The 55,007-nt window shown below is 63.5% G+C and carries 55 protein-coding genes (1 of these 55 running past the window's edge); 44 read left to right on the top strand and 11 right to left on the bottom strand.

From position 1 onward, the window contains the following. From J7573_RS13850 to J7573_RS13835, 4 genes are all read left to right on the top strand, one after another. Positions 1-197 carry the end of a polyamine ABC transporter substrate-binding protein gene (locus J7573_RS13850; RefSeq protein ID WP_294335637.1) on the top strand. 898 nt of this gene lie to the left of the window's left edge, so 197 of the gene's 1,095 nt are visible here — the last part of the coding sequence; the start codon falls outside the window, past its left edge; the stop codon is at positions 195-197. 71 nt (positions 198-268) lie between these two features. Next, positions 269-1,411: a polyamine ABC transporter ATP-binding protein gene (gene potA, locus J7573_RS13845; protein WP_294335636.1), complete on the top strand. Its 1,143-nt coding sequence runs from the start codon at positions 269-271 to the stop codon at positions 1,409-1,411. Positions 1,412-1,446: 35 nt separating this feature from the next. Beyond that, on the top strand, positions 1,447-2,328 hold the full coding sequence (locus J7573_RS13840) for an ABC transporter permease subunit (protein ID WP_176507617.1): 882 nt from the start codon (positions 1,447-1,449) through the stop codon (positions 2,326-2,328). Further along, the gene (locus J7573_RS13835) at positions 2,325-3,218 is read left to right on the top strand and encodes an ABC transporter permease subunit (protein WP_110632738.1); all 894 of its coding nucleotides are present in this window, start codon (positions 2,325-2,327) and stop codon (positions 3,216-3,218) included. Before J7573_RS13840 ends, J7573_RS13835 begins: the two co-directional genes overlap by 4 nt. 106 nt (positions 3,219-3,324) lie before the next feature. On the opposite strand, the gene J7573_RS13830 is transcribed toward J7573_RS13835, so the two are convergent. Beyond that, a complete protein-coding gene (locus J7573_RS13830; protein WP_294335632.1) occupies positions 3,325-3,780 on the bottom strand; it encodes a transposase in 456 nt (151 codons plus the stop codon). A 278-nt stretch (positions 3,781-4,058) separates the two neighbouring features. Here J7573_RS13830 and J7573_RS13825 point away from each other — a divergent pair, with 278 nt between their 5' ends. The 18 genes from J7573_RS13825 (at position 4,059) to J7573_RS13740 (ending at position 22,014) form a co-directional block, all read left to right on the top strand. Continuing rightward, on the top strand, positions 4,059-5,147 hold the full coding sequence (locus J7573_RS13825) for an efflux RND transporter periplasmic adaptor subunit (RefSeq protein ID WP_294335629.1): 1,089 nt from the start codon (positions 4,059-4,061) through the stop codon (positions 5,145-5,147). Further along, positions 5,144-6,208, top strand: a complete 1,065-nt coding sequence (locus J7573_RS13820; RefSeq protein WP_294335628.1) for an efflux RND transporter periplasmic adaptor subunit — start codon at positions 5,144-5,146, stop codon at positions 6,206-6,208. Before J7573_RS13825 ends, J7573_RS13820 begins: the two co-directional genes overlap by 4 nt. Then, positions 6,205-9,270, top strand: coding sequence for an efflux RND transporter permease subunit (locus J7573_RS13815; RefSeq protein WP_294335626.1), 3,066 nt, complete (start codon positions 6,205-6,207; stop codon positions 9,268-9,270). Before J7573_RS13820 ends, J7573_RS13815 begins: the two co-directional genes overlap by 4 nt. A 239-nt stretch (positions 9,271-9,509) precedes the next feature. After that, complete coding sequence (oscA, locus tag J7573_RS13810; protein WP_016712582.1) at positions 9,510-9,692, top strand: sulfur starvation response protein OscA; 183 nt, start codon at positions 9,510-9,512, stop codon at positions 9,690-9,692. 50 nt (positions 9,693-9,742) lie between these two features. After that, positions 9,743-10,750 carry a sulfate ABC transporter substrate-binding protein gene (locus J7573_RS13805; protein WP_294335623.1) on the top strand — a complete coding sequence of 336 codons (1,008 nt, stop codon included), beginning with the start codon at positions 9,743-9,745 and terminating at the stop codon, positions 10,748-10,750. A gap of 184 nt (positions 10,751-10,934) precedes the next feature. Continuing rightward, positions 10,935-11,753, top strand: a complete 819-nt coding sequence (gene cysT, locus J7573_RS13800) for a sulfate ABC transporter permease subunit CysT (RefSeq protein WP_294335622.1) — start codon at positions 10,935-10,937, stop codon at positions 11,751-11,753. A 10-nt stretch (positions 11,754-11,763) separates the two neighbouring features. Beyond that, complete coding sequence (cysW, locus tag J7573_RS13795; RefSeq protein WP_085676373.1) at positions 11,764-12,636, top strand: sulfate ABC transporter permease subunit CysW; 873 nt, start codon at positions 11,764-11,766, stop codon at positions 12,634-12,636. 3 nt (positions 12,637-12,639) lie between these two features. After that, a complete protein-coding gene (locus J7573_RS13790) occupies positions 12,640-13,629 on the top strand; it encodes a sulfate ABC transporter ATP-binding protein (protein WP_152955479.1) in 990 nt (329 codons plus the stop codon). A 385-nt stretch (positions 13,630-14,014) separates the two neighbouring features. After that, complete coding sequence (locus J7573_RS13785) at positions 14,015-14,800, top strand: energy transducer TonB (RefSeq protein ID WP_294335619.1); 786 nt, start codon at positions 14,015-14,017, stop codon at positions 14,798-14,800. A gap of 29 nt (positions 14,801-14,829) precedes the next feature. After that, complete coding sequence (locus J7573_RS13780) at positions 14,830-15,549, top strand: MotA/TolQ/ExbB proton channel family protein (protein ID WP_294335618.1); 720 nt, start codon at positions 14,830-14,832, stop codon at positions 15,547-15,549. Between the two features lies 1 nt (position 15,550). Next, on the top strand, positions 15,551-15,952 hold the full coding sequence (locus J7573_RS13775) for a biopolymer transporter ExbD (RefSeq protein ID WP_294335617.1): 402 nt from the start codon (positions 15,551-15,553) through the stop codon (positions 15,950-15,952). Between the two features lie 179 nt (positions 15,953-16,131). Beyond that, complete coding sequence (locus J7573_RS13770; protein WP_294335616.1) at positions 16,132-16,713, top strand: alpha/beta hydrolase; 582 nt, start codon at positions 16,132-16,134, stop codon at positions 16,711-16,713. Positions 16,714-16,778: 65 nt separating this feature from the next. Further along, positions 16,779-17,609 carry a sigma 54-interacting transcriptional regulator gene (locus J7573_RS13765; protein WP_294335615.1) on the top strand — a complete coding sequence of 277 codons (831 nt, stop codon included), beginning with the start codon at positions 16,779-16,781 and terminating at the stop codon, positions 17,607-17,609. A gap of 175 nt (positions 17,610-17,784) precedes the next feature. Beyond that, the gene (locus J7573_RS13760) at positions 17,785-18,570 is read left to right on the top strand and encodes a MetQ/NlpA family ABC transporter substrate-binding protein (protein ID WP_294335614.1); all 786 of its coding nucleotides are present in this window, start codon (positions 17,785-17,787) and stop codon (positions 18,568-18,570) included. 499 nt (positions 18,571-19,069) lie between these two features. Further along, positions 19,070-19,735, top strand: a complete 666-nt coding sequence (locus J7573_RS13755) for an amino acid ABC transporter permease (protein ID WP_294335613.1) — start codon at positions 19,070-19,072, stop codon at positions 19,733-19,735. Further along, a complete protein-coding gene (locus J7573_RS13750) occupies positions 19,716-20,375 on the top strand; it encodes an amino acid ABC transporter permease (protein ID WP_294335612.1) in 660 nt (219 codons plus the stop codon). Before J7573_RS13755 ends, J7573_RS13750 begins: the two co-directional genes overlap by 20 nt. Beyond that, positions 20,372-21,145, top strand: a complete 774-nt coding sequence (locus J7573_RS13745; protein WP_294335611.1) for an amino acid ABC transporter ATP-binding protein — start codon at positions 20,372-20,374, stop codon at positions 21,143-21,145. The genes J7573_RS13750 and J7573_RS13745 overlap by 4 nt, the downstream gene beginning before the upstream one ends. Further along, a complete protein-coding gene (locus tag J7573_RS13740; RefSeq protein ID WP_294335609.1) occupies positions 21,142-22,014 on the top strand; it encodes a transporter substrate-binding domain-containing protein in 873 nt (290 codons plus the stop codon). Before J7573_RS13745 ends, J7573_RS13740 begins: the two co-directional genes overlap by 4 nt. Positions 22,015-22,141: 127 nt before the next feature. On the opposite strand, the gene J7573_RS13735 is transcribed toward J7573_RS13740, so the two are convergent. Beyond that, on the bottom strand, positions 22,142-22,960 hold the full coding sequence (locus J7573_RS13735; protein ID WP_294335607.1) for an alpha/beta hydrolase: 819 nt from the start codon (positions 22,958-22,960) through the stop codon (positions 22,142-22,144). 38 nt (positions 22,961-22,998) lie between these two features. Next, positions 22,999-25,368, bottom strand: a complete 2,370-nt coding sequence (locus J7573_RS13730; protein ID WP_294335606.1) for a penicillin acylase family protein — start codon at positions 25,366-25,368, stop codon at positions 22,999-23,001. A gap of 87 nt (positions 25,369-25,455) precedes the next feature. On the opposite strand from J7573_RS13730, the gene J7573_RS13725 reads away from it, so the two are divergent. Beyond that, the gene (locus J7573_RS13725; RefSeq protein ID WP_294335603.1) at positions 25,456-26,022 is read left to right on the top strand and encodes a sugar O-acetyltransferase; all 567 of its coding nucleotides are present in this window, start codon (positions 25,456-25,458) and stop codon (positions 26,020-26,022) included. Here J7573_RS13725 and J7573_RS13720 read toward each other — a convergent pair. Continuing rightward, positions 26,001-26,570, bottom strand: a complete 570-nt coding sequence (locus tag J7573_RS13720) for a DUF6436 domain-containing protein (RefSeq protein ID WP_294335600.1) — start codon at positions 26,568-26,570, stop codon at positions 26,001-26,003. The genes J7573_RS13725 and J7573_RS13720 overlap by 22 nt on opposite strands. A 233-nt stretch (positions 26,571-26,803) precedes the next feature. On the opposite strand from J7573_RS13720, the gene J7573_RS13715 reads away from it, so the two are divergent. Then, complete coding sequence (locus tag J7573_RS13715; RefSeq protein ID WP_294335598.1) at positions 26,804-27,730, top strand: alpha/beta hydrolase; 927 nt, start codon at positions 26,804-26,806, stop codon at positions 27,728-27,730. Here the strand turns inward: J7573_RS13715 and J7573_RS13710 are convergent, their stop codons facing one another. Beyond that, a complete protein-coding gene (locus tag J7573_RS13710; RefSeq protein WP_294335597.1) occupies positions 27,731-28,483 on the bottom strand; it encodes a DUF2059 domain-containing protein in 753 nt (250 codons plus the stop codon). 113 nt (positions 28,484-28,596) lie between these two features. Here J7573_RS13710 and J7573_RS13705 point away from each other — a divergent pair, with 113 nt between their 5' ends. Next, positions 28,597-29,229, top strand: a complete 633-nt coding sequence (locus J7573_RS13705) for a 2OG-Fe(II) oxygenase (protein WP_294335740.1) — start codon at positions 28,597-28,599, stop codon at positions 29,227-29,229. Continuing rightward, positions 29,216-29,725, top strand: a complete 510-nt coding sequence (locus J7573_RS13700; protein ID WP_294335595.1) for a DUF523 domain-containing protein — start codon at positions 29,216-29,218, stop codon at positions 29,723-29,725. Before J7573_RS13705 ends, J7573_RS13700 begins: the two co-directional genes overlap by 14 nt. Here the strand turns inward: J7573_RS13700 and J7573_RS13695 are convergent. After that, positions 29,664-30,179 carry a transporter substrate-binding domain-containing protein gene (locus J7573_RS13695; RefSeq protein WP_294335593.1) on the bottom strand — a complete coding sequence of 172 codons (516 nt, stop codon included), beginning with the start codon at positions 30,177-30,179 and terminating at the stop codon, positions 29,664-29,666. The genes J7573_RS13700 and J7573_RS13695 overlap by 62 nt on opposite strands. A gap of 199 nt (positions 30,180-30,378) precedes the next feature. On the opposite strand from J7573_RS13695, the gene J7573_RS13690 reads away from it, so the two are divergent. After that, a complete protein-coding gene (locus J7573_RS13690; RefSeq protein WP_294335592.1) occupies positions 30,379-30,855 on the top strand; it encodes a DUF4399 domain-containing protein in 477 nt (158 codons plus the stop codon). A gap of 47 nt (positions 30,856-30,902) precedes the next feature. Here J7573_RS13690 and serA read toward each other — a convergent pair whose 3' ends face one another. Further along, positions 30,903-32,132: a phosphoglycerate dehydrogenase gene (gene serA / locus J7573_RS13685; RefSeq protein ID WP_103446144.1), complete on the bottom strand. Its 1,230-nt coding sequence runs from the start codon at positions 32,130-32,132 to the stop codon at positions 30,903-30,905. 171 nt (positions 32,133-32,303) lie between these two features. Between serA and J7573_RS13680 the strand changes: the two genes are divergently transcribed. From J7573_RS13680 to J7573_RS13665, 4 genes are all read left to right on the top strand, one after another. Continuing rightward, positions 32,304-33,701, top strand: coding sequence for an FAD-binding oxidoreductase (locus J7573_RS13680; protein WP_294335585.1), 1,398 nt, complete (start codon positions 32,304-32,306; stop codon positions 33,699-33,701). A gap of 24 nt (positions 33,702-33,725) precedes the next feature. Continuing rightward, the gene (locus J7573_RS13675; RefSeq protein ID WP_085676353.1) at positions 33,726-34,391 is read left to right on the top strand and encodes a fumarylacetoacetate hydrolase family protein; all 666 of its coding nucleotides are present in this window, start codon (positions 33,726-33,728) and stop codon (positions 34,389-34,391) included. Positions 34,392-34,575: 184 nt separating this feature from the next. Further along, positions 34,576-35,499 carry an SdiA-regulated domain-containing protein gene (locus J7573_RS13670; RefSeq protein WP_294335583.1) on the top strand — a complete coding sequence of 308 codons (924 nt, stop codon included), beginning with the start codon at positions 34,576-34,578 and terminating at the stop codon, positions 35,497-35,499. Between the two features lie 81 nt (positions 35,500-35,580). Then, positions 35,581-36,489 carry an SdiA-regulated domain-containing protein gene (locus J7573_RS13665; protein WP_294335581.1) on the top strand — a complete coding sequence of 303 codons (909 nt, stop codon included), beginning with the start codon at positions 35,581-35,583 and terminating at the stop codon, positions 36,487-36,489. Positions 36,490-36,512: 23 nt separating this feature from the next. Here the strand turns inward: J7573_RS13665 and rpiA are convergent, their stop codons facing one another. Then, positions 36,513-37,187, bottom strand: a complete 675-nt coding sequence (rpiA, locus tag J7573_RS13660) for a ribose-5-phosphate isomerase RpiA (protein WP_060485716.1) — start codon at positions 37,185-37,187, stop codon at positions 36,513-36,515. A 134-nt stretch (positions 37,188-37,321) separates the two neighbouring features. On the opposite strand from rpiA, the gene ilvA reads away from it, so the two are divergent. Beyond that, on the top strand, positions 37,322-38,836 hold the full coding sequence (ilvA, locus tag J7573_RS13655; RefSeq protein ID WP_294335578.1) for a threonine ammonia-lyase, biosynthetic: 1,515 nt from the start codon (positions 37,322-37,324) through the stop codon (positions 38,834-38,836). Positions 38,837-38,874: 38 nt separating this feature from the next. Then, complete coding sequence (locus J7573_RS13650) at positions 38,875-39,300, top strand: DUF2269 domain-containing protein (RefSeq protein ID WP_294335576.1); 426 nt, start codon at positions 38,875-38,877, stop codon at positions 39,298-39,300. Between the two features lie 129 nt (positions 39,301-39,429). Here J7573_RS13650 and J7573_RS13645 read toward each other — a convergent pair whose 3' ends face one another. Then, on the bottom strand, positions 39,430-40,086 hold the full coding sequence (locus tag J7573_RS13645; RefSeq protein ID WP_294335575.1) for an HAD family hydrolase: 657 nt from the start codon (positions 40,084-40,086) through the stop codon (positions 39,430-39,432). A gap of 141 nt (positions 40,087-40,227) precedes the next feature. Here J7573_RS13645 and J7573_RS13640 point away from each other — a divergent pair, with 141 nt between their 5' ends. After that, entirely contained in the window at positions 40,228-40,707 is a 480-nt protein-coding gene (locus J7573_RS13640) for an RNA pyrophosphohydrolase (protein ID WP_003249017.1), read from the top strand. A gap of 22 nt (positions 40,708-40,729) precedes the next feature. Next, complete coding sequence (ptsP, locus tag J7573_RS13635; RefSeq protein WP_294335551.1) at positions 40,730-43,009, top strand: phosphoenolpyruvate--protein phosphotransferase; 2,280 nt, start codon at positions 40,730-40,732, stop codon at positions 43,007-43,009. Positions 43,010-43,117: 108 nt separating this feature from the next. On the opposite strand, the gene J7573_RS13630 is transcribed toward ptsP, so the two are convergent. Next, entirely contained in the window at positions 43,118-43,864 is a 747-nt protein-coding gene (locus J7573_RS13630) for an NRDE family protein (RefSeq protein WP_294335550.1), read from the bottom strand. Between the two features lie 129 nt (positions 43,865-43,993). Between J7573_RS13630 and J7573_RS13625 the strand changes: the two genes are divergently transcribed. Genes J7573_RS13625 through J7573_RS13615 form a run of 3 tightly spaced genes read left to right on the top strand, consistent with a single transcriptional unit; the run spans position 43,994 to position 46,622 of the window. After that, entirely contained in the window at positions 43,994-44,776 is a 783-nt protein-coding gene (locus J7573_RS13625; protein ID WP_294335549.1) for a sulfite exporter TauE/SafE family protein, read from the top strand. A gap of 16 nt (positions 44,777-44,792) precedes the next feature. Beyond that, complete coding sequence (gene lgt, locus J7573_RS13620) at positions 44,793-45,599, top strand: prolipoprotein diacylglyceryl transferase (RefSeq protein ID WP_294335548.1); 807 nt, start codon at positions 44,793-44,795, stop codon at positions 45,597-45,599. Between the two features lie 51 nt (positions 45,600-45,650). After that, on the top strand, positions 45,651-46,622 hold the full coding sequence (locus J7573_RS13615) for a thymidylate synthase (RefSeq protein WP_294335547.1): 972 nt from the start codon (positions 45,651-45,653) through the stop codon (positions 46,620-46,622). Between the two features lie 39 nt (positions 46,623-46,661). On the opposite strand, the gene cadR is transcribed toward J7573_RS13615, so the two are convergent. Next, the gene (cadR, locus tag J7573_RS13610) at positions 46,662-47,105 is read right to left on the bottom strand and encodes a cadmium resistance transcriptional regulator CadR (protein WP_027920939.1); all 444 of its coding nucleotides are present in this window, start codon (positions 47,103-47,105) and stop codon (positions 46,662-46,664) included. 83 nt (positions 47,106-47,188) lie between these two features. Here cadR and J7573_RS13605 point away from each other — a divergent pair, with 83 nt between their 5' ends. From J7573_RS13605 to J7573_RS13580, 6 genes are all read left to right on the top strand, one after another. Then, entirely contained in the window at positions 47,189-49,441 is a 2,253-nt protein-coding gene (locus J7573_RS13605; protein WP_294335546.1) for a heavy metal translocating P-type ATPase, read from the top strand. A gap of 9 nt (positions 49,442-49,450) precedes the next feature. Next, positions 49,451-50,320 (top strand): LysR family transcriptional regulator, encoded by an 870-nt coding sequence (locus J7573_RS13600; protein WP_294335545.1) that lies wholly within the window; start codon positions 49,451-49,453, stop codon positions 50,318-50,320. A gap of 122 nt (positions 50,321-50,442) precedes the next feature. After that, positions 50,443-51,501 (top strand): putative 2-aminoethylphosphonate ABC transporter ATP-binding protein, encoded by a 1,059-nt coding sequence (locus J7573_RS13595; protein ID WP_294335544.1) that lies wholly within the window; start codon positions 50,443-50,445, stop codon positions 51,499-51,501. 1 nt (position 51,502) lies between these two features. Further along, on the top strand, positions 51,503-53,227 hold the full coding sequence (locus tag J7573_RS13590) for a putative 2-aminoethylphosphonate ABC transporter permease subunit (RefSeq protein WP_294335543.1): 1,725 nt from the start codon (positions 51,503-51,505) through the stop codon (positions 53,225-53,227). 30 nt (positions 53,228-53,257) lie between these two features. Then, positions 53,258-54,283, top strand: a complete 1,026-nt coding sequence (locus J7573_RS13585; protein WP_294335542.1) for a putative 2-aminoethylphosphonate ABC transporter substrate-binding protein — start codon at positions 53,258-53,260, stop codon at positions 54,281-54,283. Between the two features lie 17 nt (positions 54,284-54,300). Further along, the gene (locus tag J7573_RS13580) at positions 54,301-54,849 is read left to right on the top strand and encodes a phosphonate degradation HD-domain oxygenase (protein WP_294335541.1); all 549 of its coding nucleotides are present in this window, start codon (positions 54,301-54,303) and stop codon (positions 54,847-54,849) included. The last annotated feature ends 158 nt before the right edge of the window (positions 54,850-55,007 follow it).

Genomic DNA, 55,007 nt, shown 5'->3' with positions numbered 1-55,007 from the left:
CCCAGGTCAGTGATTACGTCGGTTACGCCAACCCGAACCCCAAGGCTGGCGACCTGATGGACCAGGCCGTGAGGACTGACGCTGCGGTTTATCCACCGCAGGAAGTGCTGGACAAGATGTTCGTGAACTCAGAGTTGCCGCCCAAGGTGCAGCGTCTGATGACCCGTAGCTGGACCAAGGTCAAGTCGGGCAAGTAATTATCCAGACCCGCTGCGGTACCTGGAACACAGGCCGCGCGGGCACAAAAATCTTGTTGGGAGTTTCACTCATGGCAGTTGCCTCCGGTGCCTATAAAAAAGCCCTCGAGGGTGGCCAGCAACCCAAGCAGGTGCTGGTCAAGATCGACCGGGTTACAAAAAAGTTCGACGAAACGATCGCCGTGGACGATGTGTCCCTGGAAATCCGCAAAGGCGAGATCTTCGCCCTGCTGGGTGGCTCCGGTTCCGGCAAATCGACCTTGCTGCGTATGCTGGCAGGTTTCGAGCGCCCGACTGAAGGACGGATCTTCCTCGATGGCGTCGACATCACCGATATGCCGCCGTACGAGCGGCCGATCAACATGATGTTCCAGTCCTACGCGCTGTTCCCGCACATGACCGTGGCGCAGAACATCGCCTTCGGCCTGCAGCAGGACAAGATGCCCAAGGCCGAGATCGACGCCCGCGTGGCCGAGATGCTCAAGCTGGTACACATGACCCAGTACGCCAAGCGCAAGCCACACCAGCTCTCCGGTGGCCAGCGCCAGCGGGTGGCCCTGGCCCGTTCCCTGGCCAAGCGCCCCAAGCTGCTGTTGCTCGACGAGCCGATGGGCGCGCTGGACAAGAAACTGCGTTCGCAGATGCAGCTGGAACTGGTGGAAATCATCGAGCGCGTAGGCGTGACCTGCGTGATGGTGACCCACGACCAGGAAGAGGCCATGACCATGGCCCAGCGCATCGCCATCATGCACCTGGGCTGGATCGCCCAGATCGGCTCGCCGGTGGATATCTACGAGACCCCGACCAGCCGCCTGGTGTGCGAATTCATCGGTAACGTCAACCTGTTCGACGGTGAAGTGGTCGACGACGCCGAAGGCCACGCGATCATTGCCAGCCCGGAACTGGAGCGCAAGATCTACGTCGGCCACGGCATCACCACCTCGGTGGAAGACAAGCACATCACCTACGCCCTGCGCCCGGAGAAAATGCTGGTCACCTCCCAGCAACCGACCTGCGAGCACAACTGGTCGCGCGGCAAGGTCCACGACATCGCTTACCTGGGCGGCCACTCGGTGTTCTACGTCGAGCTGCCAAGCGGCAAGATCGTCCAGTCGTTCGTCGCCAACACCGAGCGCCAGGGCGCACGCCCGACCTGGGGCGATGAAGTGTACGTGTGGTGGGAAGACGACAGCGGCGTGGTACTGCGGTCATGAAACCTCGCAAGCTCAAGCGAGCCTTCCAGCGCCTTATCCCGGAGGGACGGCACCTGGTGATCGGCGTGCCGTTCATCTGGCTGTTCCTGTTCTTCATGCTGCCGTTCTTCATCGTGCTGAAGATCAGCTTCGCCGAAGCCGACGTGGCGATCCCGCCGTATACCGAGATCTACACCTACGTCGAAGACAAGATCCAGTTGGTGCTAAACCTGGCCAACTACGGCCTGCTGACCGAGGATGAGCTGTACATCTCGGCCTACCTGGGCTCGTTGAAGATGGCCTTCTTCAGCACCCTGCTGTGCCTGTTGATCGGCTACCCGATGGCCTACGCCATCGCCAACGCCAAGAAGGAGACCCAGACAGTCCTGCTGCTGCTGATCATGATGCCGACCTGGACCGCGATCCTGATCCGCGTCTATGCCTGGATGGGCATCCTCAGCAACAACGGGCTGCTCAACGGCTTCCTGCTGTGGACCGGATTGATCGATCAGCCGTTGCAGATCCTCAACACCAACCTGGCGGTGTACATCGGTGTGGTCTATTCGTACCTGCCGTTCATGATCCTGCCGCTGTTCGCCAACCTGGTGAAGCACGACCCTTCGCTGCTGGAGGCTGCTTCGGACCTGGGTTCGAGCACTTTCAACAGCTTCTGGAAGATCACCGTGCCGCTGTCGAAGAACGGCATCATCGCCGGCTGCATGCTGGTGTTCATCCCGGTGGTGGGCGAGTTCGTGATTCCTGAACTGCTCGGCGGCCCGGAAACCCTGATGATCGGTAAAGTGCTGTGGCAGGAATTCTTCAACAACCGTGACTGGCCGGTGGCATCCGCCCTGGCGGTGGTGATGCTGGCGATCCTGATCGTGCCGATCCTGCTGTTCAACCGCAGCCAGGCTAAAGAAATGGAGGGCAGAGCATGAAGCGCTTCAGTTTTTCCAAGCTGATGCTGGTGCTCGGCTTGCTGTTCATCTACCTGCCGATGCTGATCCTGGTGATCTACTCGTTCAACGCCTCCAAGCTGGTGACGGTCTGGGGCGGCTGGTCGGTGAAGTGGTACGTCGGCCTGCTCGACAACACCCAGCTGATGGGTTCGGTGATGCGCTCGCTGGAAATCGCCTGCTACACGGCGGTGGCTGCAGTGGCACTGGGTACCCTGGCGGCCTTCGTGCTGACCCGGGTCACCCGCTTCAAGGGCCGCACGCTGTTCGGCGGCCTGGTCACCGCACCGCTGGTCATGCCTGAGGTGATCACCGGTCTGTCGCTGTTGCTGCTGTTCGTGGCTATGGCACAGATGATCGGCTGGCCGCAGGAGCGTGGCATCGTCACCATCTGGATCGCCCACACCACGTTCTGCGCGGCGTATGTGGCGGTGGTGGTGTCGGCACGCCTGCGTGAGCTGGACCTGTCGATCGAGGAAGCGGCGATGGACCTGGGTGCCAAGCCGTGGAAGGTGTTCTTCCTGATCACCATCCCGATGATCGCGCCGTCCCTGGCGGCGGGCGGCATGATGTCGTTCGCACTGTCGCTGGATGACCTGGTACTGGCCAGCTTCGTGTCCGGCCCAGGCTCGACCACCCTGCCGATGGAAGTGTTCTCGGCGGTGCGTCTGGGCGTGAAGCCTGAGATCAACGCCGTGGCCAGCCTGATCCTGCTGTCGGTATCGCTGGTGACCTTCTTCGTCTGGTTCTTCAGCCGCCGCGCCGAAGAGCGTCGTCGCAAGGCGATCCAGCAGGCGATCGAAGAGGGTGCGGCGGCCAACGCCTCGCAGCCACAGGTCAAGCGCCCGACTCAGGTTGCAGCGTCGGCCTGACCCGGCCCTTTCGCGGGCACGCCCGCTCCCACAGGTACAGCACAGGTTTCAAGGCCTGCGCCGTACCTGTGGGAGCGGGCAAGCCCGCGAAGGCCCCAACACCGATTCAAAGCCATACCGCATCCCAGTGTGGATAGTCCCTGATACTCCTGACCAATCCAGCCCTCAAAGGATTGGCCACAATGTACCGGGCTGCATGCACCACATTTTCTTCCCGCCGCAACGCATGATCATGGTAGCCCGGTTGCCATATCGGCTTGTGCCTGACACCTGCCTTGTGCAACGCAATGGCTGTGCGTGATTTGAACTTGCGCATCAGCGTGCCCAATGTCACTTCTTTCAGCTCGACCAGCCAATGCAGATGGTCCGGCATCACTACCCAGGCCAGTGAATGGCAGTCCTGAATGTCATTCGAGACCCGCAGGTGTTTGACCACCAGGCGAGCATGGTGGAAGTCATGGAACAGTGGCTGACGCTGGTATGTGATGGTGGTCAGCATGTAGAGCCTACCAGGCTCGGAAAAGCGCCCACGGCGCAGTCGGTGGGATTCGGCCAACGGCATTGTGATCTTCCTTGAAATTAAACTTCCCTTTGTAAGTTAGCGACTGAAGCGGGTTGCCGTGCGGCCGATGGTTTCTGGATATGGCAGAAGTCAGCTCCCACAGGTACAGCACAGGTTTCAAGGCCTGCGCCCTCCCTGTGGGAGCGGGCGTGCCCGCGAAGAGGCCGCCACAGCCGCTGAAAATGCCGAACTGATCCCGGTCAGTGCCGTTTATCCAACCCTGAACTACGCTGACACTCGCATTCCACGAATCATTTGCGCGCAAGCAAGGAGCCTGCATGACGTTGATGCGTCCGCTGTTGGTCGTTTGCCTGGGGCTGTTGCCCCTGTTGTCAGGCTGTAGCAAGGAAGAAACCACTGAAACACTGCCTAGGGTTGGCGTACAACAGGTTTCCCCCACCGATTTCGCTGCCAGGGTCACCCTGACCGGCGACGTGCAGGCACGGGTGCAGACCGACCTGTCGTTCCGTGTGGGTGGCAAGATCATTTCCCGTAGCGTCGATGTCGGTGACCACGTCAAGGCCAATCAGGTATTGGCGCGGCTCGACCCGAAAGACCTGCAGAACAATGTCGACTCGGCCAAGGCCGAGGTGTTCGCTGCCCAGGCACGGGTCACCCAGACCAGCGCCGCCTTCGTGCGCCAGCAGAAACTGCTGCCCAAGGGCTATACCAGCCAGAGCGAATACGATTCCGCCGAGGCCGCGCTGCGCAGCGACCAGAGCGCGCTGAAGGCTGCCCAGGCGGAACTGGCCGATGCCAATGAGCAACTGGGCTACACCGCGCTGGTGTCCGAAGCCGATGGCGTGATCACCGCGCGCCAGGCCGAGGTCGGCCAGGTGGTGCAGGCAACCATGCCGATCTTCAGCCTGGCCCGCGACGGCGACCGCGATGCGGTGTTCAACGTCTACGAATCACTGCTGGTGGCGCCGCCGAGCGACGTCGGTGTCATCGTCAGCTTGCTGGACGATCCCAAGGTCCAGGCTCACGGCTTTGTCCGTGAAATCACCCCCACCGTGTCGGCGCAAAGCGGCACCGTGCAGGTCAAGGTGGCACTCAAGGACGTGCCGCCGGGCATGCAGCTGGGCGCGCCAGTCACTGCCAGCACCAATGCGGTGGGGCGGCCAAGCATCGAGCTGCCGTGGTCGGCGCTGACCAAGGCGCTGCATGAACCGGCAGTCTGGGTGGTGGGCGAGGGCGACAAGGTCGAATTGCGCAAGGTTGAAGTCAGCCGCTACCTGACCGGCAAGATCGTGGTCGCCAGCGGCCTGAAGGCCGGCGAGACCGTGGTGGTGGTCGGTAGCCAGCTGCTGCACCCCGGCATGCAGGTGCAGAAGGTCGATGCCAAGACTGCGGGAGGTGAGCTATGAAGCGCCTGCTGATACTGTCGGCCGGCCTGCTGCTGGCTGCCTGCGGAAGCGAGGAAGAAGCGCCCGAGCCGATCCGGCCGGTGCTGTCGGTAAAGGTAGAGCCTCAGATGCAGTCGCAGCTGGGCCGCTTCGCCGGCCTGGTCGAGGCGCGCTTCGAAAGCACCTTGGGCTTCCGGGTGGGCGGGCGCATTGCCCGGCGTTGGCTGGATGTGGGCGCCCAGGTGAAACCGGGCGACACCCTGGCCACGCTCGACCCCACCGACCAGCAGAACCAGCTGCGTGCCGCCGAAGGCGACCTGGCCAAGGTGCAGGCGCAGTGGATCAATGCCCAGGCCGATGCCCGCCGCCAGCAACAGCTGTTCGATCGCGGCGTCGGCGCCCAGGCCCAGCTGGATATTGCCCAGACCAACCTGAAAACCACCAGCGCAGCGCTGGAGCAGGCGCGCTCTGCGCTTAGCCAGGCCCGCGACCAGCTCGACTACAGCACCTTGCGCACCGACCACGCAGCGGTGATCACGGCTTGGCAGGCCGAGGCCGGGCAAACCGTTACCGCAGGCCAGTCTGTGGTCACCCTGGCCCGGCCGGACGTGAAAGAGGCCGTGATCGACTTGCCCATCGGCCTGGCCGAGCAGTTGAACAAAGACCTGACCTTCACCGTCGCCTTGCAACTCGACCCGACCATCAACACCACGGCCACCCTGCGTGAACTGGAGCCCCAGGCCGATGCCGCCACCCGTACCCGCCGCGCCCGGCTGACCCTGGCGAGCACACCGGCTGCCTTCCACCTGGGCACGGCGATCAGTGTGACCCTGAGCTCGCAAGTGTCCCCACGCAGCGAGCTGCCGCTGAGTGCCTTGTTCGAGCGCGATGGCAAGACTCAAGTCTGGGTGATCGACACTCAGCAGAAAACCGTGGGTACCCGCGACGTCACCCTGATCGACCGTACTGCCGACAGCATCGTCCTGGCCGCGGGCGTGCAGCCCGGCGAGCGCGTGGTGACAGCGGGCGTGAACAGCCTCAAGCCTGGCCAGAAGGTCACCTTCGACGAGGATGCGCAATGAAAGGAAGCTTCAACCTGTCCGAATGGGCGCTCAAGCATCAATCGTTCGTCTGGTACCTGATGTTCGTCGGCCTGCTGATGGGCATTTTCTCGTACTTCAACCTTGGCCGTGAGGAAGACCCTTCGTTCACCATCAAGACCATGGTGATCCAGACCCGCTGGCCAGGTGCGACCCAGGACGAAACCCTGTACCAGGTCACCGACCGCATCGAGAAGAAGCTCGAAGAACTGGACTCCCTCGACTACACCAAGAGCTACACCCGCCCGGGCGAGTCGACGGTGTACGTGTACCTGCGCGACACCACCAAGGCCAAGGACATCCCGCAAATCTGGTACCAGGTGCGCAAGAAGATCTCCGATATCCGTGGCCAGTTCCCCGCCGGTATCCAGGGGCCCGGGTTCAACGACGAATTCGGCGACGTGTTCGGTTCGATCTACGCCTTCACCGCCGACGGCCTGACCCTGCGTCAGCTGCGTGACTACGTGGAGCAGGCGCGCGCCGAAGTCCGCGATGTGCCCAACATCGGCAAGATCGAGCTGGTCGGCACCCAGGACGAAGTGCTGTACCTGAACTTCTCGACCCGCAAGCTGGCAGCCCTGGGCATCGACCAGCGCCAGGTCATGCAGGCCTTGCAACAGCAGAACGCAGTGACCCCGGCCGGGGTGATCGAAGCAGGCCCCGAGCGCATCTCGGTACGCACCACCGGGCAGTTCGCCTCGGAAAAGGACCTGCAGACCGTCAACCTGAAGATCAACGACCGCTTCTTCCGCCTGGCTGACATCGCCGACATCCAGCGTGGCTATGTCGACCCGCCGTCGCCGATGTTCCGCTACAACGGCCAGACCGCCATCGGCCTGGCCATCGGCATGAAGGCCGGCGGCAACATGCAGGTATTTGGCGCGGCGCTGAAAAAACGCATGGATCGGGTGGTCCAGGACCTGCCGGTCGGCGTTGGCGTCCACACCGTGTCGGACCAGGCCGTGGTGGTCAAGCAGGCAGTCGGCGGCTTCACCAGCGCGCTGTTCGAAGCGGTGGTGATCGTGCTGGCGGTGAGCTTCGTCAGCCTCGGCATGCGTGCCGGCCTGGTGGTGGCCTGCTCGATTCCGCTGGTGCTGGCGATGGTGTTCGTGTTCATGGAATACAGCGGCATCACCATGCAGCGGATTTCGCTGGGTGCGCTGATCATCGCCCTCGGCTTGCTGGTGGATGACGCGATGATCACCGTCGAGGTGATGGTCACGCGCCTGGAAATGGGCGAGAGCAAGGAGCAGGCGGCCACGTTCGCCTACACCTCGACGGCGTTCCCCATGCTGACCGGTACCCTGGTGACGGTGGCCGGCTTCGTGCCCATCGGCCTCAATGCCAGTTCGGCGGGTGAGTACACCTACACGCTGTTCGCGGTGATCGCGGTGGCGCTGATGGTGTCGTGGGTGGTGGCGGTGTTCTTTGCCCCGGTGCTGGGCGTGCACATTCTCAGCAGCTCCAAGCTCAAGGCCCATGAAGCCGAGCCAGGGCGGGTCGGCCGCGCTTTCGAGCATGGCCTGCTGTGGTGCATGCGCAACCGTTGGCTGACCATCATCGGCACCATATTGCTGTTTGCCCTGGCGATCTTCTGCGAGCGCTTCGTGCAGAACCAGTTCTTCCCGTCATCGGACCGCCCGGAAATCCTCGTCGACCTCAACCTGCCGCAGAACGCCTCGATCGAGGAAACCCGCAAGGTGGTCGACCGCTTCGAGGCGCGCATCAAGGATGACCCGGACCTGGTGAGCTGGAGCACCTACATCGGCCAGGGCGCCATTCGCTTCTACCTGCCCCTCGACCAGCAGTTGCAGAACCCGTATTACGCGCAGTTGGTGATCGTCAGCAAAGGCTTCGAAGAGCGCAAGGGCATGATGCAGCGGCTGCAGAAGCTCCTGCATGAGGACTTCGTCGGCATTGGCGTGAACGTGCAGTCGCTGGAGATGGGCCCGCCAGTAGGCCGGCCGATCCAGTACCGGGTCAGCGGCGCCAACATCGACGAGGTGCGCAAGCACGCCATCGACCTGGCCACCTTGCTCGACCAGAACGAGCACATCGGCGAGATGATCTACGACTGGAACGAGCCCGGTAAGGTGCTGCGCGTGGAAATCGCCCAGGACAAGGCGCGTCAGCTGGGGCTGTCGTCGGAGGACGTGGCCAATGTGATGAACAGTATCGTCAGCGGGGTGAACATCACCCAGGTCAACGACAACATCTACCTGGTCAACGTGGTCGCCCGCGCCGAGGATAAAGAGCGGGGTTCACCCGATACCCTGCAGAACCTGCAGATCCTGACCCCCAACGGCACCTCGATCCCGCTGCTGTCGTTCGCCACCGTGCGCTACGAACTGGAGCAGCCGCTGGTATGGCGCCGTGACCGCAAGCCGACCATCACCATCAAGGCCTCGGTCACCGGCGATATCCAGCCTACCGACCTGGTCGCCCAGCTCAAGCCGCAGATCGACGAGTTCGCCAGCAAGCTGCCAGTGGGCTTCGAAGTGGCCACCGGCGGTACCGTGGAGGAGAGCGCCAAGGCCCAAGGGCCGATCCGCAAGGTTATCCCGTTGATGCTGTTCCTCATGGCGACCTTCCTGATGATCCAGCTGCACAGCGTGCAGAAGCTGTTCCTGGTGGTCAGCGTGGCGCCGCTGGGGCTGATCGGGGTGGTGCTGGCGCTGGTGCCGACGGGCACGCCGATGGGCTTTGTGGCGATCCTCGGCATCCTTGCGCTGGCGGGCATCATCATTCGCAACTCGGTGATCCTGGTGACCCAGATCGACGAGTTCGAGGCCCAGGGCTTCTCGCCGTGGGATGCGGTGGTGGAGGCGACCAACCACCGGCGCCGGCCGATCCTGCTGACGGCGGCGGCCGCGAGCCTGGGCATGATTCCGATTGCCCGCGAGGTGTTCTGGGGCCCGATGGCCTACGCCATGATCGGCGGGATCATCGTCGCGACCCTGCTGACGCTGTTGTTCCTGCCGGCGCTGTACGTGGCCTGGTACAAGATCCGCGAGCCTGAAAACAGTACCAAAATCCAACACTGAACCCTGTGGGAGCGGGCTTGCCCGCGAATGCGATGGTGGATTCACTACCGTATTCGCGGGCAAGCCCGCTCCCACAGAGGCATTTTGTCGCCCGCAAGATCATCACTTCATTCTGGTTATATAAACATTCTTAAACAGTATTTTTAAGAATAACCCCGCCTCACTACTATTGCCCTCAAGCCAGGCAATAAACCCCCTTCAAATCCCTGCCCGGCACCCTCACTCCAAGGAGAACGAGCATGAGTGCATCGCTGCGTAGCATCGACGGTCAGGACGAAGCCACCATTCTGCGTGAGATCCAGAGCGCCTTGCGCGACCTGCGTTTCGGTGCGGTGGAAATCACCGTGCACAACGCCCAGGTGGTGCAGATCGAACGCAAGGAGAAGTTCCGCCTGCAACAGCCCGGCAACAAGGCCGGCTGATTCGCGCCACAACATCCAGAACTAGAAAAATGCCAATCGGGAGCTTCACCATGTCCATCCGCCGTTATGCGCTTGCCGCCCTGGCCAGTGCTGTTTTTGCCGGTTCCGCCATCGCCAAGGACTACGAACTGCTGAACGTGTCCTACGACCCGACCCGTGAGCTGTACCAGCAGTACAACGCCGAGTTCATCAAGCACTGGCAACAGGCCCACCCGGGCGACAAGGTGAAGATCCAGCAATCCCACGGCGGCTCGGGCAAGCAGGGCCGTGCAGTGATCGACGGCCTGCGCGCCGACGTGGTGACCCTGGCCCTGGCCGGTGATATCGACGAGATCGCCAAGCTCGGCAAGACCCTGCCGGACGACTGGCAGACCCGCCTGCCGAACGCCAGCACCCCGTACACCTCGACCATCGTGTTCCTGGTGCGCAAGGGCAACCCGAAAGGCATCAAGGACTGGGGCGACCTGATCAAGAAGGACGTCTCGGTCATCACCCCCAACCCGAAAACCTCCGGTGGTGCCCGCTGGAACTTCCTCGCCGCCTGGGCCTATGGCCTGAAGACCGGCGGCAGTGAAGAGAAGGCCAAGGCCTATGTGCAGGAGCTGTTCAAGCACGTACCCGTGCTGGATACCGGTGCTCGCGGCTCGACCATCACCTTCGTCAACAACGGTCAGGGCGACGTGTTGCTGGCGTGGGAAAACGAAGCCTTCCTGGCGCTGAAGGAAGACGGTGGCGCCGACAAGTTCGACATCGTCGTGCCGTCGCTGTCGATCCTTGCCGAACCGCCAGTGGCAGTGGTCGACAAGAACGCCGAGAAGAAGGGCAATACCGAGATCGCCACCGAATACCTCAAGCACCTGTACAGCCCGGCCGGGCAGAAGATTGCAGCCGAGAACTTCTACCGCCCGCGTGACGAGAAAGTCGCTGCCGAATTTGGCAAGCAGTTCCCGAAACTGGACCTGGTGACCATCGACAAGGACTTCGGTGGCTGGAAGACTGCACAACCGAAGTTCTTCAATGATGGCGGTGTGTTCGACCAGATCTATCAGGCACAGTAAGGGCCAAGGAAAAGCGGGGGCCGCTGCGCAGCCCTTTCGCGACGCAAGGCCGCTCCTACAGGGAAACGCGATCCATGTAGGAGCGGCCTTGCGTCGCGAAAGGGGCGCAGAGCGGCCCCAGGATTCAAAAGCCTGCACCGGCCCGGCATTGCTCCGGGCCAGGTGCGTTCAACCAGGGATATTTATGTCACGTCGCATTTCCCCCGTCATACCCGGCTTCGGGCTGACGCTGGGCTACACCTTGGTGTACCTCAGCCTGATCGTGCTGATACCGCTGGCGGCCATGTTCATCCATGCCTCGCAGCTGACCTTCGAGCAGTTCTGGAATGTCGTCAGTGCGCCGCGGGTGATCGCCGCGCTCAAGCTGAGTTTCGGCACCGCCCTGTTCGCCGCCATCATCAATGGTGTGATCGGCACCCTGCTGGCTTGGGTGCTGGTGCGCTACACCTTCCCCGGGCGTAAGGTCATCGACGCGATGATCGACCTGCCGTTCGCCCTGCCCACCGCCGTTGCCGGTATTGCCCTGACTGCCCTGTACGCGCCTGCGGGCTGGGTTGGCCAGTTCGCCACCGACCTCGGTTTCAAGATCGCCTACACGCCGTTGGGCATCACCCTGGCGCTGACCTTCGTCACCCTGCCGTTCGTGGTACGCACGGTGCAACCGGTGCTGGCGGATATCCCGCGTGAAGTCGAAGAGGCCGCGGCATGCCTGGGCGCGAAACCGTTACAGGTGTTTCGCCATATCCTCGCGCCAGCGCTGCTGCCAGCCTGGCTCACCGGTTTCGCCCTGGCCTTCGCCCGTGGCGTTGGCGAGTACGGTTCGGTGATCTTCATCGCCGGCAACATGCCGATGAAGACCGAGATCCTGCCGTTGCTGATCATGGTCAAGCTCGACCAGTACGACTACACCGGCGCCACGGCCATCGGCGTGTTGATGCTGGTGGTTTCCTTCATCCTGCTGCTGCTGATCAACCTGCTGCAGCGCCGCATCGAAACCCCTTGAAGGAGGCCGCATGTCCAGTTCAACCCTGAGTGCAAGCGCCGCCGCCAACGCCGCCCGGCGTGGCAGCGCCACCTCGCGGCGCGTCCTGATCGGCCTTGGCTGGCTGGTGTTCGCGCTGTTCCTGCTGCTGCCGCTGGTGATCGTGGTGTCGCAGGCGCTGAAGAACGGCTTCGGCACCTTCTTCGAGGCGATCTTCGAGCCTGATGCCTTGTCGGCGCTCAAGCTCACCTTGCTCGCCGTGGTCATTTCGGTGCCGCTGAACCTGGTGTTCGGTGTCAGCGCCGCCTGGTGCGTGAGCAAGTACAGCTTCCGTGGCAAGAGCATCCTGGTGACCCTGATCGACCTGCCGTTCTCGGTGTCGCCGGTGATCGCCGGCCTGGTCTACGTGCTGATGTTCGGCGCACAAGGCCTGTTCGGCCCCTGGCTGCAGGACCACGACATCCAGATCGTGTTCGCCCTGCCGGGCATCGTCCTGGCGACCATCTTCGTCACCGTGCCGTTCGTGGCCCGTGAGCTGATCCCGCTGATGCAGGAGCAGGGCACGCAGGAGGAAGAAGCCGCGCGCCTGCTCGGCGCCAACGGCTGGCAGATGTTCTGGCACGTGACCCTGCCGAACATCAAATGGGGCCTGATTTACGGCGTGGTGCTGTGCACCGCGCGGGCCATGGGCGAGTTTGGCGCGGTGTCGGTGGTGTCCGGCCATATCCGTGGCGTGACCAACACCTTGCCGCTGCACGTGGAGATCCTCTACAACGAGTACAACCACGTCGCGGCCTTCAGCGTGGCCAGCCTGTTGCTGATCCTGGCGCTCTTCATCCTGCTGCTCAAGCAGTGGAGCGAGAACCGTATTAACCGCCTGCGCCACAGCGCCGCGGAGGAATGATTCATGTCGATCGAAGTTCGTAACGTCAGCAAGCGCTTCAACAGCTTCCAGGCCCTGAATACCATCAACCTGGACATCAACAGCGGCGAACTGGTGGCCCTGCTTGGCCCGTCCGGCTGCGGCAAGACCACCCTGCTGCGTATCATCGCCGGCCTGGAAACCCCGGACCAGGGCAACATCGTGTTCCATGGCGAGGACGTGTCCGGCCATGACGTGCGTGATCGCAACGTCGGTTTCGTGTTCCAGCACTACGCGCTGTTCCGCCACATGAGCGTGTTCGACAACGTCGCCTTCGGCCTGCGCATGAAGCCCAAGGGCGAGCGCCCGAGCGAAAGCAAGATTGCCGAGAAGGTGCATGAGCTGCTGAACATGGTGCAGCTGGACTGGCTGTCCGACCGCTATCCCGAGCAGCTGTCCGGTGGCCAACGCCAGCGTATCGCCCTGGCCCGCGCGCTGGCTGTGGAGCCCAAGGTGCTGCTGCTGGACGAGCCGTTCGGTGCGCTCGACGCCAAGGTGCGCAAGGAGCTGCGCCGCTGGCTGGCACGGCTGCACGAGGACATCAACCTGACTTCGGTGTTCGTCACCCACGATCAGGAAGAAGCCATGGAAGTGGCCGACCGCATCGTGGTGATGAACAAGGGCGTGATCGAGCAGATCGGCTCGCCGGGCGAGGTGTACGAGAAGCCGGCCAACGATTTCGTCTACCACTTCCTTGGTGATTCCAACCGCCTGGCTTTGAGCGAGGGGCACCATGTGCTGTTCCGTCCGCACGAGGTGTCGCTGTCGCGGCATGAGACCGAGGGCCACCACGCGGCCGAGGTGCGTGATATCCGGCCTTTGGGCGCCACTACGCGGGTGACCCTGAAGGTGGAAGGGCAGAGCGAGCTGATCGAGGCCGAGGTGGTCAAGGATCACGACAGCCTGACCGGGCTGGCGCGGGGCGAGACGTTGTTCTTCCGGCCGAAGGTGTGGCAGAAGGTGGCGGATATCTGAGCCATTTCAGGTAAAGAGAACCCGGGCATGGTCCCGGGTTTTTTATTGCCTGGAAGATTGCCGGGGCTGCTTTGCAGCCCTTTCGCGACACAAGGCCGCTCCTACAGGAGTACGCGATCCCTTGTAGGAGCGGCCTTGCGTCGCGAAACGAGGGCGCAGCCCTCGCGGCAATCTGATGCCTTGAGCGAATATTTCATATGCCCCAAAAGCATCAGCCAGACACCCAACCGCCACATCCCGCGAACCCCGCGGCCTAGAGCCATCCTCTAGAAATTCATATTCTCAAAAGCTCTAACTTTAATTTTAAACATTACTTTATGAGATAAGCCCCTGCCCCCGATGATTCAGCCACACACCTGAATCAAGAACCCCAGGAGTTTGATCAATGGGTAATGTCCAGTCGGTCGTCAGGGCCTACGACCTGCCATGGCGCCCGAGCCCAGGCGACCTGGTCGAACTTGGACGGACGCTTCGCCTGCCTCTGGGCCAGTTGCGCCTGCAGCGCACCCCGGTCAGCGGCCTCAAGCGCCGTGACAAGCTGGCGTTGGGGCTGCTGGTGCTGGCCCTGCACGGCGCTGCCGCCTACTGGGTCAGCCAGGTCCCGACGCCCGCGCTGCCCGTGGTGCCGCCACAGATTCCACCCATGACCATCGAGTTCGCCGCGCCCGCGCCGCCCGTTGTGCAACCGCCGCCACCTGCGCCTGCACCGCCGGTGGCCGAGCCGCCTCCGGTGGTCGACGAGCTGGCCGCCAAACCCAAGCCGAAGCCTAAACCCGTGCCCAAACCAGTGGCCAAGCAAGCGCCCAAGCCCCAGCCCAAACCGGTCGAGGCGCCGCCGCCTGCTCCGGTTGCGGCCCCGGCGCCGCCTGCGCCACCTGCGCCGGTGCCGATCACGCCGCCCTCGGCCAGCGCCGCGTACCTGAAGAACCCGGCGCCGGAGTACCCGCAGATGGCCCTGCGCCGTGGCTGGGAAGGCACCGTGCTGCTGCGCGTCGAGGTGCTGCCCAGCGGCAAGCCGGGGCAGATCCAGGTCCAGCAGAGCAGTGGCCGTGATGCCCTCGACGCCGCCGCACTGGCTGCGGTCAAGCGCTGGAGCTTCGTCCCCGCCAAGCAGGGTGACGTGGCCCAAGCCGGCTGGGTCAGCGTGCCTATCGATTTCAAGCTTCGCTAACGTTTCGCAGAACACAGGAAGACACCATCATGAGCCTGCTGGCATCCCCCCTCGAATCCGTTGAAAGCGCAGTCATCTGGCTGCTGGTCGGTTTTTCCGTCGTCACCTGGGGCCTGGCCCTGGTCAAGGTTGCGCAGTTCGTGCGGCTGAAGCACCAGGACAGGCGCTTCCACCAGCAATTCTGGGCAGCATCGAGCCTCGACTCGGCGGCGGAAATCAGCCACGAGCTGCCTGGACCGGCCGCCCGCGTTGCCCAGTCCGGCTATGCCGCGATTGCGGTCGGTGAAGCGCACGCCAGTGACCTGAGCCACGCCATCAACCATCAGGACCGCCTCGAGCGCGCCCTGCGCCAGCAGATCGTGCGTGAACGCCGCTCGCTGGAAACCGGCCTGGCTGTGGTTGCCAGTATCGGTAGCACCTCGCCCTTCATCGGCCTGTTCGGCACCGTGTGGGGCATCATGGAAGCGCTCAAGGGCATCAGCGCGGCCGGTTCCGCCAGCCTGGAAACCGTGGCCGGGCCGATCGGCGCGGCGCTGGTCGCCACGGGTGTGGGTATCGCCGTCGCGGTGCCGGCGGTGCTGGTCTACAACTACTTCCTGCGCCGCCTCAAGCTGACCGCGGCCGACCTCGACGACTTCGCCCACGACTTCTACAGCCTGGCGCAGAAGAGTGCCTTCCGCGTGCTGGCGCACCCGGCCGTGCACAAGGCCCAGGGCGGCTTCACCCAGCCGGTGAAGGAGGCGTCCTGACATGGCCTTTTCGACCCAGGACAGCGACGAAGTCCTCAGTGAAATCAACGTCACGCCGCTGGTGGACGTCATGCTGGTGCTGCTGGTGGTGTTCATCGTCACCGCGCCACTGCTGACCAACGCCATCCCGATCAACCTGCCCAAGACCGAGGCCGTGGCCCCGTTGGAACAGAAAGACCCGCTGGTGGTGAGCATCGACGGTGGCGGCAAGCTGTTCATCAACAAGGACGAGATCCAGCCGGACCTGCTGGAAACCCGCCTCAAGGCAGCCAAGGACAAGGACGCCGACGTACGCGTGCAACTGCAGGCCGACGATGGCGTGAACTATGGCGAAGTGGCGCGGGCCATGGCCGCGATCGAGCGCGCCGGGATCAGCAAACTGGCGGTAATAACTGCACGGTAATCTTCACCCTCTTCAGGCAAGTGCTCAGGGGCCATATCTCTTGGCAGGGGTTGGCCCCTTTTTTTGCCTGTCGTCTGAAAGTTATTTTGGTTATTAATAAATAGCTTCTTATTCCTTTACGAATATAACTGCCTCCCTATACTGGTCCCCAAGCACGCAAACTTACTGGAGGCGTCCCCATGCGCAATGAGTCGATTCGTTACCTGATTGTGCCGGGCTGGCAAGGATCGCCAGACAACCATTGGCAGAGTCACTGGCAGCGCACGCTGCCCAACAGCGCCCGGGTCGAGCAGCATGACTGGCTCACCCCACAGCGCCGCGACTGGGTCCAAGCGCTGGAGCAGGCGATTGCCGCCGAACGCTCGCCGGTGATTCTGATCGCGCACAGCCTGGGCTGCGTCACCGTCGCCCACTGGGCCGCACAGGCCAGCCCGGCCCAGCTGCGCCGGGTGCGCGGCGCATTGCTGGTGGCCCCGGCGGATGTCGAGCGGCCCACCTGCGCGCCGGCCTTGCGCAACTTCGCGCCGATCCCGCTGCAGGCGCTGCCGTTCCCCAGCCAGGTGGTCAGCTCCGACAACGATCCGGCAGTGAGCGTGCCGCGTGCGCTGTACCTGGCCCAGGCCTGGGGCGCCGAGGCGGGCCTGCTGAGCAATGCCGGGCACATCAACGTCAAGTCCGGCCACGAGCGCTGGGAACAAGGCTTCGCCTACCTGTATCGCCTGCAAAGCCGGGTCGAGCAGCGCGCATTGCGCCGCGCCTGATCGGCCCCGACCGTTCACCGTTTGCCTGACGCCCGGCCACCGATGGCCTGGGGCGGGAGTTCGTCATGACTTTTCAAAGCCCTTTCGGCCAGCCGCTGCTGACCTTCCCTGAACTGGACAAGAGCCCCCTGAGCATCCGTGCCAAGGCGCTGGTGTTCATCGACCCGCGTTCGCAGCAGCTGCGCCAGGCCCTGGAGCAGCTGGCGCCGCAACCGGTGCCGGTGTTGATCCGCGGCGAGACCGGTACCGGCAAGGAACTGCTGGCCCGGCAGATCCACCGGGCCAGCGACCGCTCCGGCCTGTTCGTCTCGGTCAACTGCGCGGCCATCAGCCCGACCTATGCCGACGCCGAGCTGTTCGGCTACAGCGCCGGCAGCCAGGGCGGCACGGCCAGCAGCCGCGCCGGCTGGTTCGGCTCGGCCAATGGCGGCACCTTGTACCTGGACGAGATCGCCGACTTGCCGTTGGCGATCCAGGGCAAGCTGCTGGCGGCGTTGGAAAACCGCGAGGTCACCCGTGTCGGCGCGCAGCAGCCACAGCCGGTGGATGTGCGCCTGGTGGCCGCGACCAGCATCGACCTGGCGCGGGTGGTGAAGGCCGGGCGCTTCAACGAGCGCCTTTACCAGTACCTGCGCGAGGGTGCGCTGGAGCTGCCGCCGCTGCGCGAGCGCCCGGGCGATATCCTGCCGCTGGCCGAGTACTTCGCAGGTATCTACAGCGTGCGCCTGCAGCGCCCGCTGGCGTTGATCAGCGAGGCCGCGCAGCAGGTGCTGGAGGCGCATGCCTGGCCGGGCAACACCCGCGAACTGGAGAACGTGATCCACTTCGCGCTGTTGGTGAACGACGGGGACGAGCTGCTACCGGATGACCTCGACCTGCCCAACCCCGCAGGCTAGACGAGCTAATAAGCAAACCGGATGGTGGCAGTTTGTTTTTGGAATAAGCAGCTAATTAAAAGATATTGTTACGGAATAAAAAATCTCGGTATCGTCCGTTTCACGCCCCCCAGTGAAACGGTTGGGCACCCGACTTCGCCATCCGCGATGGCTCAGAACCAGAACAAGGAACACCATGAAGAAGACCCTGCTGACCACTGCCCTGGCCGCCGCCCTGTCGTTCGCTGGCCTGGCCTCTGCCGCCGAGAAACTGGTGGTTGCCGCCACCCCGGTACCGCACGCCGAGATCCTTGAGCTGATCAAGCCGACCTTGGCCAAGGAAGGTGTGGATCTGCAGATCAAGGTCTTCACCGACTACGTGCAGCCGAACGTGCAGGTTGACCAGAAGCGCCTGGACGCCAACTACTTCCAGACCCTGCCTTACCTGCAGAGCTTCAACGAAGGCAAGGGCACTCACCTGGAAACCGTGGTCGGCGTGCACGTCGAGCCGTTCGGTGGCTACTCGAAGAAGGTCAAGAGCCTGAGCGAGCTGAAAGACGGCGCTACCGTTGCCATCCCGAACGAAGGTAGCAACAGCGGCCGTGCACTGATCCTGCTGCAGAAGGCCGGCCTGATCACCCTGAAGGATCCGAAGAACGCCCTGGCGACCCCGAAAGACATCGCCGAGAACCCGAAGAAACTGAAGTTCCGCGAGCTTGAGTCGGCCATGCTGCCGCGCGTGCTGGACCAGGTCGACCTGGACATGATCAACACCAACTACGCCCTGGAAGCCGGCCTGAACCCGGCCAAGGATGCGCTGGTGATCGAAGGCAGCGACTCGCCGTACGTGAACTTCCTGGTCGCCCGCCCGGACAACAAGAACAGCGAGGCCATCCAGAAGCTGGCCAAGGCGCTGACCAGCCCTGAGGTGAAGGAATTCATCGCCAAGAAGTACCAGGGTGCGGTGCTGCCTGCGTTCTGATTGTTTGATGGCTGTATGAAAACGCCGACGCATTTGCGTCGGCGTTTTTGTGTGTGGCGAGTGCAGTGTTATGCATTGGACTCACCGTCCTCTTCGCGGGCTTGCCCGCTCCCACAGGTACTGCGTTGCCTGGGAGGCATGTGCGATCCCTGTGGGAGCGGGCGAGCCCGCGAAGAGGCCAGGACAGGCTTATGCCAATCGCGGTCCACCCAAGGCCCGGCGCAGTGCCAGCAGCCACAGCAGTTGTTCGTTTGAATCAGGCGAGCAGGGGCTAGTCATCGTTATCGTCCTTGTGGGTGATGGCCTTGCAAGTCACGGTCTGAAGCTGTTTGAGAGGCGTGTTGCAGAAAAGTTTCGATAGCCCGGCCAGTGATATCAATATGCAATAAAGGTATTTATAAAAAGTTTTTTATACCTTTAGAGTCTACTGATCGCGCCTGGCGCATCGTTCAGACTTCCCTATGTCGTACTCTGCAAACCGGGTGTCGAGGCCAAATCCATGACCTTCGACACTGCTTTCATTCTCGGCACATTGCCAGCATTCTTCAAGGCCGTCGGCGTGACCTTGCAGGTCGGCCTGATCGCCATCGCCACCTCGCTGCTGGTGGCGCTGCTCAATGCCACGATCCTGGTGCTGCGCACGCCCTGCCTGCGGCACCTGGTCAAAGGTTACGTGGAACTCGCACGCAACACGCCGCTGCTGATCCAGCTGTTCTTCGTCTATTTCGCCTTGCCCAGCCTGGGCCTGAAGATCTCCGGTTTTGCTGCAGCAATCATCACCATGACCTTCATGGGCGGTGCCTACCTCACCGAGGTGCTGCGTGCCGGTGTCGAGGCCGTGCCGCGTGCGCAGCTGGAATCGGGCCGCTCCATCGGGCTTTCGGAAGGCCAGTTGCTGCGCCATGTGATCCTGCCGCAGGCCGGCATCCTCAGCCTGCCGGCGCTGTTCGCCAACTTCGTCTTCCTGCTCAAGGAAACTACCGTGGTCTCGGCCGTGGCGGTGCCTGAAATCCTCTACACCACGAAGAACTACATCGCCCTGTACTACAAGACCTACGAGATGCTCGCGGTGCTGACGCTGCTCTGCGTGCTGCTGTTCCTGCCGCTGTCGCTGCTGCTGCGCTACCTGGAAAGGAGGCTGCAACATGGCCAGTTCGGCAACTGAGCTGCTGCTGACGTCATTGCCGCTGCTGGCCAAGGGGGCGGCGCAGACACTGGCCATCTCGGCGCTGGGGATTGCCTTCGCAACGCTCGGTGGCGTGCTGTACGGCACGCTGGCGACGCTGGGCAACCGGCTGCTGAACGTCACCTTGCAGGTGTACCTGGAGTTGTTCCGGGCGATCCCGGTGCTGGTCTGGCTGTACCTGGTGTTCTTCGGTTTGCCGATCTTCTTCGCCCTGAGCATTCCCAGCTTCTGGTGCGCAGTGCTGGTGCTGGGCCTGTGGGGTGCCAGCGAGGTCGGCGAGGTGGTGCGCGGGGCGTTGCAATCGCTGCCGCGTGGGCAACGTGAGGCCGGGCTGTCGATCGGCCTGTCCGCCGGCCAGGTCTACGGCTACGTGCTGCTGCCCCAGGCGCTCAAGCGCATGACACCGCCGACCATCAATATCTACACGCGGATCATCAAGACCAGCTCGCTGGCGGTGCTGATCGGCGTGGTCGAAGTGATCAAGGCCGGCCAGCAGATCATCGAGCGCACCTACGAGTCGCTGCTGATCTACACCGTGCTGTTCCTGTTCTTCTTCATCGTCTGCTACCCGCTGTCCGCCGCCTCGCGCGTGCTGGAGCGCCGCTGGGCTCACTCATGACCGCACTGATCGAATTCCAGGGTTTCAACAAGTATTTCGGCGCGCACCAGGTGCTGAACAACGTCGACCTCAAGGTCCGCACTGGCGAGGTGGTGGTGATCCTCGGCCCCAGCGGCTGCGGCAAGAGCACCTTGCTGCGTTGCCTGAATGGGCTGGAAGAAGCGCACAGCGGGCACCTGCGCCTGGAGGGCCAGGAACTGTTGAGCGCGGATACCGACTGGCGCCAGGTGCGCCAGCGGGTGGGCATGGTGTTCCAGAGCTATCACCTGTTCGGCCACATGAGCGTGATGGACAACCTGCTGCTCGGCCCGCTCAAGGTACAGAAGCGTGAACGCGTCGAAGCCCAGGCTCAGGCCGAAGCGCTGTTGGCGCGGGTCGGCCTGCTGGACAAGCGCGACGCCTACCCGCGGCAGTTGTCCGGTGGCCAGCAGCAGCGCATCGCCATCGTCCGTTCGCTGTGCATGAACCCGCAGGTGATGCTGTTCGACGAGGTTACCGCAGCGCTCGACCCGGAAATGGTCAAGGAAGTGCTGCAGGTGATCCAGGGCCTGGCCCGCGACGGCATGACCTTGCTCATCGTGACCCACGAAATGGCCTTCGCCCGAGCGGTGGCCGACCGAATCGTGTTCATGGAGGCCGGCAGGATCCTTGAACAGAGCGACCCCGAGAGCTTCTTCAGCCAACCGCGGACCGCACGCGCGCAGCAGTTCCTGGACAAATTCTCCTTTGTCGAAAGCCTGCCGAAGACAACGCAAAAGGAACTGTCATGAAAACTGCCCCACTTACCAAACTGCTGGCGCCGTTGTTCGGCCTGGCCCTGCTGGCCGGCTGCAACAAGGCCGAAGAGCCACCCAAGCCGGCCGCTGCATCGCCGGCCAGCAGCTACCTGGAAACCATCAAGGCCCGCGACAGGCTGATCGTCGGCGTGTTCACCGACAAGCCGCCGTTCGGCTTCGTCGACGCGAGTGGCCGCTATGTGGGCTTCGACACCGACATCGGCCGGCGTCTGGCCAAGGACCTGCTGGGCGACGAGAGCAAGGTGGAGTTCGTCGCCGTCGAGCCGGCCAGCCGTATTCCGTTCCTGCAGAGTGACAAGGTCGACCTGATTCTCGCCAACATGACCGTAACCCCGGAACGCAAGGAGGCGGTGGACTTCACCAATCCCAACCTGCGCGTGGCCGTGCAGGCCATCGTTGCCGACGGCAGCCCGGTGCAGAAGCTCGATGACCTGGCGGACAAGACCATCATCGTCACCACCGGTACCACGGCCGATATCTGGCTGACCAGGAATCACCCGGACTGGAAGCTGCTCAAGTTCGAGAAGAACAGCGAGTCGTTGCAAGCACTGGCCAATGGCCGTGGCGATGCCTATGCCCAGGACAACCTGATCCTGTTCAGCTGGGCCAAGCAGAACCCGGGCTACCGTGTGTTGCCGCAGTTGCTGGGTGAGGAGGCGCCGATTGCGCCGGCAGTGAAGAAGGGCAACACCGAACTGCGCGACTGGGTGAATGCCGAGCTGGCCAAGCTGGGGGAGGAGAAATTTCTGCTGAAGCTGTATGACCAGTATGTGCGCAAGGAGCTGAGCGATGACACCAAGCCGGAGAGCGTGATCGTCGAAGGCGGCAAGTGGCAGGGTTGATCGGGTAATTGCGGCCGTTGTGGGAGCGGGCGCGCCCGCGAAACTGGCGACGCGGTGTATGGCACCGGCTTCCGGTGTTCGCGGGCATGCCCGCTCCCACAAGGGCCGCAAAGCGGCCCCGGCAGTTTCAAGCTTTGCGCGGCAGCCAGTTCAACAAGAATTCATTCACCACCTTGGGGTTCTCCAGGCTGGAGATATGCCCCGCAAACGGAATCTGCGCTGCCAGGCAGCCAATGATCCGCGCCATCTCGCTGGACTCTTCAGGCGGACGCGGAATGTCTTGGTCACCACAGACCACGATGGTCTTGTCACCCTTCAGCTCACCCAGCCGCCCCAGCAGGTCCGGCCGCCCGAAGATCACCCGCCCCATCGGGTCGAGGCTGTTGCGAATCACCTCGGCACTGCTTGCCTTCAACGCCGCCCGGAAGCCGTCGCGCACCTCGGGCACCGTCTGCCCACCGGCATGGAAGAAGATCGGCACGACGATATCCAGCAGTGGCTCGGGGAACAAACCCGCCGCACTCGCCGCATCCAGCAAGCCGAAGTACTTCAGCCGGGTCGCCTCCGGTTCGGCACCGAGGTAGGTGTCCATCAGCACCAGACGGTCGACGCGCTCGGGGTGTTCGATGGCCAACTGCGCGCCCCACATGCCGCCAACCGACAGGCCGACCAGGTGGCATTTGGCGATATCCAGCGCATCCAGCAGTGCCAGGTGCTGACGGGCCAGGGCGCTCATGTCGGTGGTAGTGGCGGGTGGAGCATCGGAGTCACCGTGGCCCCAGAGTTCGGGGACGATGACCCGGAAATGTTCAGACAGCGCGTCGATCTGTGGCTGCCACATCTCGGCCGACCACAGGTAGCTGTGACCAAGCAGCACCGGGAAGCCCTGGCCCTGGTCGACATAGCTCATGCGTGCGCCGTCGATTTCGATGAAGTGTTTTTGCATGGATAAGTCTCTGCAGCAAGTTTCAAGGGTGTTCAAGGTTACTCACCGGTGCCGGGAACAAGCCTGAGGGTGCTCTGTGCCGGGATCACGGCCATCTGCGCCCGCTGGTACTTCCCTTCTACATACCCTTCGGCCTGGTCGGCGAAATGCCGGTCGAACGGCACGCCGCTCTGCCCCACTGGATTGCTGGTCAATGCCTGGCCAGCATCCGCGAAATCGATCAGGCGCCGGGTCGACGGGCCATAGGTCACTGGCCAGGGCGCCGGGCCAATCTTCGCCGACAGATTGTTGGGAACCTCATGAGTGCCGGGGGCGGCAAACGGGCCGACATTGAACAGCAGGTTCAGTGGCTTTTTCGCGCCCAGTGGATGGTTGTGGGTCAGGGTATGGGCCTTGCCCCATTGCCAGTTGGCCGGGTCCTTGCCGAGGGTCTCACGCAAGTGGCCAAGGCTCTTCTGCCAGGCCACGCGCACGATGGCGGTGCGGTCAGTGCGCTGGTTGGCGCCGCGGGTGTTCCACCAGGCTGAATCGGCGTCGGCGGCCAGGCGCGGCAGTGCGGCATCGATGGCGCGGGTGCTGATCAGCACCGGGAACCAGGTGTCGCCCAGCTCGTCATGCAGCGCGGCATAGGCCAGTTCGTAGAGAAACTGGTTGAACAGTGTGGCGCTGGTGGAGTCCAGCGGATAGTCGCCGCGCCAGGCGGCCAGCTGCTCGACCAGTTCCTTTTCCTCGTCACCCTGGGCGATCTGGCGCAGGGTCGCCAACAAGGGCGCCAAGGTACGGGGGCCGTAATCGCTGGCCGTATCGAGCTGTAACGCCTGGCTGTTCTGCGTGTCCCACTTCACCTCCGGGTTGGCCAGCTGGCGATCGAGCTGGCGGCCACGGTCGGGGAGGTTGTAGTAGCCGGGTATCGGCACCACGGCCTGTGGCTGGAAATTGGCTGAGACGATGTAGCCGCTGGCCGGGTTCTCCTGCTGCGGGTTGACGCTGAACGGGTAGAAACCGGGTTTGTCGGCCTGGCTGCTGGCGCCGTCGAGGATGAACGCCGGGTTCACACCGTCCGGGCGGATCGGCAACTTCGCCGCTGCCCACCAGCCGATATCGCCCCGGGCATTGGCCCAGACGAAGTTCAGCCCCGGTGCCTGCACCTTGGCCGCCGCTTCGCGCATCTTGCCCAGGGTGTCGGCGCGATTGAGCTGGTAGAAACCTTCGAGAATCGGGTTCTCGGTTTCGAGGAATGCCCACCACATGGCAATCGGCGTGGTCCCGGCCGTCGCGCCGAGGACGTCGTTGACGATAGGCCCGTGGGGTGAGCGGCGCAGGTTGATGGTGACCGGTTGCTCGCCTTTGACTGCAATCTGCTGCTCGGTCTTCTCCAGTGTGCGCCACTGGCCATCGACCATGACCTGCTCAGCGTTGGCAGGGTTGGTCTTTTCCGCGATCAGGTCGACATCATCGTTCTGGAACATGGTCAGGCTCCAGCCGAAGTCACGGTTGTGGCCCAGCATTGCGAACGGGTTCAGCGCCTGGAAGTAGCCATACAGGTTGAAACCTGGCGCTGACAGCTCGGCCTCGTACCAGACGGCGGGCACGGCAAAACTGATGTGCGGGTCGCCGGCCAGCAAGGGTTTGCCGCTGCGGGTGCGGCTGCCGGATACGGCCCAGGCGTTGCTGCCTTCGAACTGCGGAATGCCGGCTTCGACCAGCGCTGCGTGGCTGGCGCGGGCCACGGCTTCGAGGCTTTGCCAGTCGGCCGCCGCCAGTGGCGTGCCCAGTGCGCCCTGCAGCTGCCAGTCGAGGTCGAAGATCTTCAGGTATTGCGGGCCAAGCTGGTCGCGGATGTAGGTCAGTGCCGGTTCGGTGCGAAAAGCTGCGGCGAAGCTGTAGGCCAGGTAGCCGGCGATGCTCAGGGTGTCTTCGGCAGTGAACGGTCGTGGCGTGATGCCGATCAGGTCGAACTCCATCGGTTTGGGGTGGCTGGCCTGCCAGGCGTTGACGCCCTCGAGGTAGGCCTGCAAAGCCTGCCAGGCGGGTGACTGGTGGTCCTGGCGCTGGGCCATGAGTGCGGCCTGTTCGCGAATGCGCAGGCTGCGGAACAGCGTATCGGTGGGCAACAGCTTGTCGCCCAGCACTTCTGCCAGCTCGCCACGGGCCAGGCGGCGCATGATCTCCATCTGGAACAATCGGTCCTGGGCATGCACATAGCCCAGGGCGCGGTACAGGTCCGCTTCGCTCTGTGCTTGCAGATGGGGCACGCCACGGGTGTCGTAGCGCACGCTGACCGGTGACTGCAAGCCGGCCATGGCCACCTCGCCCTCGCGCTGCGGCAACTTGCCGTGCACGTACCAGTAACCGGCACCAGCGGCCACGGCGACGACTACGGCCAACAGGGTCAGGCTGCGCTTCATCGAGACTCCTTGTGCATTCGAGCGGAAACTGTGGTCCGATCATCGACGGATTCGCGAACAGAGCATAGCCCCCTGGAAGGAGTTTCCATGTCCCTCAGCGAAAAACAGAAAATGCTCACAGGCCAGCTCTATCACGCCGGCTGCCCCGAGCTGCAGGCCGAGCAGATTGCCAACAAGCACTGGATGCACCGTTACAACAACAGCGTCGAACTGCTCAACGACGCGCGCAACGGACTGCTCGCCGAGCACTTCGGCCATGTGGGCGAGGGCGCGGTGATCCGCCCACCGTTTTACTGCGACTACGGCTACAACATCAGCGTCGGGCGGAACACGTTCATGAACTTCAACTGCGTGATACTCGACGTCGTGCCGGTAAGCATCGGCGACGACTGCCAGATCGGTCCCAACGTGCAGATCTATACGGCCGACCACCCGCTCGACCCTGAGTTGCGCCGTAGCGGTCTGGAGAGTGGGCGACCGGTGACCATCGGCAGCAACGTGTGGATCGGCGGTGCGGCGATCATTCTGCCGGGGGTGACCATTGGTGACAACGCCATCGTGGGTGCCGGCAGTGTGGTGACCCGTGATGTGCCGGCGGGGGCGACTGTAATGGGCAATCCGGCGCGGATGCGTCAGCCGGCCCAGGGGCAATAGCAGCCCACGGCCAGCGTATTGGAGGCGGTGACGTTGCGGCCGGCCAATAGCGCCTTGAGGATCGGTTCAATGAAGCTGTTGCTGGCGTTGCACACCGCGCCTTCGCTGTAGGGGCCGAAGTAGGCGAGGTTGCCCTGGCGGTCCCAGATGGCCACGGCGGGGGAGGCGGGCAGGTGCTCGCTGCCTGGCAAGTGGGTAATGGGTTGCAGGCTGCTCAGGTTGGCGGGTAGCTGGCCGTGGCTGCCCGCCTTCTGCACCACGTGGAAGGTCACGCCTTGACCTGCGAACTGCGTAATCAAGTCGCCAAGGTGCTGCTGATTGCCAACGTTGCACGGGCAGGCCGGGTCCCAGAAGTGCACCACGCGAATCGGGCCGGGGCCGGCGAGTTCGGGGGGCAGTTGCAGCTGGCTGCCGTCGAACAGCGTGGTCTGGTTGTCGAACGGGCGCAGATAGCGGGACTGGAAGGTGGTGTAGGCCTGCCAGAGCACGGCAACGCCGATCATTAGGGCGATTGCTGCGCAGATCTGTTTGATGATTCGAGTCTTCATGGAGTTTCCGCGATCCCCTGTAGGAGCGGCCTTGTGTCGCGAAAGGGGTGCGCAGCGCCCCCGGGCTTCATGCATCAAGCAGATATTGCCGGGGCCGCTGTGCGGCCCTTTCGCGACACAAGGCCGCTCCCACAAGGGATCGGTGGTGTTGATCGATGGTGAGCAAGCTTGCCACGGCGCCGGCCAGAGCTGAATATCCCAGATCAATACTCGCTCCGCCTTGGATGTACCCGATGCCCGCTGCCTTTCACCCCGATACCCTGCGTGCCAGCCTCGCCCCTTTGGTCAAACGCCAGCCGTTGTCCACGCAGGCGCAGGACTATCAGCGCTTCTATGGCCTGAACCTGTCGGCGCAGAGCTGGCTGGGCGGTTTCCAGGCGGCGGGGTTCGAGCTGGTCGGGCAGGTCTGGCTGCCGGAAAAGCCCGTCGCGACGCTGTTCCTGCTGCACGGCTACTACGACCACATGGGCCTCTATCGGCACGTGATCGAGTGGGCGTTGAAGCTCGGTTATGCGGTGATCAGCTGTGACTTGCCAGGCCACGGCTTGTCCAGTGGCGAGCGCGCCAGCATCAGTGACTTCGCCGTGTACCAGCAGGTGCTGGAGGCCTTGTTCGAACAGGCACGTGGCCTTGGGCTGCCACGCCCCTGGCACCTCTGCGGGCAGAGCACCGGTGGCGCCATTGCCGTGGATCACCTGCTGCACCAAGGTGACCGCAGCCCGATCGATGGCGAGGTGATCCTGCTGGCGCCGCTGGTTCGGCCGCGCTCGTGGCGCTGGTCGAAGTTCAGCTATCGGGTACTGCGCCACTTCGTCAACGGCATCGAGCGGCGCTTCAGCGAGAACACCAACGACCCGACGTTCCTGCCCTTCCTCGAAGCCGACCCGCTGCAACCGAGGCGGCTGCCTACGGCCTGGGTCGGCGCGTTGATCGCCTGGGTCAAGCGTCTCGAGGCGGCGCCGCATTGCGCGCGGCGGCCGTTGATCGTGCAAGGGGAAGCGGATGGTACGGTGGATTGGCCCCACAACCTCGAAGTGCTCAAGGCCAAGTTCAGCGAGCCGCAGATCCTGATGTTGCCCGAAGCTCGCCATCACCTGGCCAACGAGCTGCCGGACATTCGCCGGCGCTACTTCGACTTCATCAAGCAGCGCCTGGGCTGATCACTTGAGGTCGGCGCTGTTCTGGCCCACCGCCAGGCCGGCACGCACCGCAGCCACGGCGGCCTGGTAATAGGCCTTGCCGTCTGGCGACTCGGCGAAGGTGGCGAATTCTTCCAGCTCATCGTCGGACAGGTCGCGGTAGACGTAGAGCAGGGTGTTGTTCAGGTCTTCGCCGATCTGTCCCATCAGCCGCTGGCGCTGGCCGTCGAGCAGGCTTTGAGCCTGGCTGGCGCCGAACAGGCCAGGGATCATCGAGCTAAGGCTGTCGGCGGCCACCCCGGCGATCGCCAGGCTGACTTCGGCACCAGCTTCGCGGGCTGGCAGGGCCTGGGCCAGGTGGCCGATGACCAGCATGCGGTTGTCGCTGGCCTGCATCTTCGGCAAGCCCTTGGCGTTCTTGGCCAGTTGGTCCTTGCGCGTGGCCAGCAGTTCGGCGGCGACAATCTTGCGCCCCAGCGGCGACTGGAAGAAGGCCAGGGCCGGCGCCGGGTTGGGCAACGTGCTTCGCAGTTTGGCCAAGGCACGGTTGTCCATTGCCTGGGCCTGGAAGCGCTGGTTGCTGTTGTTGACCAGCGCCTGGTAAACCGCAGGCGGCAGGCTGCTGCGGTAGCGCTGTTGGGCGGCGCTCACGGCATCGGAAAAATGGGCGCGCTGGTCGGGCCAGCCGGCGGCCTTGTACAGTTGATCGAGGCTGTCTGCCCAGACAGGCATGGTGCAGATCATCAGCAGAAGCAGGGAAAACAGACGGTGCATTCAGGACTCCTGTCGGCAGGTGGCTATTGTCCTAGGCCCGGCGCCGTTTTGTCGAGCAATCCGAACGCTTCTCAGCCAAGTGGCGCTGTGCGCCGACAGGGCGAATGGATATGATGCGCGCCATGCACATCTCCCCCGAAAACCCGATGCTTGCGGCCGTCGTCGACGATCTGGCCACCCATGGCTGGTCGCAGCAGGCGCTCTTTCTGCCTGGCGACCTGGTGCGCGCGTTGGCGACCGAATGCCGGCGCCGTGATGCCGAAGGCGAACTCAACCCGGCCGGGGTGGGGCGCGGTGACGCCCAGGAGGTACGCGAGAGCATTCGCGGCGACCAGATCCAGTGGATCGACCCTGGCCAGGCCGAGGCCTGCGACCAGTACCTGGCAGCCATGGACCAGTTGCGTCAGGCCATCAACCAGGGCTTGTTCCTTGGCCTGGAAGATTTCGAGTGCCACTTCGCCCTGTACCCACCGGGGGCGTTCTATCGCCGGCACCTGGACCGCTTCCGCGACGATGACCGGCGCATGGTGTCGGCGGTGCTTTATCTCAACGAAGACTGGCAGCCGGAAGACGGCGGGCAACTGCGTATGTTCCTGGCGGATGATGTCGAGCACGATGTGCAGCCGGTGGCGGGCTGCCTGGCGATTTTCCTTTCCGGTGAAGTGCCGCACGAGGTACTGCCAGCCAGGCGCGAGCGCCTGTCGTTGACCGGCTGGTTCCGGCGCCGTGGCAATGACCCGTTCTGATCTGCCCAAGGTACTGGTGAGCGCCTGCCTGCTGGGGCAGCCGGTGCGCTATGACGGCCGGGCCAGCGGGCATCCTGATTTATTGCAGCAGTGGCAGGCCGAAGGGCGTGTGGTGCCACTGTGCCCCGAGGTGGCTGGCGGCTTGCCGACACCGCGCCCGCCGGCGGAGATCCCCGGTGGCCAGGGCGCGCAGGTGCTCGATGGCGGGGCGCAGGTGCTGACAGTGACCGGTGAGGACGTCAGTACCGAGTTTCTGGCCGGGGCGCAGCAGGCGCTGGCATTGGTGCAGCGGCATGGCATTCGGGTGGCGGTGCTGAAGGCGGGTAGCCCTTCGTGCGGCAACCGGTTGGTCTACGATGGCACCTTCAGTGGGGTGAAGGTGCCAGGCGAAGGAGTTGCCGCAGCCTTGCTGCGGCGTGCTGGGGTACAGGTGTTCAGTGAGTTGGAGCTGGAGCAAGCGCAGCAGGCGTTGGCTGAGCTGGCTGCAGGTTGCTGAACCACTTCTGTTCCAGCTCCGCCGTACGGCCACTGCTCTTCAGGCGATCAAGTGCATTGTTCACCGCGCTTTCGAACGCCGGGTTGTCCTTCTGGAACGGAATCACCAGCTTCTTTTCGCCAAATGCCTGGCTCACGTCGAATGGGCCATCGGCCTTGGGCGACTCGCTCGACGGGATCAGCGAGACGTCATACTTGCCACTTTCCACGCCCGGCAGCACTTCCGCTGACGTCGCCTCGACGAATTCGGCGCGCAGGTCCAGTTCCCGGGCCAGGTCCTGGCCGAACTCGATTTCAAAGCCAGTCAGGCGGTCGTTTTCCTTGAACGAATAGGGCGCGTTATCGGCCTGTACGGCAATGCGCAATTCGCCCCGGTCGGCAATTTCGTCTATCAGCTCGGCCTGAGCCAATGGCGTGATCAGTACTGCCAGCAGTACGCCTATGGTCGAACGCATGTAGTGCCCCTTTTTCTTAAGCAGATGAATAACTTTCGCCGCGACTTTCTTCCCCGTCGCGGTCGAGCGCAGCCTATGACCTTGAAGCCTTGGCGAGGTTTAACCCTAACTGAAATATTTCTCTTTGTGGGCTATCGTGAACTACCGCCGCCGTTCGTTTTACTGGCAGCGGTCAATAAGTGAATCACAGGAGAAGTGAATGAACAGCCTATTTTCGCGTGCTGCCGTTGCCGGTCTGCTGATGGGCGTCTCGGTGCTCGCCAGCGCCGCAGATGCCCTGAAGAGCCAGGAGCCGCCCGCGGGTGCCAAGGTTTCCATCCTTTCCCCCAAAGATGGCGAGCAGGTCGCCGCGACCTTCACCGTCAAGTTCGGCATCGAGGGCATGGAACTCAAGCCAGCGGGAGACCAGACCCCGCATACTGGCCACCACCACCTGCTGGTGGATGTGGACAAGGAACCTGCGGCCGACATGCCTTTGCCGACCAGCCTGATGCCGGCAGCCGGTACCGCGTTGCCAGCCGGCCCGCAAGTACTGCACTTCGGCAAGGCGCAGACCGAAACGACCATCACCCTGACACCGGGCAAACACACCCTGCAACTGGTATTGGGTGACCAGTATCACGTGCCGTTCAAGCCGAGTGTCGAATCGAATAAGATCACTGTAGAAGTGAAATAAAAAAAGGAGGCCACCAGGGCCTCCCTTTTTTTATACCGCCAGCGACCTTAGAACAGAACGCGCGAACGGATGGTGCCTTTGACCTGTTGCAGTTTTTCCTGCGCCAGGTCGGAGTACTCGGCGTCAACGTCGATTACTACGTAACCGACTTTCTCGTTGGTCTGCAGGAACTGACCGGAGATGTTGATGGCGTTCTCGGCGAAGACCTTGTTGATCTCGCTGAGCACGCCCGGGATGTTTTCGTGGATGTGCAGCAGGCGGTGCTTGCCTGGGTGCGCCGGCAGGGCAACTTCCGGGAAGTTGACCGACGATACCGAAGTACCGTTGTCGCTGTACTTGACCAGCTTCTCGGCCACTTCCAGGCCGATGTTGGCCTGGGCTTCGGCGGTGGAACCACCGATGTGCGGGGTCAGGATCACGTTGTCCAGGCCACGCAGCGGGCTTTCGAACTCTTCATCGTTGGAGCGCGGCTCGACCGGGAACACGTCGATGGCGGCGCCGATCAGGTGCTTGTCCTTGATCGCGGCGGCCAGGTGGTCCAGTTCGACCACGGTGCCACGGGCGGCGTTGATCAGGATCGAGCCCTTCTTCATCGCACGGATTTCCTTCTCGCCGATCATCCACTGGGTGGATGGCAGCTCAGGCACGTGCAGCGAAACGATGTCGGCCAGGCCCAGCAGTTCGTTGAGGCTGGTGACCTGTACGGCGTTGCCCAGCGGCAGCTTGGTCAGCGGGTCGTAGAAGTACACCTGCATGCCCAGGTTTTCTGCCAGGACCGACAGTTGGGTACCGATCGAGCCGTAGCCGACGATGCCCAGCTTCTTGCCGCGGATCTCGAACGAGTTGGCCGCGCTCTTGATCCAGCCGCCACGGTGGCAGGAAGCGTTCTTCTCAGGGATGCCGCGCAGCAGCAGGATGGCCTCGGCCAGCACCAGCTCGGCCACCGAACGGGTGTTGGAGTACGGTGCGTTGAAGACGGCGATACCACGCTCGCGGGCCGCAGCCAGGTCGACCTGGTTGGTGCCGATGCAGAAGCAGCCGACGGCGACCAGTTTCTTGGCGCAGTCGAAGATTTCTTCGGTCAGTTGGGTGCGCGAGCGGATACCGATGAAGTGGGCATCGGCGATCTTTTCTTTCAGCTCGGCATCCGGCAATGAACCGGTGAGGTATTCGATGTTGGTGTAGCCGGCAGCCTTGAGGGTATCGACTGCGTTCTGGTGCACACCTTCAAGAAGAAGGAACCGGATCTTGCTCTTGTCGAGAGAAGTCTTGCTCATCTGCGTAAACCTGTATCCCGGAGAAAAAATGGCGAGGACTGATGCCAGGCGCTAGGGCAGCCTTAGCATGAACAGCGGGAGGGCTATGCTAGCATACGCGACACAATCTGAGCTTATCCCGACAGGTGAAGAGTGCTCAGGGTGACTATGAATAAGTCGAGAGTTCCAGCGATGACCCACCCCGCTGTAATTGATGAACTGATGACCCTTGTCGACCCTGGCAAGGTCCTGACCGACCCCGCTTCCCTGGAGGCCTACGGCAAGGACTGGACCAAGCATTACCCGCCTGCGCCCACGGCCATCGTGTTCCCCAAGACAGTAGAACAGGTGCAGGCCATCGTGCGCTGGGCCAACCAGCACCAGGCCGCGCTGGTGCCGTCCGGCGGACGCACCGGGCTTTCCGCCGGGGCCGTGGCGGCCAATGGCGAAGTCGTCGTCTCTTTTGACTACATGAACCAGATTGTTGATTTCAATGCCTTCGACCGCACTGTGGTGTGCCAGCCGGGTGTGATTACTCGTCAGTTGCAGGCCTTTGCCGAAGAGCATGGCCTGTATTACCCGGTGGACTTCGCCTCCAGCGGCTCCAGCCAGATTGGCGGCAACATCGGCACCAATGCTGGCGGTATCAAGGTCATCCGTTACGGCATGACCCGCAACTGGGTGGCCGGCCTGAAAGTGGTCACCGGCAAGGGCGAACTGCTGGAACTGAACAAGGACCTGATCAAGAACGCCACCGGTTATGACTTGCGCCAACTGTTCATAGGCGCCGAAGGCACCCTGGGTTTCGTGGTCGAAGCGACCATGCGCCTGGACCGCGCCCCGCGCAACCTCACCGCCATGGTGCTGGGCACGCCGGACTTCGACTCGATCATGCCGGTGTTGCATGCCTTCCAGGGCAAGCTCGACCTGACCGCCTTCGAGTTCTTCTCCGACAAGGGCCTGGCCAAGATCATGGCCCGTGGCGATGTGCCGGCCCCGTTCGACACCGACTGCCCGTTCTATGCCTTGCTGGAGTTCGAAGCCAGCACCGAGGAGGTGGCCAACGAAGCGCTGGCCACCTTCGAGCACTGCGTCGAGCAGGGCTGGGTGCTGGATGGGGTGATGAGCCAGAGCGAAACCCAGCTGAAGAACCTGTGGAAGCTGCGCGAGTACCTGTCCGAGACCATCTCCCACTGGACGCCCTACAAGAACGACATTTCCGTCACCGTTTCCAAGGTGCCGGCGTTCCTGCGCGATATCGATGCCATCGTCAGCGAGCATTACCCCGACTATGAAGTGGTCTGGTACGGCCACATTGGCGACGGCAACCTGCACCTGAACATCCTCAAGCCCGAGCACATGAGCAAGGATGACTTCTTCGCCTCGTGCACCAAGGTCAACAAATGGGTGTTCGAGATCGTCCAGCGTTACAACGGTTCGATCTCGGCCGAGCACGGCGTGGGCATGACCAAGCGCGACTACCTGGGCTACAGCCGTTCGCCTGAGGAAATTGCCTGCATGAAGGCAATAAAGGCCGTCTTCGACCCTAACGGCATCATGAATCCGGGTAAGATCTTCGCTCCTGAATAAAAGCAGTAATCAAAGGAGTCGGCCATGAGTTACCAGCACCAGTATGTAGACGGCACGCGCATTCATTTCCCGCTGGGCAAGGTGGTGTGCATCGGCCGCAACTACGCCGAACATGCCAAGGAACTGGACAACCCCATTCCTTCCGAGCCGCTGCTGTTCATCAAGCCGGGTAGCTGCGTGGTGCCGCTGGAAGGTGGGTTCAAGATCCCGACCGACCGTGGCTCGGTGCACTACGAGGCCGAAATCGCCGTGCTGCTGGGCAAGCCGCTGTCGTCCAGTGCGTCCGAGGAAGAAGTGCTGGACGCCATCTCCGGTTACGCCCCGGCGCTGGACCTGACCCTGCGCGACGTGCAGGCCAAGCTCAAGGAAAAAGGCCTGCCATGGGAGCTGTGCAAGAGCTTTGACGGCGCTTGCGTGCTGCCACCGTTCGTTTCCGCTGCGTCCTTTGAAGATGTGACCGATATTCCGGTGCGCCTGACCATCAATGGTGAAGTGCGCCAGGACGGCAACAGCGCGATGATGCTCAACCCGATCGTGCCGATCATCCAGTACATGGCGGCGCATTTCTCGCTGCAGGCGGGGGATGTGATCCTGACCGGCACCCCGGCCGGTGTCGGGCCGTTCACTGTCGGTGACGAGCTGGTGCTGGAGCTGCCGGGCGTCTGCCGTTTCGAGAGCCGGGTGCTCTGAGCCCATACCGCGGCGGCCTTCTTCGCGGGCTCGCCCGCTCCCACAGGTGATGCACAAGCCTCAGGCACTGTGCGATCCCTGTGGGAGCGGGCGTGCCCGCGAAGAGGCTGGCGCGGTTTACCGATTTTTTCACACCCTATCCGGATAATGCGCGGATCTTCGCCCATTTCCCCAGGACTTTCGCATGCCAGCATCCTCCAGCGCATCCGCATCCCCCAAGCGCCGCTTCTACCTGCGCTGGCCCTTCGGCCTGGCCGTTGCGGCGGTGATCGGTTACGGCGTGGCGGTGGCGATGCACTGGGATGACCGTGGCATGCTGTGGGTCAAGGAAGGCTTTGAAACCAGCGCCGAGCGCAGCGAGAGCGTGTGGCTGCCGGACTATCAGGTCGACATCGACGCCAAAGTGCTGCCGGGCATGGAAGATGACGAAGCTTCGGACGTCGCCTACAACCCCCACACTCGCACGCTGTTCGCAGTGATGGGCAAAAACCCGTTCCTGGTCGAGCTCAGCCTCGACGGCGACGTGCTGCGCAAGATCCCGCTGGTAGGCTGGAGCAACCCGGAGGGTGTCGCCGTGATGGAAGATGGCAACGTGGTGATCACCGACGAGCGCCTGCACGACCTGACCGTGGTCAAGGTAGATGCGCAGACCGCCTCGCTGAACCACGCGGACTTCCAGAGTCACGACCTGGGCGAGTCGGTGAAGCGCAACAAGGGCTTCGAAGGCGTGGCCTGGGACCCGATGCGCCAGCGTCTGGTGATTGGCGAGGAGCGACCGCCGAAGCTGTACACCTGGAGCACCGATGGACGCAGCCCGCTCAAAGGTGACAAGCAGGTACTGGCCAGCGACCAGCTCGACCTGCGCAACCTGTCGGCCCTGGGCGTCGACCCGCGCACCGGGCATCTGCTGGTGTTGTCGGCCGATTCCAACATGCTGCTGGAGCTTGACGAGCAAGGTCAGCAGGTCAGCTTCATGACCTTGCTGGGTGGTTTCAACGGCCTGGAGCACACCATCCCGCGTGCCGAAGGCGTTGCCATGGACGATCAGGGCAACCTGTACATGGTCAGCGAGCCGAACCTGTTCTATCGCTTCAAGAAAAGCCAGTAGCAGTAGCAAGCCGTTCGGGCATTAAGGTTCACTTCAGTCGGCCATGGTTAGATTCGCGTCCCTCATGTCGAGTCTGTGGTCATGCGTCGCTTTGTTCGTCTGTTTCTGCCTCTTGTTGTCACCGGGCTGCTGCTCCTGGGCCTGGTCGGTCAGGAGTTCCGCCTGTTCGAGCGGGGCTGGTTCAACTTCAAGGCCTGGTGGCAGCCCGTCGAGCTGGGCGTTGGCCTCGATCGCTATCGCGTGGTCATGGAGGCGCAGCCGGTCGAAGGGCTGGACGATGACCTTTCCGCACTGACCTACGACCCCGACCGCAAAACCCTGTTCACGGTCACCAATGCCCGGTCGGAGCTGATCGAGCTGTCGCTGGACGGGCGTATCCTGCGTCGCGTGCCGCTGACCGGCTTTGGCGACCCGGAAGCCGTGGAATACGTCGGGCCCAACACCTATGTGATCACCGATGAGCGCCTGCAGCGGCTGATCCGCGTACGCCTCGATGATGACACGCTGGTGCTCGATGCCGCCGCTGCCGAGCAGTTGAGCCTGGGTATCGGCCTGAACGGCAACAAGGGGTTCGAGGGCCTGGCCTATGACTCGGCGGGCAAGCGCCTGTTCGTGGCCAAGGAGCGTGATCCCCTGTTGATCTACGAGGTGCAGGGCTTCCCGCATGAACACCCCGAGCAGCCTTATGCCGTGCATGTGGTGCAGGATCGCAAGCGTGATTCACGGTTGTTCGTGCGGGATCTGTCGAGCTTGCAGTTCGATGAGCGCAGCGGGCATCTGCTGGCGCTGTCGGATGAGTCGCGGTTGGTGTTGGAGCTGGATGTGGAGGGGAAGCCGCTGAGTAGCTTGTCGTTGCGCAAGGGCTATCAGGGGTTGAAGGCGACGGTGCCGCAGGCGGAGGGGATTGCGATGGATGAGGCGGGGACCATTTATCTGGTTAGTGAGCCGAACCTGTTCTATGTGTTCGAACCCGCTCCCACGGCGCCGTAGGAGCGGATTCGCCCGCGAGTGGTTTACTCGGCCTTGAGGGTCTTCACCCCTTCGGCGGTACCCAGCAGCAGCAGGTCCGCCGGGCGTGCCGCGAACAGACCGTTGGTGACCACGCCGACGATGGCGTTGATCTGTGCTTCCAGCTCCACCGGGTTGGTGATCTGCAGGTTGTGCACATCGAGGATCACGTTGCCGTTGTCGGTCACCACGCCTTCACGGTACACCGGGTCGCCGCCCAGCTTGACCAGCTGACGCGCCACGTGGCTGCGGGCCATCGGGATGACCTCGACCGGCAGCGGGAAGGCGCCCAGCACCGGCACCAGCTTGCTGCCGTCGGCGATGCAGATGAAGGTCTTGGCCACGGCCGCGACGATCTTCTCGCGGGTCAGGGCCGCGCCGCCGCCCTTGATCAGGTTCAGGTGCGCATCGCTCTCGTCGGCGCCGTCGACATAGAACTCCAGCTCGCTGACGCTGTTCAGCTCGTAGACCGGGATGCCATGGCCCTTCAGACGCTGGGCGGTGGCCTCGGAGCTGGCGACCGCGCCATCGAAGGCGGTCTTGTGCTGGGCCAGGGCGTCAATGAAGAAGTTGGCGGTCGAACCAGTGCCGACGCCGACGACGCTTTTTTCATCCAGCTTCGGCAGAATGAAGTCGACAGCGGCCTGGGCGACGGCCTGTTTGAGTTGGTCCTGGGTCATGCGGGCTCCGGAAAGGGGCAGGGCGGTAATGAAAGGAGCCTAGTATAACGGCTCGGGCGGCTTTGCTGTGGTCGCCCGACGTAGCGCTGGGGTAGACTCGCAGCCCTTGTCCCGCGGCCAGTGATGCTTTCCCGATGCTCGAACAGTACGTCAAGAAGATCCTCACCTCGCGCGTCTACGACGTCGCCGTCGAAACCCCGTTGCAGAGCGCCGGCCAGCTGAGCAAGCGCCTGGGCAACCAGATTCTGCTCAAGCGCGAGGACCTGCAGCCGGTGTTCTCGTTCAAGATCCGCGGGGCGTACAACAAGCTGGCGCAGCTGACCCCGGAAGAGCTGGCCCGTGGCGTGGTCACCGCCTCGGCCGGCAACCATGCCCAGGGCGTGGCCCTGGCGGCCCGCGAGCTGGGCATCAAGGCCACCATCGTGATGCCCAAGACCACCCCGGAGATCAAGGTCGAAGGCGTGCGTTCGCGCGGCGGCAAGGTGGTGCTGCATGGCGACTCGTTCCCCGAAGCGCTGGCCTACTCGCTGAAGCTGGTCGACGAGAAGGGCTTCGTCTATATCCACCCCTATGACGACCCGCACACCATTGCCGGCCAGGGCACCGTGGCGATGGAAATTCTCCGTCAGCACCCGGGGCAACTGGACGCGATCTTCGTCCCGGTGGGCGGCGGTGGCCTGATTGCCGGTATCGCGGCCTATGTGAAATACCTGCGCCCGGACATCAAGGTGATCGGCGTCGAACCGGACGACTCCAACTGCCTGCAGGCCGCGATGGCGGCCGGCGAGCGCGTGGTGCTGCCGCAGGTCGGGCTGTTCGCCGACGGTGTGGCGGTGGCCCAGATCGGCCAGCACACCTTCGATATCTGCCGCCTCCATGTGGATGAGGTGGTGACGGTCAGTACCGACGAAATCTGTGCTGCAATCAAGGATATCTACGACGATACCCGCTCGATCACCGAACCTGCCGGCGCGTTGGGCGTGGCCGGCATCAAGAAGTATGTCGAACTCAAAGGTGTGACCGGGCAGACCCTGGTAGCAATCGACTCGGGTGCCAACGTCAACTTCGACCGCCTGCGCCACGTCGCCGAGCGTGCCGAACTGGGAGAGAAGCGCGAAGCCATCATTGCCGTGACCATCCCCGAGCGCCCAGGCAGCTTCAAGGCTTTCTGCGAGGCCATCGGCAAGCGCCAGATCACCGAATTCAACTACCGCAAGCACACCTCCGATGAGGCGCACATCTTCGTCGGCGTGCAGACCCACCCGGAAAACGACCCACGGGCGGCGCTGGTGCAGCACCTGATCGAGCAGGGCTTCCCGGTGACCGACCTGACCGACAACGAACTGGCCAAGCTGCACATCCGCCATATGGTCGGTGGCCATTCGGCCGGTGCCAGCGACGAGATCGTGCTGCGCTTCGAGTTCCCCGAGCGGCCGGGGGCGTTGTTCAACTTCCTCACCAAGCTGGGCGGGCGCTGGAATATCTCGATGTTCCACTACCGCAACCACGGCGCGGCTGACGGGCGCGTGGTGGCAGGCTTGCAGGTGCCTGAAGACGAGCGCCACCTGGTGCCGGCGGCGCTGGCCAAGATCGGCTACCCGTACTGGGACGAGACCGACAACCCGGCGTACAAGCTGTTCCTGGGCTGAGCGGCTAAGCTTGGCTTAACGCTCAAGGATGTGAAGACATGGAATACCTGACCACCCTCAAGGCCCTGCACATCATCGCCACCGCGCTGTTGTTGCTGGGCGCCCTGGGCCTGACGGCCTGGACCGTGCGGGCCCGCCGCCAAGGCGATGCCGAAGCCTATGCCAAGCTGCTGCGCCGGCCACTGGTGTTCGTCTGGCTGGTGATGGGAGCGTGTCTGGTGAGCATGCCGTTCACCGGCTGGTGGCTGGTGCATCTGGTGGGTTGGCCGCTGGGGCAGACCTGGGTGCTGGCTTCCAGTGTCATCTATACGCTGGGTGCGTTTGCCGGGTGGTGGCTGCTGGTGCGGCTGAACCGGCTGCGCAAGGCTGAAGTGGTGGGGTTGCGGTTTACCTTGGCTTTGGCGGTGTTCAGCGGGGTGTGCTTCCTGTCCATCGCCGGGCTGATGGGCGCCAAGCCGGTCTGATAGTCCAGAACTGCCTGCGCCGGCCTCTTCGCGGGCAAGCCCGCTCCCACAGGTACTGCACAGCTTTCAGGGGCTGCGCGGTCCATGTGGGAGCGGGCTTGCCCGCGAAGAGGCCGGTGCAGGAATAAATCAATCTCTCAACGAAATGACAGGCCACCCACGCTTCTCGGCTTCGGCCCGCAGGTTCGGGTCCGGATCCACCGCCACCGCATGGGTCACCCGCTCCAGCAGCGGCAGGTCATTCATCGAGTCGCTGTAGAAATAGCTGTCCGCCAGGTCGAACCCGTTCTCCAGCATCCAGCGCTCCAGCCGCGTCACCTTGCCTTCACGGAAACACGCTATATCGGTACTACGCCCGGTATAGCGGCCGTCGTGTGTCTCGCATTCGGTTGCCAGCAGCACGCGCACACCCAGGCGGCGGGCAATCGGTGCGGTGACGAAGCGGTTGGTGGCCGTGATGATCACCAGCTGGTCGCCGGCCTCGCGGTGTTGCTGCAGCAAGGCCAGGGCCTTGGGCAGGATGATCGGCTCGATACAGTCGCGCATGAACTCGCGGTGCCATTGGTCGAGCTGGGCCGGCTCGGTGGCGGCGAGGATTTCCATGGAAAAGGCCAGGTAGGCCTGCAGGTCCAGGGTGCCGTTCAGGTAGTCCTGGTAGAAGGCGTCGTTGCGTTTCTTGTACGCGACCGGGTCGAGAATGCCCCGCTCGCACAGGTAGTCACCCCAGGCGTGGTCACTGTCGCCACCGAGGAGGGTATTGTCCAGGTCGAATAAAGCCAGGCGCATCGCGGTCACTCGTGTCAGCCACAGGGTAGGCCCGCAGAATACGGAGTTTTCACCGCACTGCACATAAGCTTGGCGGGCGCGTTGCTGCGCTCGCAAGCTTTGTGGAACAATGCGGTGACATGCGTTTGCGAGGTTGCTGCCGTGATCGACCCGGATGGTTTTCGCCCCAATGTCGGGATCATTCTGACGAATGATGCCGGGCAGGTGCTATGGGCTCGGCGGATCAACCAGGATGCCTGGCAATTCCCCCAGGGTGGTATCAACCCTGACGAGACGCCAGAAGATGCCCTGTACCGCGAGCTGAACGAAGAAGTTGGCCTTGAACGCGATGATGTGGAAATTCTTGCCTGCACCCGCGGCTGGTTGCGTTATCGTTTACCCCAGCGGCTGGTCCGCACCCACAGCCAACCGCTGTGCATCGGCCAGAAGCAAAAGTGGTTTTTGCTGCGCCTGGTGAGCAATGAACAACGGGTGCGGATGGACCTGACCGGCAAGCCGGAGTTCGACGGCTGGCGCTGGGTCAGCTATTGGTACCCGCTGGGCCAGGTGGTGACATTCAAGCGTGAAGTCTACCGCCGTGCCCTGAAAGAGCTTGCACCGCGTCTGCTGACGCGCGACTGACGACGGAGTTCGACCCCGAGCCATGCTCAATACGCTGCGCAAGATCGTCCAGGAAGTGAACTCCGCCAAAGATCTCAAGACGGCGTTGGGGATCATTGTCTTGCGCGTCAAGGAGGCCATGGGCAGCCAGGTCTGCTCGGTGTACCTGCTTGACCCGGAAACCAACCGCTTCGTGCTGATGGCCACCGAAGGCCTGAACAAGCGTTCCATCGGCAAGGTCAGCATGGCCCCCAACGAGGGCCTGGTCGGCCTGGTCGGCACCCGGGAAGAACCGCTGAACCTGGAAAACGCCGCCGATCACCCGCGTTATCGCTACTTCGCCGAAACCGGCGAAGAGAAATTTGCCTCCTTCCTTGGTGCGCCGATCATCCACCACCGTCGAGTGGTCGGCGTGCTGGTCATCCAGCAGAAGGAGCGTCGCCAGTTCGATGAAGGTGAAGAAGCCTTCCTTGTCACCATGAGTGCCCAGCTCGCCGGGGTTATCGCCCACGCCGAAGCCACCGGCTCGATCCGTGGCCTGGGCCGCCAGGGCAAAGGTATTCAGGAGGCACGCTTCGTCGGCGTGCCGGGCTCGCCAGGCGCCGCTGTCGGGCGTGCCGTGGTCATGCTGCCACCGGCCGACCTGGAAGTGGTGCCGGACAAGACTGTCGATGACATCGACGCCGAGCTGAAGCTGTTCCAGAACGCCCTCGAGGGCGTGCGCGAAGACATGCGCAAGCTGTCGGCCAAGCTGGCGACCCAGCTGCGCCCGGAAGAGCGCGCACTGTTCGACGTGTACCTGATGATGCTCGAAGACGCCGCCCTGGGTGGCGAAGTGATCGAAGTCATCAAGACCGGCCAATGGGCCCAGGGCGCTTTGCGCCAGGTGGTGGGCGAGCACGTCAACCGCTTCGAACTGATGGACGACGACTACCTGCGCGAGCGCGCCTCGGATGTGAAGGACCTTGGCCGGCGCCTGCTGGCCTACCTGCAGGAAGCCCGCTCGCAGTCGCTGGTGTATGCCGACAACACCATTCTGGTCAGCGAAGAGCTGACCCCGGCGATGCTCGGCGAAGTGCCGGAAGGCAAGCTGGTTGGCCTGGTCTCGGTGCTGGGGTCGGGTAACTCCCACGTCGCCATCCTCGCCCGGGCCATGGGCATCCCGACGGTGATGGGCCTGGTCGATCTGCCATATTCCAAGGTCGATGGCATCGAAATGATCGTCGACGGCTACAAGGGCGAGGTGTTTACCAACCCCAGCGAGGTGCTGCGCAAGCAGTACAGCGATGTGGTCGAAGAGGAGCGCCAGCTGGCCCAGGGCCTCGATGCCCTGCGCGAACTGCCGTGCGTCACCCCCGACGGCCACCGCATGCCGCTGTGGGTCAACACCGGCCTGCTCGCCGATGTGGCCCGTGCCCAGCAGCGTGGCGCCGAAGGCGTTGGCCTGTACCGCACCGAAGTGCCGTTCATGATCAACCAGCGCTTCCCCAGCGAGAAAGAGCAGCTGGCAATCTACCGCGAGCAGCTGGCGGCCTTCCACCCGCTGCCGGTGACCATGCGCACCCTCGACATCGGTGGTGACAAGGCGCTGTCGTACTTCCCGATCAAGGAAGAAAACCCGTTCCTCGGCTGGCGCGGCATCCGCGTCACCCTCGATCACCCGGAAATCTTCCTGGTGCAGACCCGCGCCATGCTCAAGGCCAGCGAGGGCCTGAACAACCTGCGCATCCTGCTGCCGATGATTTCCGGCATTCATGAACTGGAAGAGGCGCTGCACCTGATCCACCGTGCCTGGGGCGAGGTGCGCGACGAAGGCACCGACGTGCCGATGCCACCGGTGGGCGTGATGGTGGAAATCCCTGCGGCGGTGTACCAGACCAAGGAGCTGGCGCGGCAGGTGGACTTCCTCTCGGTCGGTTCCAACGACCTGACTCAGTATCTTTTGGCGGTGGACCGCAACAACCCACGGGTCGCCGATCTTTACGACTACCTGCACCCGGCGGTGCTGCAGGCGCTCAATACCGTGGTGCGTGATGCCCATGGCGAAGGCAAGCCGGTCAGTATCTGCGGCGAGATGGCCGGTGACCCGGCAGCGGCGATCCTGTTGATGGCCATGGGTTTCGACAGCCTGTCGATGAACGCCACCAACTTGCCGAAAGTGAAGTGGATGCTGCGCCAGGTGAACATGAGCAAGGCCAAGGAGTTGCTGGTTGAAGCCTTGAGCCACGACAACCCGCAAGTTATCCACAGTTCGCTGCAGCTGGCCCTGAAGAACCTTGGCCTGGCGCGGATGATCGGGCCTGGGGCCAATAAAACCCTCTGAATTTGAGGGTGCCTGTACCGGCCTCTTCGCGGGCATGCCCGCTCCCACAGGCACAGCGCGATCCCTGTGGGAGCGGGCGTGCCCGCGAAGAGGCCGGTAAAGCCAGCATCATAGTTCCAGGCTGACTTCCCCTAGGTGGCCACCAAAAGGTCCGAAACTACGCTCAACCAGCCGCCTTCTGCCCTGATCATCGACAATCAGCACAGTACTCGCCCGAGTGCCATAGTTCTGGCTGGCAATAAACACACTCGACAGCAACTTCTCGGTCGCCACCCCCACGCCGGTCTCCGGTAGCTCACCGTCCGCTGCCGGCTCGTTATCCGCCAGCAACGCCAGCAATTGCTGTGGGTCGGCCGTCTCCAGCAGCCCCTGCAACCCTGTGCGTGCTTTCACCAGCTTCGGCCACGGCGTATCCAGCCCGGCATTGGAAAGCCCGTACACGCCGGCCTCCAGCAAGCGTGGCGCCACGTCCCGGGCATGCAGGTAGCCCAGCTGATGGCCATCACCTACCAACAGGTTGAACCCTGAATACTGCCCACTGCGGCTGGCCACCTGGTCGAGGTAGGCCTCCACCCCCAGTTCACCCTGCAGATACGCCGCCACCAGCTCACCCCGCGAGCGTGGCCCCAGCACCTGCCCCGGGTCGCGAATATTGGTCAGCGCCGCGAAGCGCCCCTGTGGGCCGACACCCAGCCAGGTGCCACCGGCTTCAAGATCGCGCCCGGCATTTACCCCAGGCGCATCTTCCCAGGCGGCCAGGGCCTGGGTCGGGCGGGCATAGAACTCGTCACGGTTGGCCGCGACGATCAGCGGCAGGGCGTGCCCTGGCCGCCAGGCAAATACGATCAGGCACATAGGTTGGGCCTCTGTGTTTTTGCCCACTGTACCCACTGCACGGGTGTCGATCCATCCTGTCACAGAGTTCACTAGAGCCCCGAGCCCGGCTTCCGTTACCATGCCGGATTGTTTTTTCGGGGAAGACGAATGGAATTCGTGCTCTATCTGCTGTTGGGCGCCTGCGCCGGCGTGCTGGCCGGGCTGTTCGGCGTGGGCGGCGGCATCATCATCGTGCCGGTGCTGGTGTTCAGCTTCACCTTGCAAGGCTTTGACGCGTCGGTGCTGACCCACCTGGCAGTCGGTACCTCGCTGGCGACCATCGTCTTCACCTCGATCAACGCCGTGCTCGAGCATCATCGCAAGGGCGCGGTGCAATGGCCGATCTTCGCCTGGATGACCCTTGGTATCCTCATCGGCGCCGGTATCGGCGCCAAGACCGCTTCGCTGATCCAGGGCCCGCAGTTGCAGAAGATCATCGGTGTGTTCGCCCTGATCATCGCCGCGCAGATGGCCCTGGACCTCAAGCCCAAGGCCAGCCATGACATCCCTGGCAAGCCGGCCTTGATCGGCGCCGGCGGGGTGATCGGCTGGGCTTCGGCGATCTTCGGCATCGGCGGCGGTTCGCTGACCGTGCCGTTCCTGACCTGGCGTGGCCTGCCGATGCAAAAGGCCGTGGCGACCTCGTCGGCCTGCGGTCTGCCGATTGCCCTGGCCAGCGCCCTGAGCTTCATGTTGCTGGGCTGGCACGAGCAACACCTGCCGCCCCACAGCATGGGTTTCGTCTACCTGCCGGCGCTGGTCGGCATTGCCGTGACAAGCATGTTTTTCGCGCGCTTTGGCGCGCGCCTGGCGCACAAGCTGTCGCCACGCCTGTTGAAACGCCTGTTCGCAGCCTTGCTGTTCTGCGTCGGCCTCAGCTTTCTGATTTGAATCGAGAGGAAGTTCCATGCTGCCTTACCCGCAGATAGACCCCGTGGCCGTAGCCCTCGGGCCACTGAAAATCCACTGGTACGGCCTGATGTACCTGGTCGGCATCGGCGGTGCCTGGCTGCTGGCCTCGCGCCGGCTCAACCGCTTCGACCCGACCTGGACCCGCGAGAAGCTCTCCGACCTGGTGTTCTGGTTGTCGATGGGGGTGATCGTCGGTGGGCGCCTGGGCTATGTGCTGTTCTACGACCTGCACGCCTACCTGGCCAACCCGACGCTGATCTTCGAGGTGTGGAAGGGCGGCATGTCGTTCCACGGTGGCTTCATCGGCGTGATGCTGGCCGCGCTGTGGTTTGGCAAGCGCAACAACAAGTCGTTCTTCGAGCTGATGGACTTCGTCGCGCCGCTGGTGCCGATCGGTCTGGGCGCCGGGCGTATCGGCAACTTCATCAACGCCGAACTGTGGGGCAAGCCCACCGACGTGCCATGGGCGATGATCTTCCCGCCATTCAGCGACCCGGCCCAGCTGCCGCGCCACCCGTCGCAGCTGTACCAGTTCGCCCTGGAAGGCGTGGCACTGTTCGTCATCCTCTGGCTGTTCTCGCGCAAGCCGCGGCCAACCATGGCGGTTTCCGGCATGTTTGCGCTGTTCTACGGCATCTTCCGTTTCGTCGTGGAGTTCGTCCGTGTGCCTGACGCGCAGCTCGGTTACATCGCCTGGGGCTGGCTGACCATGGGTCAGATTCTCTGCGTGCCGATGATCCTGGCTGGCCTTGGCCTGATCTGGTGGGCTTATAATCGCAAACCCACGGCGAAACCCGCCTGATTATTCCCACGGCAGGGGTGATCCCCCTGCCGTTCTTGTTACAGGTAAGCCATGAAACAGTATCTGGACCTGGTCCGCGACGTCATCGAGAACGGCACGCTGCAGGGCAACCGCACCGGCATCCGCACCATCAGCCTGCCGGGCGCCATGCTGCGTTTCGACCTGCAGAAGGGCTTCCCGGCCATCACCACGCGCAAGCTGGCGTTCAAGTCGGCAATCGGCGAGATGGTCGGCTTCCTGCGTGGCGTGAAGAACGCCGGTGAGTTCCGCGAGTTGGGCTGCAAGGTCTGGGACCAGAATGCCAACGAGAACGCTCAGTGGCTGGCCAACCCGTTCCGTCAGGGCCATGACGACCTCGGCGAGATCTACGGTGTGCAATGGCGCCAGTGGCCGGGCTACAAGCGTATCCCGCTGAGCAACCCGGCAGCCATCGAAATGGCCGAGCAGGCGGGCTTCCGCCGTATCGCCCAGGACGAAGAGGACGGTGTGGCGTTCGTCATCCTGTACAAGGCCATCGACCAGGTGCGCCAGTGCCTGGACACCATCGCCAACGACCCGGGTAGCCGGCGCATCCTGTTCCACGGCTGGAACTGCGCCCAGCTCGACGAAATGGCCCTGCCGCCGTGCCACCTGCTGTACCAGTTCCACCCGAATGTCGAGACCAAGGAGATTTCCCTGACCCTCTACATTCGCTCCAACGACCTGGGCCTGGGCACGCCGTTCAACCTCACCGAAGGCGCAGCGCTGCTGTCGCTGTTCGGCCGCCTGACCGGCTACACCCCGCGCTGGTTCACCTACTTCATCGGCGATGCCCATGTGTATGAGAACCACCTGGACATGCTCAACGAGCAGCTCAAGCGCGAGCCGCTGGAAGCGCCGAAGCTGGTGGTCAGCGACCGTGTGCCGGAATTTGCCAAGACCGGCAAGTACGAGCCGGAGTGGCTGGAGAAGATCGAGCCGAGTGATTTCAGCCTGGAAGGGTATGAGCACCATGCGCCGATGACGGCGCCGATGGCGGTGTGATTCTCTAGATTGCCGGGGCGCAAAGCGCCCCCAGCAATCTCAATGCCCGTGGCTTCGCCCCACATGCGAATGCTCGGTGTCCGGCACGGATACCGCCCCGTTCGTCTCCAGTTGCTGCAAGATCGCGCATTCCGCCCCCTGCGCATTGCAGCGCCGCCGCAGCTCCACCAGCTGCTCCTGCAACGCCACCAAGCCATCGATCCGCGCCTGCACATGCTCGATATGCTCGTCGATCAGCGCGTTGACGCTGCCGCACGAGTCGTCTGGGCTGTCGCGCAGGCGTAGCAGGCTGCGGATCTCGTCCAGGGTCATGTCCAGCGTTCGGCAGTTGCGAATGAAGGTCAGCCGCTCCACATGGGCCTGGGTGTACTGCCGGTAGTTGCCCTCGGTGCGCGCCGGCTCCGGCAGCAATTGTTCACGCTCGTAATAGCGGATGGTTTCCACGGCGCAGTCGGTGGCTTTGGCCAGTTCTCCGATCTTCATGGCGAAATCTCCAGCAAGTGGCTTGACCCTATAGTGGCTACAGGGTGTTCACTTGGCAACAGGCTCAATTTAAGAATGACCCCATGAACCAGCCTGTCAGCCACGAACACAAGCATTCGCACGATCATGCCCATGGCGATAAAGACCACGGCCATGCCGCTCACGCCCACAGCTGCTGTGGCTCCAGCGCCGCGCCCGCGCTGGTGCAACTGCGCGAGAAGGCCAGCAGCCATGCGCAGCTCAGCCGTTTTCGCATCGACGCCATGGACTGCCCCACCGAGCAGAGCCTGATCCAGGACAAGCTGGGCAAGCTGGCCGGCATCGAGCAGCTCGAATTCAACCTGATCAACCGCGTGCTCGGCGTACGTCATACCTTGAGCGGCACGGGCGAAATCGAGCGTGCCATCGACAGCCTGGGCATGAAGGCCGAACCGCTGGCCGCCGAGGACGACGGCAGCACCACTGCAGCGCAGCCGCACAAGACCCGCTGGTGGCCGCTGGCCCTGTCGGGTGTTGCCGCGATCGCCGCCGAAATCGTGCACTTTGCCAGTCTCGCGCCGGAATGGCTGGTTGCCGCGCTCGCATTGGCGGCAATCCTCGGCTGCGGCCTGGGCACCTACAAGAAGGGCTGGATCGCCCTGAAGAACCGCAACCTCAACATCAATGCGCTGATGAGCATCGCCGTGACCGGCGCCGTGCTGATTGGCCAGTGGCCGGAAGCGGCCATGGTCATGGTGCTGTTCACCGTCGCCGAGCTGATCGAGGCGCGCTCGCTGGACCGGGCGCGCAATGCCATCGGCGGGCTGATGCAGCTGGCCCCGGACATGGCCACGGTGCAGCAGGCCGATGGCCAGTGGCGCGAGTTGGAGGTGCGTGAGGTGGCTATCGGTGCCTTGGTGCGGGTGCGACCTGGCGAGCGTATCGGCCTGGATGGTGAAGTGGTCAGCGGGCAATCGAGTGTCGATCAGGCGCCGATCACCGGTGAAAGCCTGCCTGTGGAAAAGGCAGCAGGCGACAAGCTGTTCGCCGGCACCATCAACCAGGCCGGCGCCTTGGAGTACCGGGTGACGGCGGCCGCAGGGCAGTCGACCCTGGCGCGCATCATCAAGGCCGTCGAAGAAGCCCAGGGCGCGCGTGCGCCTACCCAGCGTTTCGTCGACCAGTTCTCGCGCATCTACACCCCGGTGGTGTTCGCCGTGGCCCTGGCCGTGGCCGTGATCCCGCCGCTGTTCATGGCCGGCGCCTGGTTCGACTGGGTGTACCGTGCGCTGGTACTGCTGGTGGTGGCTTGCCCGTGTGCGCTGGTCATTTCTACCCCGGTGACCATCGTCAGTGGCCTGGCCGCTGCGGCGCGCAAGGGCATCCTGATCAAGGGCGGGGTCTACCTGGAAGGCGGGCGCAAGCTGGACTTCCTGGCCCTGGACAAGACCGGCACCATCACCCACGGCAAACCGGTGCAAACCGATGCCAAGGTGCTTGAACCGCTGTTCGAGGGCCGTGCCCAGGCGTTGGCGGCAAGCCTGGCCGACCGTTCCGATCACCCGGTGTCGGGCGCCATCGCCCAGTTCGCCAAGGCGCAGAACCTGCCGTTGAGCGAGGTCAGCGAATTCGCGGCCCTGGCCGGCCGCGGCGTGCGGGGTGATATCGACGGCGAGACCTACCATCTGGGCAACCATCGCTTGGTCGAGGAGCTGGGTCTGTGCTCGCCGCAGCTGGAAGCCCAACTGGATACGCTGGAGCGCCAGGGCAAGAGCGTAGTCCTGCTGCTCGACCGTTCCGGGCCGTTGGCACTGTTCGCCGTGGCCGACACGGTCAAGGACAGCAGCCGCCAGGCGATTGCCGAACTGCACGCACTGGGCATCAAGACCGTCATGTTGACCGGCGACAATCCGCACACCGCCGAGGCTATCGCCGCCCAGGTGGGTATCGACCGTGCCGAAGGCAACCTGCTGCCGGCCGACAAGCTGCACAGCATCGAGCAGCTGTACGCCGAAGGGCACCGGGTGGGCATGGTCGGCGATGGCATCAACGATGCGCCAGCTCTGGCCCGTGCCGAAATCGGCTTCGCCATGGCGGCGGCGGGCACCGACACGGCGATCGAGACCGCCGACGTGGCGCTGATGGATGACGACTTGCGCAAAATCCCGGCGTTCGTCAGGCTGTCGCGCCAAAGTGCGGCGATCCTGATGCAGAACATCGTTCTGGCGCTGGGCATCAAGGCAATATTCCTGGCGATCACCTTTGCCGGCATGGCCACCATGTGGATGGCGGTGTTCGCCGACATGGGCGTGAGCCTGCTGGTGGTGTTCAACGGTCTGCGCCTGCTGCGCAAATGAGGTCCTGCAATGCTGAGTGCCGAACTCAAAGCCTTCTACATGGTGGCCCGCCTGGGCAGCATCACCCTGGCGGCGAAGAAGCTCGGGCTCAGCCAGCCGACGGTGACCACACAGATCCGCAACCTGGAAAGCCAATATGCAGTGGAGCTGTTCTACCGCGGCGGCCGGCGCCTGGTGCTGAGCGAGGAGGGCGTGCGCCTGCTGCCGATGGTCAAGGCGCTGCTGCAGCAGGAGGCCGACATCGAGTTCGAACTGCGCAACAGCGGCCAGGCCCAGGGCAGCTTGCGCATTGCTGCCACCGCGCCGTACTACATCCTCGACCTGGTGAAGATCTTCCGCGAACGGCTGCCCCAGGTCGAAGTGACGGTGGAGATCGGCAACTCGCAGCAGGTGCTGGAGATGCTCGAGGACTACCGGGTGGATATCGCCGCGTCGTCGCAGCTGGTGGAGGATGCGCGGCTGGTGCGGCGGGTGCTGGGCACCGATCCGCTGGTGGTGGCGGTGCACCGCAATCATCCGTTGGCCCATCGGCAGGCGGTATCCATCGAGGGGTTGGCGGGGCATTGCCTGCTGATGCGCGAGAAGGGCTCGACCACGCGCAAGCTGACCGAGCAGATGATGCTGGACGCCGGGGTCAAGGCCGGGGCGTTGCTGGAGATTGGCAGCCGCGAGTCGATCCGCGAGGCGGTGCTGCGCAATATCGGCATCAGCGTCATTGCCCGGCATGAGGTGCCGCACAACCCGGAGCTGCGGGTGCTGGCGCTGGAGAATGCGCCGGTGATGCATGAATACCTGTATTGCCTGAAGGAGCGGCGCCAGGCCCGGTTGCCGGCGGCCTTCCTCGGTGTGGCGCAGGAAGTGGTGGGTTCGCACTTGTAGGAGCGGCATGTCGGGCCATTACAAAATCTGCCTATACCACTATCACCGGCTTTTGCCCAAAAGCCACAGAACCTTCGCACAGCCTTCCTAGCATGGCCTCACTTGTTCGATGAGGCCTTGCCATGAACCACGCCACCCCGGGCGCACAGATGAAAGTGCGCGGTATCCACAAGCGTTTCGGTGCCTTCACGGCGCTTAACGACGTGTCCCTGGACATCGCTGCTGGCGAGCTGGTCTGCCTGCTCGGCCCGTCCGGTTGCGGCAAGTCCACCCTGCTGCGCTGCATTGCCGGCCTCGAACGCCAGGACCGCGGCGCGCTGTACATCGGTGAGCGCGACATCTCCGAACTGCCACCCCAGGGCCGGGACTACGGCATTCTGTTCCAGTCCTACGCGCTGTTCCCCAACCTGACTGTTGAAGCCAACATTGCCTATGGCCTGACCGAAAGCAGCCGCGACGAATGCCGCCAGCGTGTGGCAGAAATGCTGGAACTGGTTGGCCTGTCTGGCAGTGAAAAGAAATATCCCGGTCAGCTGTCCGGTGGCCAGCAGCAACGCGTGGCCCTGGCCCGTGCGTTGGCGCCATCACCCTCGCTGCTGCTGCTCGACGAGCCGATGTCGGCGCTGGATGCCCGGGTGCGTGAGCACCTGTGCACCGAGCTGCGCCAACTGCAGCGCCAGCTGGGCATCACCACGTTGATGGTCACCCACAACCAGGACGAAGCCATGCTCATGGCCGACCGCATTGCGGTGATGAACAACGGTCAGGTCGAGCAATACGCGACTCCGCAGGAAATTTACGACCAGCCTGCCACGCCGTTCGTCGCCGAGTTCGTCGGCCAGGGCAACTGGCTGCCGTTCCAGCGCAGCAGCGACAGCCACGCCCAGGTCGGCGCCATGAGCATGCGTCTGGCGACCAACGCAGGTACCGCCCGCAGTGGCCGACTGTTCTGCCGCCCGGAGGCGATCACTGTGAACCCGGTGGTGCATGAGGAAAACCTGTTCCCGGCCAAGGTCCGCGAAATCACCTTCCTCGGCAACCGCTGCCGCATGAGCTTTGAGCTCAAGGCCCTGCCGGGCCATGCGCTGCTTGCCGAACTGGCGCCGGAAGCCATGCCGCGTCTGGGCTCGCAGGATATCTGGGTGGCCTTGCCACCGCAGAGCCTGCAGGTGTTTGCCTGAGATGGCCGCGCCAATGTCCCTGCCGCTGACCCAAGCCAAGGATGCGCGACGCGGCGACGTCGCCCTGGGTGATCGCCTGTTCGTCATCGGTGGCAAGAGCCTGCTGCTGGTCCTTCTGCTGCTGGCCGTGGTGATGCCGCTGCTGGCCATTTTCTGGAAAGGCTTCAGCGGTGAAGCCGGCCAGGGCGGTGGCCTGCTGGCCGCCCGCGAACTGTTCGCCAGCGATAACTTCCACTGGTTGCTCGGCAACAGTCTGTCGGTGGCTTTCACCGTGGCGGCGATCGTGGTGCCGCTGGCCTACCTGTTCGCCTATGCCCTGCAGCGCACGCTGATCCCGGCCAAGGGCCTGTGGCGCGGCATTTCGCTGCTGCCGCTGCTGGCGCCGTCGATGCTCCCGGCAATTGCCCTGGTCTATCTGTTCGGCAACCAGGGCCTGCTGCGCAGCCTGCTGAGCGACAACATCTACGGCTTCTGGGGCATTGTCCTCGGCGAGGCCATCTACACCTTCCCCCATGCGCTGATGATCCTGCTCTCGGCCCTGTCACTGGCCGACGCCCGGCTGTTCGACGCGGCATCGAGCATGGGCGCCGGGCCGTGGCGGGCATTCTGCAGCATCACCTGGCCAGCCACGCGTCAGGCGGTGTTCGCCGCGTTCTGCCTGGTGTTCACCCTGACCATCACCGACTTCGGTGTGCCGGTGGTGGTCGGCGGCGACTATCAGGTGCTGGCGCTGGAAGCCTACAAGGCGGTGGTCGGCCAGCAGCAGTTCGGTCGTGGCGCGTTGATCGGCATGGTCCTGCTGCTGCCGGCGCTGCTCAGTTTCGGCGTCGATGCCTGGCTGCGTCGGCGCCAGGGCGAGGCGATGAGCGGCCGTGCCCAGGTGTTCGAGCCCAAGCCGTCGCGCGGCCGTGATGCCTGCTTCCTGACCATCGTGCTGCTGGTCTGCGCGGCCCTGCTGGTGGTGATCGGCATGGCGGTGTACTCGTCGCTGGTGACGTTCTGGCCGTACAACCTGACCCTGTCGTTCAAGCACTACATGTTCGACGATACTGCCGGTGGCGGCTGGCTGGCCTACCGCAACAGCGTGACCATGGCCCTGTGCACCGCACTGATCGGCAGCCTGGTGATCTTCACCGGCGCCTACCTGATGGAGAAAACCCAGGGCCAGCGCCTGCTCAACCAGGCCCTGCGCCTGCTCAGCTTCATCCCCATGGCGGTGCCCGGTTTGGTACTGGGCCTGGGCTACGTCTTTTTCTTCAACCTCAACGGCAACCCGCTGCATGTGTTCTATGGCGGCATGGCGCTGCTGGTGCTGTGCACCATCGCCCACTACCTGACCACCGCACAGATGACCGCCGCCACCGCACTGCGCCAGCTCGACGGCGAGTTCGAGGCTGCCGCGCTGTCGCTCAAGGCGCCGCTGTACAAGCACTTCGTGCGGGTCACCGTGCCGATCTGCCTGCCGGCGCTGCTGGACATCATCCGCTACCTGTTCGTCTCGGCGATGACCACCGTGTCGGCGGCAATCTTCCTCTACAGCCCCGACACCATCCTCGCCGCCGTCGCTGTGTTGAACATGGACGATGCCGGCAACGTTGGCGGCGCTGCCGCCATGTCGACCCTGATCCTGCTGACCAGCGCCGCTGCTTCGCTGTTGCTGGCCGGTGCTTCCCGCGGCCTGCTGCGCCGCTCCCAGGCCTGGCGCCAACGCGCGCCTGGCCATTGACCGACTGCCCACACTGATAGGAAACGCATCATGTTCAAGCCCCTTGCACTTGCCGCTGCCGTATCCGCCGTCTTCAGCCTGCAGGCTTCGGCCGCAGCCACCCAGCTGACCGTCTACACCGCCCTGGAAGCCGAGCAGCTCAAGAGCTACAAGCAGGCCTTCGAAAAGGCCAACCCGGACATCGAAATCAAATGGGTGCGTGACTCCACCGGCATCATCACCGCCAAGCTGCTGGCCGAGAAAGACCGCCCGCAAGCCGACGCGGTCTGGGGCCTGGCCGCCTCCAGCCTGGCCATCCTCGACCAGAACGGCATGCTCGAAGCCTACGCGCCGAAAGACCTGGGCAAGATCTCCGCGAACTACCGCGATGCGGCCAACCCGCCAGCCTGGGTCGGCATGGACGTGTGGGCCGCAACCATCTGCTTCAACACCGTCGAAGCCGAGAAGCAAGGCCTGACCAAGCCAGTAAGCTGGCAGGACCTGACCAAGCCTGAGTACAAAGGCAAGATCGTCATGCCTAACCCGGCTTCCTCCGGCACCGGCTTCCTCGACGTCAGCGCCTGGCTGCAGACCTTCGGCGAGCCACAGGGCTGGGCCTACATGGACGCCCTGCACCAGAACATCGGCCAGTACGTGCACTCCGGCTCCAAGCCGTGCAAGCTGGCGGCGGCGGGCGAGTTCCCGATCGGTATCTCGTTCGAATACCCGGCTGTGCAGCTCAAGCGCCAGGGCGCGCCGCTGGACATCGTGCTGCCGAAGGAAGGCCTGGGCTGGGAGATCGAGGCGACCGCCGTGATCAAGGGTTCGCCGAAGGCTGACGCGGCCAAGCGCCTGGCTGATTTCTCGGCAAGCCCGGCGGCCATGGAACTGTACAAGGACAACTTTGCCGTACTGGCCGCGCCAGGCATTGCCAAGCCGCAGACCGAACTGCCGGCCGACTATGAACAGCGCCTGATCAAGAACGACTTTGCCTGGGCCTCGAAGAACCGCGACGAGATCCTCACTGAATGGCGCAAGCGCTATGACGGCAAATCGGAGAAAGTGGCGCAACAATAAGCCCAGGAGTGAAGCCAATGCTTACGCCAGCCCAGACCATCGACAAGCTGTTCAACTTGTATGAGCAGCATGGCAGCGACGACTACATCGGCGAAGCCATCAACCAGCTCGAACACATGTCCCAGGCTGCGCAGCTGGCCATGGCTGAAGGTTACGACGATGAAGTGGTGCTGGCGGCGTTCTTCCACGACATTGGCCACCTGTGCGGCGGCGACGCCAGCATGGGGGGCTATGGCGTGGTCAGCCACGAGCGCATCGGTGCCGAGTACCTGCGCCGTTGTGGCTTTGGCGAGCGAATGGCACGGCTGGTGCAGTATCACGTGGAGGCCAAGCGTTACCTGACCTTGCGCCAGCCGGGGTATTACGAACGGTTGAGCGAGGCGAGCCGCAGGACCCTGGGATATCAAGGTGGGGTCATGAGCGCTGACGAGGCAGATGCCTTCGAGCGCGATCCGCTGTTCGAGGTGAGCTTGCGCATGCGCGAGTGGGACGAGATGGCCAAGGAGGTCGGGGTGCCGGTGATGGATCTGGCGGTGCTGAAGAAAAAGGCATTGGCCTTGATCTGAGGTTTCCTGTTCCGGCCTCTTCGCGGGCACGCCCGCTCCCACAGGGACCATACAGTACTGGAAAACTGTGCAATATCTGTGGGAGCGGGCGTGCCCGCGAAGAGGCCGGAACAGGAAACCTCAGATCAAGGCCAATGCCTTTTTCTTCAGCACCGCCA

Source organism: Pseudomonas sp. (genome assembly GCF_017744435.1).
In the GTDB taxonomy this organism is placed as follows: Bacteria; Pseudomonadota; Gammaproteobacteria; order Pseudomonadales; family Pseudomonadaceae; genus Aquipseudomonas.
The sequence above is the reverse complement of the archived record's forward strand: the minus strand, read 5'-3'. Positions and strand labels throughout refer to the sequence as shown.

Excerpts from the sequence above, each read along its gene's own strand:
- potA (WP_294335636.1), top strand. The coding sequence starts at position 269 with ATGGCAGTTGCCTCCGGTGCCTATAAAAAAGCCCTCGAGGGTGGCCAG.
- J7573_RS13835 (WP_110632738.1), top strand. The coding sequence starts at position 2,325 with ATGAAGCGCTTCAGTTTTTCCAAGCTGATGCTGGTGCTCGGCTTGCTG.
- J7573_RS13830 (WP_294335632.1), bottom strand. The coding sequence starts at position 3,780 with ATGCCGTTGGCCGAATCCCACCGACTGCGCCGTGGGCGCTTTTCCGAG.
- J7573_RS13825 (WP_294335629.1), top strand. The coding sequence starts at position 4,059 with ATGACGTTGATGCGTCCGCTGTTGGTCGTTTGCCTGGGGCTGTTGCCC.
- J7573_RS13820 (WP_294335628.1), top strand. The coding sequence starts at position 5,144 with ATGAAGCGCCTGCTGATACTGTCGGCCGGCCTGCTGCTGGCTGCCTGC.
- J7573_RS13815 (WP_294335626.1), top strand. The coding sequence starts at position 6,205 with ATGAAAGGAAGCTTCAACCTGTCCGAATGGGCGCTCAAGCATCAATCG.
- oscA (WP_016712582.1), top strand. The coding sequence starts at position 9,510 with ATGAGTGCATCGCTGCGTAGCATCGACGGTCAGGACGAAGCCACCATT.
- J7573_RS13805 (WP_294335623.1), top strand. The coding sequence starts at position 9,743 with ATGTCCATCCGCCGTTATGCGCTTGCCGCCCTGGCCAGTGCTGTTTTT.
- cysT (WP_294335622.1), top strand. The coding sequence starts at position 10,935 with ATGTCACGTCGCATTTCCCCCGTCATACCCGGCTTCGGGCTGACGCTG.
- cysW (WP_085676373.1), top strand. The coding sequence starts at position 11,764 with ATGTCCAGTTCAACCCTGAGTGCAAGCGCCGCCGCCAACGCCGCCCGG.
- J7573_RS13790 (WP_152955479.1), top strand. The coding sequence starts at position 12,640 with ATGTCGATCGAAGTTCGTAACGTCAGCAAGCGCTTCAACAGCTTCCAG.
- J7573_RS13785 (WP_294335619.1), top strand. The coding sequence starts at position 14,015 with ATGGGTAATGTCCAGTCGGTCGTCAGGGCCTACGACCTGCCATGGCGC.
- J7573_RS13780 (WP_294335618.1), top strand. The coding sequence starts at position 14,830 with ATGAGCCTGCTGGCATCCCCCCTCGAATCCGTTGAAAGCGCAGTCATC.
- J7573_RS13775 (WP_294335617.1), top strand. The coding sequence starts at position 15,551 with ATGGCCTTTTCGACCCAGGACAGCGACGAAGTCCTCAGTGAAATCAAC.
- J7573_RS13770 (WP_294335616.1), top strand. The coding sequence starts at position 16,132 with ATGCGCAATGAGTCGATTCGTTACCTGATTGTGCCGGGCTGGCAAGGA.
- J7573_RS13765 (WP_294335615.1), top strand. The coding sequence starts at position 16,779 with ATGACTTTTCAAAGCCCTTTCGGCCAGCCGCTGCTGACCTTCCCTGAA.
- J7573_RS13760 (WP_294335614.1), top strand. The coding sequence starts at position 17,785 with ATGAAGAAGACCCTGCTGACCACTGCCCTGGCCGCCGCCCTGTCGTTC.
- J7573_RS13755 (WP_294335613.1), top strand. The coding sequence starts at position 19,070 with ATGACCTTCGACACTGCTTTCATTCTCGGCACATTGCCAGCATTCTTC.
- J7573_RS13750 (WP_294335612.1), top strand. The coding sequence starts at position 19,716 with ATGGCCAGTTCGGCAACTGAGCTGCTGCTGACGTCATTGCCGCTGCTG.
- J7573_RS13745 (WP_294335611.1), top strand. The coding sequence starts at position 20,372 with ATGACCGCACTGATCGAATTCCAGGGTTTCAACAAGTATTTCGGCGCG.
- J7573_RS13740 (WP_294335609.1), top strand. The coding sequence starts at position 21,142 with ATGAAAACTGCCCCACTTACCAAACTGCTGGCGCCGTTGTTCGGCCTG.
- J7573_RS13735 (WP_294335607.1), bottom strand. The coding sequence starts at position 22,960 with ATGCAAAAACACTTCATCGAAATCGACGGCGCACGCATGAGCTATGTC.
- J7573_RS13730 (WP_294335606.1), bottom strand. The coding sequence starts at position 25,368 with ATGAAGCGCAGCCTGACCCTGTTGGCCGTAGTCGTCGCCGTGGCCGCT.
- J7573_RS13725 (WP_294335603.1), top strand. The coding sequence starts at position 25,456 with ATGTCCCTCAGCGAAAAACAGAAAATGCTCACAGGCCAGCTCTATCAC.
- J7573_RS13720 (WP_294335600.1), bottom strand. The coding sequence starts at position 26,570 with ATGAAGACTCGAATCATCAAACAGATCTGCGCAGCAATCGCCCTAATG.
- J7573_RS13715 (WP_294335598.1), top strand. The coding sequence starts at position 26,804 with ATGCCCGCTGCCTTTCACCCCGATACCCTGCGTGCCAGCCTCGCCCCT.
- J7573_RS13710 (WP_294335597.1), bottom strand. The coding sequence starts at position 28,483 with ATGCACCGTCTGTTTTCCCTGCTTCTGCTGATGATCTGCACCATGCCT.
- J7573_RS13705 (WP_294335740.1), top strand. The coding sequence starts at position 28,597 with ATGCGCGCCATGCACATCTCCCCCGAAAACCCGATGCTTGCGGCCGTC.
- J7573_RS13700 (WP_294335595.1), top strand. The coding sequence starts at position 29,216 with ATGACCCGTTCTGATCTGCCCAAGGTACTGGTGAGCGCCTGCCTGCTG.
- J7573_RS13695 (WP_294335593.1), bottom strand. The coding sequence starts at position 30,179 with ATGCGTTCGACCATAGGCGTACTGCTGGCAGTACTGATCACGCCATTG.
- J7573_RS13690 (WP_294335592.1), top strand. The coding sequence starts at position 30,379 with ATGAACAGCCTATTTTCGCGTGCTGCCGTTGCCGGTCTGCTGATGGGC.
- serA (WP_103446144.1), bottom strand. The coding sequence starts at position 32,132 with ATGAGCAAGACTTCTCTCGACAAGAGCAAGATCCGGTTCCTTCTTCTT.
- J7573_RS13680 (WP_294335585.1), top strand. The coding sequence starts at position 32,304 with ATGACCCACCCCGCTGTAATTGATGAACTGATGACCCTTGTCGACCCT.
- J7573_RS13675 (WP_085676353.1), top strand. The coding sequence starts at position 33,726 with ATGAGTTACCAGCACCAGTATGTAGACGGCACGCGCATTCATTTCCCG.
- J7573_RS13670 (WP_294335583.1), top strand. The coding sequence starts at position 34,576 with ATGCCAGCATCCTCCAGCGCATCCGCATCCCCCAAGCGCCGCTTCTAC.
- J7573_RS13665 (WP_294335581.1), top strand. The coding sequence starts at position 35,581 with ATGCGTCGCTTTGTTCGTCTGTTTCTGCCTCTTGTTGTCACCGGGCTG.
- rpiA (WP_060485716.1), bottom strand. The coding sequence starts at position 37,187 with ATGACCCAGGACCAACTCAAACAGGCCGTCGCCCAGGCCGCTGTCGAC.
- ilvA (WP_294335578.1), top strand. The coding sequence starts at position 37,322 with ATGCTCGAACAGTACGTCAAGAAGATCCTCACCTCGCGCGTCTACGAC.
- J7573_RS13650 (WP_294335576.1), top strand. The coding sequence starts at position 38,875 with ATGGAATACCTGACCACCCTCAAGGCCCTGCACATCATCGCCACCGCG.
- J7573_RS13645 (WP_294335575.1), bottom strand. The coding sequence starts at position 40,086 with ATGCGCCTGGCTTTATTCGACCTGGACAATACCCTCCTCGGTGGCGAC.
- ptsP (WP_294335551.1), top strand. The coding sequence starts at position 40,730 with ATGCTCAATACGCTGCGCAAGATCGTCCAGGAAGTGAACTCCGCCAAA.
- J7573_RS13630 (WP_294335550.1), bottom strand. The coding sequence starts at position 43,864 with ATGTGCCTGATCGTATTTGCCTGGCGGCCAGGGCACGCCCTGCCGCTG.
- J7573_RS13625 (WP_294335549.1), top strand. The coding sequence starts at position 43,994 with ATGGAATTCGTGCTCTATCTGCTGTTGGGCGCCTGCGCCGGCGTGCTG.
- lgt (WP_294335548.1), top strand. The coding sequence starts at position 44,793 with ATGCTGCCTTACCCGCAGATAGACCCCGTGGCCGTAGCCCTCGGGCCA.
- J7573_RS13615 (WP_294335547.1), top strand. The coding sequence starts at position 45,651 with ATGAAACAGTATCTGGACCTGGTCCGCGACGTCATCGAGAACGGCACG.
- cadR (WP_027920939.1), bottom strand. The coding sequence starts at position 47,105 with ATGAAGATCGGAGAACTGGCCAAAGCCACCGACTGCGCCGTGGAAACC.
- J7573_RS13605 (WP_294335546.1), top strand. The coding sequence starts at position 47,189 with ATGAACCAGCCTGTCAGCCACGAACACAAGCATTCGCACGATCATGCC.
- J7573_RS13600 (WP_294335545.1), top strand. The coding sequence starts at position 49,451 with ATGCTGAGTGCCGAACTCAAAGCCTTCTACATGGTGGCCCGCCTGGGC.
- J7573_RS13595 (WP_294335544.1), top strand. The coding sequence starts at position 50,443 with ATGAACCACGCCACCCCGGGCGCACAGATGAAAGTGCGCGGTATCCAC.
- J7573_RS13590 (WP_294335543.1), top strand. The coding sequence starts at position 51,503 with ATGGCCGCGCCAATGTCCCTGCCGCTGACCCAAGCCAAGGATGCGCGA.
- J7573_RS13585 (WP_294335542.1), top strand. The coding sequence starts at position 53,258 with ATGTTCAAGCCCCTTGCACTTGCCGCTGCCGTATCCGCCGTCTTCAGC.
- J7573_RS13580 (WP_294335541.1), top strand. The coding sequence starts at position 54,301 with ATGCTTACGCCAGCCCAGACCATCGACAAGCTGTTCAACTTGTATGAG.